54 protein-coding genes and 1 tRNA gene (1 of these 55 only partly in view) are annotated in these 57,671 nt (G+C 38.7%); 3 read left to right on the plus strand and 52 right to left on the minus strand.

Annotated features, from left to right (window positions below; translation table 11 throughout):
- Positions 1–30: 30 nt before the first annotated feature.
- The 10 genes from coaD to ACTQ5J_RS10550 all read right to left on the minus strand — a co-directional run bounded on the left by coaD (position 31) and on the right by ACTQ5J_RS10550 (position 8,885).
- Positions 31–525: a pantetheine-phosphate adenylyltransferase gene (gene coaD, locus ACTQ5J_RS10505; protein WP_441752788.1), complete on the minus strand. Its 495-nt coding sequence runs from the start codon at positions 523–525 to the stop codon at positions 31–33.
- Position 526: 1 nt separating this feature from the next.
- Positions 527–1,087, minus strand: coding sequence for a 16S rRNA (guanine(966)-N(2))-methyltransferase RsmD (gene rsmD / locus ACTQ5J_RS10510; protein ID WP_441752790.1), 561 nt, complete (start codon positions 1,085–1,087; stop codon positions 527–529).
- Positions 1,088–1,118: 31 nt separating this feature from the next.
- A complete protein-coding gene (locus tag ACTQ5J_RS10515) occupies positions 1,119–1,661 on the minus strand; it encodes a YlbG family protein (protein WP_441752792.1) in 543 nt (180 codons plus the stop codon).
- Positions 1,662–1,669: 8 nt separating this feature from the next.
- Positions 1,670–3,031: an FtsW/RodA/SpoVE family cell cycle protein gene (locus tag ACTQ5J_RS10520; RefSeq protein WP_441752793.1), complete on the minus strand. Its 1,362-nt coding sequence runs from the start codon at positions 3,029–3,031 to the stop codon at positions 1,670–1,672.
- Between the two features lie 482 nt (positions 3,032–3,513).
- Positions 3,514–4,116 (minus strand): superoxide dismutase, encoded by a 603-nt coding sequence (locus tag ACTQ5J_RS10525; RefSeq protein WP_441752794.1) that lies wholly within the window; start codon positions 4,114–4,116, stop codon positions 3,514–3,516.
- A gap of 82 nt (positions 4,117–4,198) precedes the next feature.
- A complete protein-coding gene (locus tag ACTQ5J_RS10530) occupies positions 4,199–5,095 on the minus strand; it encodes a DMT family transporter (protein ID WP_441752796.1) in 897 nt (298 codons plus the stop codon).
- A gap of 71 nt (positions 5,096–5,166) precedes the next feature.
- Positions 5,167–6,996 (minus strand): translational GTPase TypA, encoded by a 1,830-nt coding sequence (gene typA / locus ACTQ5J_RS10535; RefSeq protein WP_441752798.1) that lies wholly within the window; start codon positions 6,994–6,996, stop codon positions 5,167–5,169.
- A complete protein-coding gene (locus ACTQ5J_RS10540) occupies positions 6,983–7,792 on the minus strand; it encodes an inositol monophosphatase family protein (protein WP_441752799.1) in 810 nt (269 codons plus the stop codon). The genes typA and ACTQ5J_RS10540 overlap by 14 nt, the downstream gene beginning before the upstream one ends.
- A 9-nt stretch (positions 7,793–7,801) precedes the next feature.
- A complete protein-coding gene (locus ACTQ5J_RS10545) occupies positions 7,802–8,107 on the minus strand; it encodes a UPF0223 family protein (protein ID WP_441752801.1) in 306 nt (101 codons plus the stop codon).
- Between the two features lie 289 nt (positions 8,108–8,396).
- The gene (locus ACTQ5J_RS10550; RefSeq protein ID WP_441752803.1) at positions 8,397–8,885 is read right to left on the minus strand and encodes a cupin domain-containing protein; all 489 of its coding nucleotides are present in this window, start codon (positions 8,883–8,885) and stop codon (positions 8,397–8,399) included.
- 212 nt (positions 8,886–9,097) lie between these two features.
- Here ACTQ5J_RS10550 and ACTQ5J_RS10555 point away from each other — a divergent pair, with 212 nt between their 5' ends.
- Positions 9,098–10,471 carry an MATE family efflux transporter gene (locus ACTQ5J_RS10555; protein ID WP_441752805.1) on the plus strand — a complete coding sequence of 458 codons (1,374 nt, stop codon included), beginning with the start codon at positions 9,098–9,100 and terminating at the stop codon, positions 10,469–10,471.
- 114 nt (positions 10,472–10,585) lie between these two features.
- Here the strand turns inward: ACTQ5J_RS10555 and ACTQ5J_RS10560 are convergent, their stop codons facing one another.
- The 31 genes from ACTQ5J_RS10560 to gdhA all read right to left on the minus strand — a co-directional run bounded on the left by ACTQ5J_RS10560 (position 10,586) and on the right by gdhA (position 46,097).
- Positions 10,586–14,122 carry a phosphoribosylformylglycinamidine synthase gene (locus ACTQ5J_RS10560; RefSeq protein WP_441752806.1) on the minus strand — a complete coding sequence of 1,179 codons (3,537 nt, stop codon included), beginning with the start codon at positions 14,120–14,122 and terminating at the stop codon, positions 10,586–10,588.
- A gap of 16 nt (positions 14,123–14,138) precedes the next feature.
- Positions 14,139–14,825, minus strand: coding sequence for a phosphoribosylaminoimidazolesuccinocarboxamide synthase (locus ACTQ5J_RS10565; protein ID WP_441752807.1), 687 nt, complete (start codon positions 14,823–14,825; stop codon positions 14,139–14,141).
- A 12-nt stretch (positions 14,826–14,837) separates the two neighbouring features.
- Positions 14,838–16,052 (minus strand): 5-(carboxyamino)imidazole ribonucleotide synthase, encoded by a 1,215-nt coding sequence (gene purK, locus ACTQ5J_RS10570; RefSeq protein ID WP_441752808.1) that lies wholly within the window; start codon positions 16,050–16,052, stop codon positions 14,838–14,840.
- Positions 15,955–16,452 carry a 5-(carboxyamino)imidazole ribonucleotide mutase gene (gene purE / locus ACTQ5J_RS10575; protein WP_441752809.1) on the minus strand — a complete coding sequence of 166 codons (498 nt, stop codon included), beginning with the start codon at positions 16,450–16,452 and terminating at the stop codon, positions 15,955–15,957. Before purE ends, purK begins: the two co-directional genes overlap by 98 nt.
- Complete coding sequence (gene purD, locus ACTQ5J_RS10580) at positions 16,449–17,723, minus strand: phosphoribosylamine--glycine ligase (protein WP_441752810.1); 1,275 nt, start codon at positions 17,721–17,723, stop codon at positions 16,449–16,451. The genes purE and purD overlap by 4 nt, the downstream gene beginning before the upstream one ends.
- 20 nt (positions 17,724–17,743) lie before the next feature.
- Positions 17,744–19,333, minus strand: coding sequence for a bifunctional phosphoribosylaminoimidazolecarboxamide formyltransferase/IMP cyclohydrolase (gene purH / locus ACTQ5J_RS10585; RefSeq protein WP_441752812.1), 1,590 nt, complete (start codon positions 19,331–19,333; stop codon positions 17,744–17,746).
- A 2-nt stretch (positions 19,334–19,335) separates the two neighbouring features.
- On the minus strand, positions 19,336–19,908 hold the full coding sequence (gene purN, locus ACTQ5J_RS10590) for a phosphoribosylglycinamide formyltransferase (protein WP_441752813.1): 573 nt from the start codon (positions 19,906–19,908) through the stop codon (positions 19,336–19,338).
- A complete protein-coding gene (gene purM, locus ACTQ5J_RS10595; protein WP_441752815.1) occupies positions 19,908–20,954 on the minus strand; it encodes a phosphoribosylformylglycinamidine cyclo-ligase in 1,047 nt (348 codons plus the stop codon). Before purM ends, purN begins: the two co-directional genes overlap by 1 nt.
- Positions 20,947–22,449: an amidophosphoribosyltransferase gene (gene purF / locus ACTQ5J_RS10600; RefSeq protein WP_441752956.1), complete on the minus strand. Its 1,503-nt coding sequence runs from the start codon at positions 22,447–22,449 to the stop codon at positions 20,947–20,949. Before purF ends, purM begins: the two co-directional genes overlap by 8 nt.
- Positions 22,450–23,171: 722 nt before the next feature.
- Positions 23,172–24,581: a dihydrolipoyl dehydrogenase gene (gene lpdA, locus ACTQ5J_RS10605; RefSeq protein WP_441752817.1), complete on the minus strand. Its 1,410-nt coding sequence runs from the start codon at positions 24,579–24,581 to the stop codon at positions 23,172–23,174.
- Positions 24,582–24,593: 12 nt separating this feature from the next.
- Positions 24,594–26,237 carry a dihydrolipoyllysine-residue acetyltransferase gene (locus tag ACTQ5J_RS10610; protein ID WP_441752819.1) on the minus strand — a complete coding sequence of 548 codons (1,644 nt, stop codon included), beginning with the start codon at positions 26,235–26,237 and terminating at the stop codon, positions 24,594–24,596.
- 101 nt (positions 26,238–26,338) lie between these two features.
- The gene (locus ACTQ5J_RS10615; protein WP_441752821.1) at positions 26,339–27,316 is read right to left on the minus strand and encodes an alpha-ketoacid dehydrogenase subunit beta; all 978 of its coding nucleotides are present in this window, start codon (positions 27,314–27,316) and stop codon (positions 26,339–26,341) included.
- 2 nt (positions 27,317–27,318) lie between these two features.
- The gene (pdhA, locus tag ACTQ5J_RS10620; RefSeq protein ID WP_441752823.1) at positions 27,319–28,428 is read right to left on the minus strand and encodes a pyruvate dehydrogenase (acetyl-transferring) E1 component subunit alpha; all 1,110 of its coding nucleotides are present in this window, start codon (positions 28,426–28,428) and stop codon (positions 27,319–27,321) included.
- Between the two features lie 353 nt (positions 28,429–28,781).
- Positions 28,782–29,696, minus strand: coding sequence for an ABC transporter ATP-binding protein (locus tag ACTQ5J_RS10625; RefSeq protein WP_441752825.1), 915 nt, complete (start codon positions 29,694–29,696; stop codon positions 28,782–28,784).
- On the minus strand, positions 29,677–30,741 hold the full coding sequence (locus ACTQ5J_RS10630) for an ABC transporter ATP-binding protein (protein WP_441752827.1): 1,065 nt from the start codon (positions 30,739–30,741) through the stop codon (positions 29,677–29,679). Before ACTQ5J_RS10630 ends, ACTQ5J_RS10625 begins: the two co-directional genes overlap by 20 nt.
- A gap of 8 nt (positions 30,742–30,749) precedes the next feature.
- Positions 30,750–31,823: an oligopeptide ABC transporter permease gene (gene opp3C, locus ACTQ5J_RS10635; protein WP_441752828.1), complete on the minus strand. Its 1,074-nt coding sequence runs from the start codon at positions 31,821–31,823 to the stop codon at positions 30,750–30,752.
- A 2-nt stretch (positions 31,824–31,825) separates the two neighbouring features.
- Positions 31,826–32,767, minus strand: a complete 942-nt coding sequence (locus ACTQ5J_RS10640; RefSeq protein WP_441752830.1) for an ABC transporter permease — start codon at positions 32,765–32,767, stop codon at positions 31,826–31,828.
- 283 nt (positions 32,768–33,050) lie between these two features.
- Positions 33,051–34,694 (minus strand): peptide ABC transporter substrate-binding protein, encoded by a 1,644-nt coding sequence (locus ACTQ5J_RS10645; protein ID WP_441752833.1) that lies wholly within the window; start codon positions 34,692–34,694, stop codon positions 33,051–33,053.
- Between the two features lie 143 nt (positions 34,695–34,837).
- Positions 34,838–35,617 (minus strand): acetyl-CoA carboxylase carboxyl transferase subunit alpha, encoded by a 780-nt coding sequence (gene accA / locus ACTQ5J_RS10650; RefSeq protein ID WP_441752835.1) that lies wholly within the window; start codon positions 35,615–35,617, stop codon positions 34,838–34,840.
- Positions 35,618–35,630: 13 nt separating this feature from the next.
- Positions 35,631–36,488, minus strand: coding sequence for an acetyl-CoA carboxylase, carboxyltransferase subunit beta (gene accD / locus ACTQ5J_RS10655; protein ID WP_441752837.1), 858 nt, complete (start codon positions 36,486–36,488; stop codon positions 35,631–35,633).
- 1 nt (position 36,489) lies between these two features.
- Positions 36,490–37,899: an acetyl-CoA carboxylase biotin carboxylase subunit gene (accC, locus tag ACTQ5J_RS10660; protein WP_441752839.1), complete on the minus strand. Its 1,410-nt coding sequence runs from the start codon at positions 37,897–37,899 to the stop codon at positions 36,490–36,492.
- Position 37,900: 1 nt separating this feature from the next.
- Positions 37,901–38,335 (minus strand): 3-hydroxyacyl-ACP dehydratase FabZ, encoded by a 435-nt coding sequence (gene fabZ, locus ACTQ5J_RS10665; protein WP_441752840.1) that lies wholly within the window; start codon positions 38,333–38,335, stop codon positions 37,901–37,903.
- Between the two features lie 22 nt (positions 38,336–38,357).
- Positions 38,358–38,846, minus strand: coding sequence for an acetyl-CoA carboxylase biotin carboxyl carrier protein (gene accB, locus ACTQ5J_RS10670; protein WP_441752841.1), 489 nt, complete (start codon positions 38,844–38,846; stop codon positions 38,358–38,360).
- A 2-nt stretch (positions 38,847–38,848) separates the two neighbouring features.
- Entirely contained in the window at positions 38,849–40,084 is a 1,236-nt protein-coding gene (gene fabF, locus ACTQ5J_RS10675) for a beta-ketoacyl-ACP synthase II (RefSeq protein WP_441752843.1), read from the minus strand.
- Between the two features lie 43 nt (positions 40,085–40,127).
- A complete protein-coding gene (gene fabG, locus ACTQ5J_RS10680) occupies positions 40,128–40,850 on the minus strand; it encodes a 3-oxoacyl-[acyl-carrier-protein] reductase (RefSeq protein WP_441752845.1) in 723 nt (240 codons plus the stop codon).
- Positions 40,847–41,803, minus strand: a complete 957-nt coding sequence (locus tag ACTQ5J_RS10685) for an ACP S-malonyltransferase (RefSeq protein WP_441752847.1) — start codon at positions 41,801–41,803, stop codon at positions 40,847–40,849. Before ACTQ5J_RS10685 ends, fabG begins: the two co-directional genes overlap by 4 nt.
- Positions 41,804–41,847: 44 nt before the next feature.
- Positions 41,848–42,807 carry an enoyl-[acyl-carrier-protein] reductase FabK gene (gene fabK, locus ACTQ5J_RS10690; RefSeq protein ID WP_441752848.1) on the minus strand — a complete coding sequence of 320 codons (960 nt, stop codon included), beginning with the start codon at positions 42,805–42,807 and terminating at the stop codon, positions 41,848–41,850.
- A 19-nt stretch (positions 42,808–42,826) separates the two neighbouring features.
- The gene (locus ACTQ5J_RS10695) at positions 42,827–43,051 is read right to left on the minus strand and encodes an acyl carrier protein (protein WP_441752850.1); all 225 of its coding nucleotides are present in this window, start codon (positions 43,049–43,051) and stop codon (positions 42,827–42,829) included.
- A 29-nt stretch (positions 43,052–43,080) separates the two neighbouring features.
- Positions 43,081–44,028 carry a beta-ketoacyl-ACP synthase 3 gene (locus tag ACTQ5J_RS10700; protein WP_441752851.1) on the minus strand — a complete coding sequence of 316 codons (948 nt, stop codon included), beginning with the start codon at positions 44,026–44,028 and terminating at the stop codon, positions 43,081–43,083.
- A gap of 12 nt (positions 44,029–44,040) precedes the next feature.
- Entirely contained in the window at positions 44,041–44,508 is a 468-nt protein-coding gene (fabT, locus tag ACTQ5J_RS10705) for a fatty acid biosynthesis transcriptional regulator FabT (protein WP_441752853.1), read from the minus strand.
- Between the two features lie 245 nt (positions 44,509–44,753).
- A complete protein-coding gene (gene gdhA / locus ACTQ5J_RS10710; RefSeq protein ID WP_441752855.1) occupies positions 44,754–46,097 on the minus strand; it encodes an NADP-specific glutamate dehydrogenase in 1,344 nt (447 codons plus the stop codon).
- 274 nt (positions 46,098–46,371) lie between these two features.
- Between gdhA and efp the strand changes: the two genes are divergently transcribed.
- Positions 46,372–46,935 carry an elongation factor P gene (gene efp, locus ACTQ5J_RS10715; protein WP_441752856.1) on the plus strand — a complete coding sequence of 188 codons (564 nt, stop codon included), beginning with the start codon at positions 46,372–46,374 and terminating at the stop codon, positions 46,933–46,935.
- Between the two features lie 156 nt (positions 46,936–47,091).
- Here efp and ACTQ5J_RS10720 read toward each other — a convergent pair.
- A tRNA-Arg gene (locus tag ACTQ5J_RS10720) sits at positions 47,092–47,165 on the minus strand.
- A 150-nt stretch (positions 47,166–47,315) separates the two neighbouring features.
- Here ACTQ5J_RS10720 and ACTQ5J_RS10725 point away from each other — a divergent pair.
- Positions 47,316–48,494: a glycoside hydrolase family 3 protein gene (locus ACTQ5J_RS10725; RefSeq protein WP_441752858.1), complete on the plus strand. Its 1,179-nt coding sequence runs from the start codon at positions 47,316–47,318 to the stop codon at positions 48,492–48,494.
- 99 nt (positions 48,495–48,593) lie between these two features.
- Here the strand turns inward: ACTQ5J_RS10725 and def are convergent, their stop codons facing one another.
- The 10 genes in view from def to ACTQ5J_RS10775 are tightly spaced (at most 56 nt apart) and all read right to left on the minus strand, a layout consistent with a single transcriptional unit that may run on beyond the window.
- Positions 48,594–49,160 (minus strand): peptide deformylase, encoded by a 567-nt coding sequence (gene def, locus ACTQ5J_RS10730; protein WP_441752859.1) that lies wholly within the window; start codon positions 49,158–49,160, stop codon positions 48,594–48,596.
- A gap of 3 nt (positions 49,161–49,163) precedes the next feature.
- On the minus strand, positions 49,164–50,420 hold the full coding sequence (hflX, locus tag ACTQ5J_RS10735) for a GTPase HflX (protein WP_441752860.1): 1,257 nt from the start codon (positions 50,418–50,420) through the stop codon (positions 49,164–49,166).
- 13 nt (positions 50,421–50,433) lie between these two features.
- Positions 50,434–51,393: a tRNA (adenosine(37)-N6)-dimethylallyltransferase MiaA gene (gene miaA, locus ACTQ5J_RS10740; protein ID WP_441752862.1), complete on the minus strand. Its 960-nt coding sequence runs from the start codon at positions 51,391–51,393 to the stop codon at positions 50,434–50,436.
- Positions 51,394–51,407: 14 nt separating this feature from the next.
- On the minus strand, positions 51,408–52,148 hold the full coding sequence (locus tag ACTQ5J_RS10745) for a glycerophosphodiester phosphodiesterase family protein (protein ID WP_441752864.1): 741 nt from the start codon (positions 52,146–52,148) through the stop codon (positions 51,408–51,410).
- A 36-nt stretch (positions 52,149–52,184) separates the two neighbouring features.
- Complete coding sequence (gene recN / locus ACTQ5J_RS10750) at positions 52,185–53,942, minus strand: DNA repair protein RecN (RefSeq protein ID WP_441752866.1); 1,758 nt, start codon at positions 53,940–53,942, stop codon at positions 52,185–52,187.
- A gap of 56 nt (positions 53,943–53,998) precedes the next feature.
- Complete coding sequence (locus ACTQ5J_RS10755) at positions 53,999–54,811, minus strand: TlyA family RNA methyltransferase (protein WP_441752868.1); 813 nt, start codon at positions 54,809–54,811, stop codon at positions 53,999–54,001.
- Positions 54,808–55,704 carry a polyprenyl synthetase family protein gene (locus tag ACTQ5J_RS10760; RefSeq protein WP_441752869.1) on the minus strand — a complete coding sequence of 299 codons (897 nt, stop codon included), beginning with the start codon at positions 55,702–55,704 and terminating at the stop codon, positions 54,808–54,810. Before ACTQ5J_RS10760 ends, ACTQ5J_RS10755 begins: the two co-directional genes overlap by 4 nt.
- Positions 55,704–55,940, minus strand: a complete 237-nt coding sequence (gene xseB, locus ACTQ5J_RS10765) for an exodeoxyribonuclease VII small subunit (RefSeq protein WP_441752871.1) — start codon at positions 55,938–55,940, stop codon at positions 55,704–55,706. The genes ACTQ5J_RS10760 and xseB overlap by 1 nt, the downstream gene beginning before the upstream one ends.
- 35 nt (positions 55,941–55,975) lie before the next feature.
- Positions 55,976–57,343: an exodeoxyribonuclease VII large subunit gene (gene xseA, locus ACTQ5J_RS10770; protein WP_441752873.1), complete on the minus strand. Its 1,368-nt coding sequence runs from the start codon at positions 57,341–57,343 to the stop codon at positions 55,976–55,978.
- Positions 57,344–57,671 carry the end of a bifunctional 5,10-methylenetetrahydrofolate dehydrogenase/5,10-methenyltetrahydrofolate cyclohydrolase gene (locus ACTQ5J_RS10775; RefSeq protein ID WP_441752875.1) on the minus strand. It continues 551 nt past the right edge of the window, so only the last 328 of its 879 coding nucleotides appear in the window; its start codon lies beyond the right edge, outside the window — the gene reads right to left on this strand; its stop codon occupies positions 57,344–57,346.

Genomic DNA, 57,671 nt, shown 5'->3' on the forward strand with positions numbered 1-57,671 from the left:
GAAATATCGTTTCACGACCCAGTCTTTTGGTTATTGTTTAAACTTTACACTCATTGCTTCGGCGACTTTTTCAGGTACCATTTTCGAAACATCTCCATCAAAGCGTGCAATTTCTTTAATTAGTGAGGAGCTCAAATGGCGATATTTCTCATCGGCGAATAGTGTGATCGTTTCAAGGTTCGGATTTTGTAAATGATTCGCAATTGCGATGCCACTTTCATATTCAAAATCAATGGTATTACGCACGCCACGAATCATAGCGGTCGCATTCTTTTCGGAAAAATAGTTCGCAACTAACCCGTCTTCGAGGATATCTACTGTCACATTCGTTAAATGTGAGATCGATGTTTCCACTAAGTTTAAACGTTCTTTTGCTGTAAATAATGCGACTTTTGAGGTGTTAATGGCAATTAAGACAATCACTTCATCAAATAGTCGACTACTTCTTTCAATTAAGTCTAGGTGTCCCAGAGTCATTGGATCAAAACTCCCGGCAAAAATACCGATTTTGGCTTTCGCTGTCAAATCAGATCCTCCTTTGATATAAGCGGACAAATGTTTGCCCATAATGTTTTTCTTTTATTTTTCCCCAATCTTGCATGTTCTGCGGCAAGACGGTTTGGTCGTCTGATTCGCACAAAATCAAAGTTTCTTCCGTTAAGAGTCCTTGGTCTTCTAACCATTGAATGTCTGTTTCAATCGTTTGATTTTTATAAGGTGGATCAATAAAAACTAGGTCGAAACTTAACTCACTCTTAGCTGACTTCAATTTCTTTAAGGCTGTTCGGTTATCTCCTGCAAGAATAGTAAATTTCTCTTCTTCTTTTGTGATCGCCACATTCTCACGAATCGTTTGAATGGCTGGACGGTATTTTTCTGTAATAACCGCTTCATCCATTCCTCTTGAAACGGCTTCGATAGCTAAGGCTCCACTACCACCGTATAAATCAAGCACTCGACCACCATCAAAATAGCCTCCGAGTAAATTAAACATGCCCTCTTTTATTTTATCAGTGGTCGGTCGAGTATTGTTTCCGGGAACTGCCTTCAAGCGACGGCTTCCATATTCTCCTGATATCACTCGCATGATCTAAATCCAACTTTCTAGTTTAAAATGTCTAGCTTTTTCCTTGAGGTTCTTGAGGTTTTTGAGGTTTTTGATTCTTTCTATTTCGATTCGAACGACGACTATTCCGATTTGATTTTCTGCCATTCTGTTTCGGTGTCTTTGAGGCAGCTTCTTTCGTCGCATTGTCGAGCACTTCTTCTACAAGAATTTTATCGTCTTCAACCGATTCATTCATCGGTTTTCCTCTGGTTGGTAAATCTAATGAAGCCGCCACACTCGAAATAAAGACAGAGAAATCATGTTCTTTATCTTCCGAAACTGCCTTCAAATTCGGATCAATTCGGTTTGGAATTGAATCTTTAAAGGACATATCAATCTCATCTCGATGGGACTGCTCTACTTGTCTAACAAAGTGGTAACGTTCCAGCTGTTCAGCTGTTTGAATCGCTTGGTCTGCGTCCACATATAGCACCACGTATTTCAATTTCTTGCTAATATAGTGGACGTGTCCATATTTACGAATGGATTTTAAATGTTTTAACGTATATAACCAGACAATTAAACCTTGTCTTTGAACAATTTCAAAACTCACTTTATCACCTACTCTTCTTGCTTTCGCGAATGAACGAGCGTTAAGCCCTTACGAGGACCTTCAATTCTCGCATTCTCGATTGCTTTGATTTCTTCTTGATATGCTTCTTCTAAACGTTTTTTGGCTTCGACTTTCTCTTCAATAATCATGACTTGCGCAATAGCGACCGTCATAATACTGACTAACATACTCGACCCTCCATAACTAACAAAGGGTAATGTTACACCTGTTAAGGGAATCAATCCGGCAATTCCTCCTAAGTTGATGAAGGATTGAAGTAAAAACATAGTTGCTATCCCGAATAAGACGTTTCGTCTATAATGGCTTGTAGATTGGGCAGCCCAACGATAAATCATAAATATAAAAACGAATAATAAACCAATCACCACAATGATTCCTAACAAGCCAGTCTCTTCCCCTAAAATGGCTAGAATAAAATCCGTATGACCTGCTGGCAATGAGCCGCGTTTGGTCACTCCTTGTCCAATTCCTACACCTAACCAACCGCCTCGACTAAAGGCCAGATAGCCACTAATCAATTGATACCCCGCAGTTTGCGGATATAGAAAAGGATCGGTAAACGAACCCAGACGATTCAATTGGTAACTTGGATGGTTAACTAACCATTCAGATGCGACACGGCCAAACACATTGACCACTCCAATTAACACTACAAATAAACCGTACATCACGAGGTTTAGTTTGGCGCTTAAATACTGTTGCATTGCTACAATGATTAAAGTTCCCATAATTAGTGCAACCATGCCAAAATCAGGTTGAAATAAAATTAAGATAACCGCGACCGCAATTAGTAGAATGGAGATATTCTTTGTCCTCGAGGTTATTTTTTCTTCGGCTAAAATAACTTCCCTTTGTTGATCCTGTAATAATCGCGCCAAGACTAGTACCGAGGCAATCTTGCTTATTTCACTCGGCTGGAAACTAGCAAAACCAAAAGAAATCCAACTTTGCGCCCCACCACCAGTGAGACCATAAATCTTCAGAAAAACTAAAGATAGAACAAGTCCTGTCATCGCAGTATTTAACACAATGATATTTTCGAAAAATTTATATTTTAAAGCGACTAGGATGCTCAAGCCAACTAAACCAACCATTGTGGCCATAAACTGAGTCATCACAAAGCTAAAAGGTTCCGGCGCTGAGACACCATCTGGGCTATAATACATCGTAGCACTAAAAATCATCACAAACCCAATCAGAATTAAAATCAGCATGACGATTAACATCAGATAGTCCATCAAGGCAAACTTCTGCCGAATTTTATCGAGCAGACTTTCTGTTGCATGACTTCTTTCAGTTTCGCTATTAGTCGCCGTGTTTGTTTGTATTTCGCGACGATAATTATTCATCTGCTCCTCCTCACTATTTCATAGTCATTATTATAGCATAAAAAGCCTCATTTGTTAGTTCTCGTCACAGAATTAAAGTCTGTGGATGTTGCCTTGTTTTTCATTATCGTAAGCTTGTCTATGGAACGGAAGAAACAAGATTTCCTCTTATCTTTCTTCAAAGATTAAATACCCAATAATCGCTTATCAAAGACGGATGGGCAACTGTCATAATCTAATTTATATTATTAGAGTCTAAAATATAGAGAGGTTGTCACTACGTTTTGATTATGACAGTTATTTCAATGTCGTAAAATTACTTCATGGTATTAGCTCACCAAATCACCGTCTCAAATTATCCACATGGTATTAGACCACTTAATTCAACGTCACCTAATCATAATAATCCTCACAGGGTCTAAATGATTACATTCGCTGGTTAAACACAAAAAGTCGGATCACCCTAAGGTGCCCCGACTTTTATCGCTTAGTTAATTGTTAAATTACGCGTTTGCACGTTCAACAACAACATCCCAATTTACAACTGACCAGAATGCTGAAATATAGTCTGGACGACGGTTTTGGTAATTTAAGTAGTAAGCATGCTCCCAAACGTCTAGACCTAATAATGGTGTTTGACCATCTGTAACTGGGTTATCTTGGTTTGGAGTGGATGTAACTTTTAACTCACCGTTATCTAACACTAACCATGCCCAACCAGAGCCGAAACGACCGGCAGCTGCTGCAGCAAAATCAGATTTAAATGTGTCAACTGAACCAAAAGCTGCTTCTATTTTAGCTGCAAATTCTGCAGGTACTTCATTAGCATCTGATGGTGCTTGTAATTGCTCCCAGAATAAAGTGTGGTTTAAATGACCGCCACCATTATTACGTACAGCTGTACGTTTATCTTCTGGCACATCATTCAAATTAGCTACTAAATCTTCAATAGATTTGTGTGCTAGATCTGTTCCTTCAACCGCTTTGTTTAAGTTAGTCACATACGCGTTGTGGTGTTTAGTATAGTGAATCTCCATTGTTTGTGCATCAATTGCTGGTTCTAATGCATCATAAGCATAAGGTAATTTTGGTAATTCAAAAGCCATAATTAAATTCCTCCTAATTTTTAATACACCTTCATTATAACACTTACTAGAATAAATTCAAAAGACTTGCTCATTTATTCCATTAGTCTTTAATGTTCTCATCAATGCTTAGGTAATCTTGCTTAAAGTTAAAAAGTTTTAACTCAACCACTAAAATCCCCAGTAAAATAAAAAACGCTCCAATTAAAAGATTAGCAGTCAGAGCTTCATTTAAAATAATTACAGCCGCTATCATTCCAAAAAATGCCTCCGTCGATAAAATCAGCGAGGCTTGATTACTGGTCGTAAAACGTTGGGCATATGTCTGCAAGCCAAAGGCAATCAAAGTACTAAATAAGCCTAAGTAAATAATCGGTGATAAAGCTTGAAGACTCAAATCAAGTGCTAAGTCCCCTTCAAATGCCACCATTACCCAAGACAGTAATGCAGCGACTCCCATCTGCATAAACATAATTTCCCAAGTCGCTAACTTCTTCACGAAAAATTCTGTATAGAAAATTTGTAAAGCGAAAAATAACGCACAAATCAATGTAAGGACATCACCATAATTAATGCCATTAAGTGAACCATTCAGTGAGAGTAATCCAATTCCACCTAGGGTAATGCTCGCTCCTATAACTGCATTCCACGACAATGGTCTTTTTAATATAAACCAAGTTAAAAACGGAATAATCACGATGTTGGTAGCGGTTAAAAAAGCATTCTTAGAGGCTGTCGTATATTGTAAGCCGATTGTCTGGAATGCAAAAGCTAAGAAGAGAAACAGGCCAATTAGACCACCTTGACGCCATTTAGACCAAGTTAGCACAGACAAGCGCGAAATATTACTTGCTAGCAGGATTAAAAATGCTAAGGTAAACCGTAATGCCAATATTTGAAAAGGGCTGTACGTATTTAAAGCTAAGGCGCTGGCTACAAAACCAGATCCCCAAATCACTGCTACACCTAATAATATTATTGTTCCATAGTATTTTTTCATTTAAGCCTCCACTATATAAAAATGACCTTTGGATGAGCTAAAAAAAAAGCATCCAAAGGTATATTGATTAATTAGTCTTTTTTCTTCGCAGACTTTTCACGTGCACTCTTATCTAAGATTTGCTTACGTAAACGAATGCTTTCTGGTGTAATTTCACAATACTCATCTTCATCCATAAATTGTAATGACTCTTCTAAAGTCATTTTACGTGGACGTTTGATGACTGATGTTTGATCTTTATTCGCCGAACGAACGTTAGTTAATTGCTTCGCTTTTGTCACGTTAACAGTTAAGTCATTCTCACGGTTATGCTCCCCAACTATCATACCAGCGTAAACTTCAGTACCTGGTTCAATAAAGATTGTGCCTCGGTCTTCTAAGTTCATGATACTGTAAGTGGTTGCTTGACCATTATCAATCGATACTAATGTACCGTTACGACGACGACCAATACTTGCATTAATCATTGGACGGTACTCGTCGTAAGTATGGTTCATAATACCGTAACCGCGAGTCATTGACATGAAGTCAGTAGAGAACCCAATTAAACCACGAGCTGGTACTGAGAATACTAAACGAATTTGACCGTTACCAGTGTTTATCATGTCAGCCATTTCAGCTTTACGTTGGCCTAACGCTTCAATGATTGAACCCATGTATTCTTCTGGTGTGTCAATTTGAACGCGTTCGAACGGCTCACATTGAACACCATCAATTTCACGAATAATCACTTTTGGTCGTGAAACTTGGAATTCATAACCTTCACGACGCATGTTTTCGATTAGAATTGATAAGTGAAGCTCACCACGACCCGCGACAACAAAAGCATCTGGTGAATCAGTTGGTGTTACTTTTAATGAAACGTCAGTTTGTAATTGTTGCATTAAACGATCGTGCAAGTTACGAGACGTTACATATTTACCCTCACGACCAGCAAATGGTGAGTTGTTCGTTAAGAAAGTCATCTCAATTGTTGGCTCATCGATATGTAAAACTGGCATCGCGATCTGAGCATCTGTTGCTGTAACAGTTTCTCCTACGAAGATATCATCCATACCAGATAATGCAATCAAGTCACCTGCAACAGCTTCACTGATTTCAACACGGTCTAAACCAAAGAAACCTAAAATTTTCGAAACACGGAAGTTTTTAGTTGAACCATCGATTTTGATCAATGTAACGTTATCTCCGACTTTGATTTTCCCACGGAATACACGACCGATTCCAATACGACCAACGTATTCGCTATAATCTAATAACGATACTTGGAATTGTAAAGGCTCTTCACTGTTATCTACTGGTGCTGGAATATGTTCCAATACAGCATCAAAGATAGCGTCCATTGAATGCTCTTGATCAGCAGGGTCAGAAGAGACACTTGAAGTTCCGTTTAAAGCAGAAGCATAAACAACTGGGAATTCCAATTGATCATCATCTGCACCTAATTCGATCAACAATTCTAATACTTCATCCACAACTTCTTCAGGACGAGCAGAAGGCTTGTCAATTTTGTTAACAACTACGACAGGAGTTAACCCTTGTTCTAACGCTTTTTTCAATACAAAACGCGTTTGAGGCATAGTCCCTTCATAAGCATCAACGACAAGAATAACCCCGTCAACCATTTTCATAATACGCTCAACTTCACCACCGAAGTCCGCATGTCCAGGTGTATCCAAGATATTCACACGTGTATCTTTGTAATCTACCGCCGTGTTTTTAGCCAGGATTGTAATCCCGCGCTCACGCTCAATATCATTATTATCCATTGCACGATCTCCGATGTCAGTACGAGCATCGATTGTGTTGGATTGTTCTAGTAGTTCATTGACCAAAGATGTTTTACCGTGGTCAACGTGAGCAATAATTGCGATGTTACGAATATCATTACGAATTTTCATTAATTTCCCCTATTTCTTTCGTTTCTTTGAGTAATTGCATTGCTTGTGCATGTACAGTTGGGTTAGCAAAAACCACTGGACAGCGTTTGAGTAGATTCAATGTTTGATTATCAGGTGTCGTTGCTTTAAAACCTAGAGCCGTAAAAATAGCCCACCCCGCTGCGAAGTCCCAAGGTTGCAGACCAGCAGAAAAATAAACAGCCGCCTCACCTTTCATGACTGAAATAATTTCCAAAGCAGCAGCACCATATGACCTCGCACCTAAAGAATGGGTCAATAAAGCTAAAGAATTGCCACGATTCGTTGCGAACATACCGACATTACCAACAATCAAAGCCTCACTGATTGATGAAATCATGATTGGCTCTAAACGTTGATGATTTAAGAAAACCCCTTCGCCCACAATCCCATAATAAAAATCATGATTCATGACATCATAAATGTAGCCAGCTTGAGGTTCACCATCTTTGAAAACCGCCAACATAATACCAAAATTTCTCTTCTGCTTAACGAAATTTAACGTACCATCAATTGGATCAATGACCCAAACGATACCCGATAGATCCGTAACAGGCACATCACTCATCCCTTCCTCACCAATCACTCGATGAGTCGGATAATGCTCCTGAATATTCTCAACGAAAAACAACTCCGTTGCTTTGTCCATCTCAGTAACTAAATCAGCAGCATCCTTCTTCTGTTGAACCTGCAAATCACGCTGATGAGACAACCTTAAATTTTCAGCAGCCGTCTCCATCCAGACTAAAATACGACTATGCATCTGATAATCAAACATCAAATCCTCCTAAGATAATTTAATTTTGCGCGCCTTTGGCGCTAACTGACTCACATCTGTATCTTTCAACAACTCGCGCATATGCTTTACTGCGCGATAAATCGAATAACCAGAAGCAGCCTGAAAAGCCTTATCCAATTGCTTTTCACCACTAATGCTCGTCACAACCTCTTTAAAGCTACGATGTTTCGCTTGAAACTCCAAGACATCAATCCCAGCTTCATAAACCATTTCAACCGCCGATAAAAAATCAATCACCTGAACCATTTCGCCAGTCGACCAATCCGGATCCAACGGATAAGAATATTCCTTCATCACGAACACCTCCATCACAAAACCAATCAGTAATGTTCCACCTTTTACTATAACGCATTTAACAAGGAATGAAAAAGAAATATTCAAACTAAAACGCTTACCTCATAAAAATTTAATCTTTTCTTCGGAAAATATGCCATTTAACCACTTTGAGCGACACTATTAGTAGCGCGCCACCGTCCAAAAACAACACTATTTTTCCAAATATCCACTAGACACATACTTTAATGGTCACCTTACCTAAGCAATAGCAGTCAAAAACAGCCAGCTTGATATGAGTGAACTTAGATTAATCGGTCGTTAAGCGTGTAATAATTTCGGCATGTTCTGGATATATCTTTAGTAAATCAGCTCGTTTGAATAATTCAAAATCTTCATACTCAAAACTAGGCGCTACCATGCAACTAACCAAAGCATAATCTGCTTCAACGGACGAGCCAAAAATAACGTTTTTGGGTACAACAGCTTGCAAGTGTTGACCAGCTTCTATTTCTTTACCTAAGATGATTTGTTCATAATGGCCATCAGGGTGAATTAAGTGAATCGTCAAAGGAGCACCTTCATGATAATACCACACTTCGTCTGCTGTTAGACGGTGAAAGCGTGAAGGGTTCTCGTCTGTCAATAAAAAGTAGATGCTCGTATAGAGTGCGCGTGCGCCCCTATTACAGGCTGTATCTGAATAAGTTGTTGGTGACTTTAACATTTGACGATAAAATCCCCCTTCTCGATGAGCAGATAGTTCAAGTGTTTCTATCCAATAATTTGCTGCTTGCATGACATCTTCCTCCTTATTTTGTCTTTCTAGTTTAGCATGTCAATGACTTGAACACCAGAAGTGTGCCATATGCTGCCACACTTTTATAAGTTTTACAATGGATAATATTCATAAAGTCGTAGAATAATTTGAGTTCGTATTTTGATAGCAATAAGTTGAAAGTATCTCGCATTCAGTTTGAAGTTGGCGTATAATGACAAGCGGTGATAAAAATGAAAAACAAACAATTTGATCGTAATTTTATAACGCAAGGCTCTTTAAATAAAGTCATTTTAAGTATCTCAGTTCCACTTATGCTTAATAACCTCGTGCGAACTTTATATAATTTAACGGATGGACTGTTCGTGGCACAAATTTCTGCTGAAGATTTTGCGGCGACAGCTTTTGTCTGGCCTCTCAATTTCTTGTTCATTTCTGTTGGTATGGGGATCGGGATCGGCGCCACTGCTTTAATTGCTCAACAAATGGGTGGCAATCATTATCAATCGGCTAAACACTATGCAGACAATACCATTTTATTGTCGCTAATACTCGGCTTTCTGGCCGCTTTGATTGGTTACCTGGCGACACCCAGTCTAATTTATTGGATGGGTGCACGTGACGGTCTTTATGAAAAATCGGTCATTTACTTACAGATTAATTTCATTGGTCTTTTTTTCGATTTCGTATATTTTGGCTATCAGGCGATTTTAAATGCCCAAGGTCAAACAAAATCTATTACAATTATCAGCATTATTTCTTCGCTTACTAATGTGATTCTTGATCCATTGTTTATCTTTGATAATGTGTTAGGACTCCCTGGTCTCAACATGGGCATCGTCGGTGCAGCATACGCAACCGTCATTTCGAAGATTGCCTTATACCTTCTAGGCATACGGATTGTCCATAAATATTCAGAAATTTCTGTTTCCGTTCGTAAAGTCAAAGTGGATCGTCAGATTCTAACGAACATTAGTAAAGTGGCCTTTCCTTCCGCAATGGGTTATGGTGGTTCTGCGCTTGGTTTTACGGTGCTTAATGGTCTTATTGCTTCATACGGAACGAACACTTTAGCGGCTTACTCTATGGTCAACCGCATTACTGACTTACTTAATCAACCCCAATTAGGGATTGGCGCTGCTTTGACCTCGATTGTCGGACAGAATATTGGCTCAGGAAATTTTGATCGTGCTAAGGCGATTTTCAAGCGAGCAATTTACTTAATTCTCGCTCTGTCATTAATCAGTTCACTAACTGTTTTAATCGGCCGTTACCAAATTCTGTCGATTTTTATTAAAGGGGGCTCAGATCCTGAATTATGGACACAAGCCATCGAATATCTGTACTTCTCAGCCTTTATTATTTTCTTTATGGGACTGTTTTCAGCACTTAATGGTTTCTTCCAAGGAACCGGTCAAACTAAATATGCGATGTATCTGTCAGTTGGTCGTTTGTGGGCTTTACGCCTACCAATCATTTGGGCTTTAGGCATCTTTACCGATTTAGGCTCGATGGGAATTTGGATCGCAATGTTATTGTCTAATATGTTAGTCGTCGTTTATGGTTTCTATATCTATCGTTCACGTGACTGGCATGCACTTACTTAAGAAAGATTTGGAGGTCAATTCGCAATGAATTGATCTCTTTTTTAAGACAAAAATAAGGACACCGAGTCCTATGCAAGAAGACTCGATGTCCTTTTTGGTCCATATAAAGAGGGTTTATTTGTTAATTGCTTTTAGTAAGTTTGCGATGAAAGGCGCTTCATTGATCTCTAAGTTATTCAGGCCATCTCGATTGAAACGCTCAAAGTTGGCGTTCACACCTAAGATACGACCGGATGGATCCGTCATTGCATCGACAGCTACTGTCCCTTCAAAGAAACGTGTATATTTAGAAAGTATTTGTTTGGTAAAGAGTGCTTCGTCTAATTCAAGCGTTAAAGAATAGCCAGCAAGTGCCGTCGTATACGAGCCTAAAGCTGCATAAGGACTCTCTTGAACAACATTCGCTTCAACTACTGTAGAGATAAACTTCTCATATGGATTGCTTTTGAATGTCAGACTTGTCCCCTTTTGCATGCGGCCAAATTCAATCAAACCACTTCGAACAAAACCTGCAAATGATGCACCAATCGCCAAGATATGCTTATTTGTTATAAAGCGTTCTAAATCATCTTGTAAGTCTTCAAGTAATAACTCAACTGCTTGTCCATAAGCTAAACGGTTCGATAAAATTGAACCGTCCGGGAAAGCCAACACATCGTATTCATGCATTAGTTGACCTAATTCTTTAACAGATTCAGTGTAAGCAAGTTCTTCTTTAACAATAAAGAAATCGACGTGCTCAGTATGATGTTTAAAGGCCTCATATAAATCATATTCACCATTAACCCCTGTCATCACTGGAATCAATACTCGCGCCTTAGAATCAACAGCTGGGACAGTTAAAGCTTTCTCAACAGGACTCACATCACACAGTATTACTTCAGAAAAGACATCTGCTAAAGGTGCGCTATAAGCAGCGGCTAATTCAGAGAGCGAATAAGTCTCATCAAGTTTTACCGTTAATTCGGCATGTGTATGTCCAATCAGGTCAGCTCGTTCGGGCATCTTCACATCAGAAGCCACTTCTAATAAGAAGCCTAATGGTACTTTACGGTTTAAGTAAAGCGAGTTTAACTCGAAACCAATCTGATTACCTAAAGCCATCTCGACTAAATTAACTTCTAGCGTTTTATCGTCAAGAGTAGAGATAGCACGAACGACTCCTTGATCGATTAAGGTTTGAACTTGTTCGAACAAGGCAATTAAATGTTCCGTGTCTACCAAGTCATCTTGATTACTTTTAGCGCTTAATAACCATAATGTCGAATCTGTCGCTTTCAATTCACGTGAAACGACTTTACGAGCATCAGTAGCAGCAACGGCGAAACTGATTAAAGAGGGTGGTACGGCTAAGTCTTCAAACGTTCCACTCATACTGTCTTTTCCACCAATGGCTGCTAATCCTAATTGCTTCATCAATTTGAAGGCCCCTAGTAAAGCGCCTGTTGGTTTACCCCAACTTGTTGAACTTGTCATGCGTTCAAAGAATTCTTGGAAGGTTAAACGTACATCCTGGTAAGCTACCCCTAAGGCCACGGCTTTTGCAACCGAGTTAGCTACAGCGTAATAAGCACCGTGGTAGGGTGATAATGTTGCTAATGCTGGTTTAAATGACACCGTCATCACTGAAGCTGTATGAGTATCTTTACCTAGAACTGGAATTTTTGCGACCATACCTTCTTGAGGTGTGACTTGTGCTTGACCACCTAAAGGTGCTAAGACAGTCCCTTTACCAATTGTAAAGTCAAAGTTTTGAGCAAGCGCCGCTTGACTCGCGTTATTCACATCTGCTAATTGGTCAAGAATTGTTCTTTCATCTTTAAAGAAGTCTTTAATATTCTCAGCTTGGATGACAGCATCTGCCGCTTTAGCACCACCATTTGAATCTAAAAATGAACGTTTCAGTCTGAAAACTTCTTCGCCATTATAGTTCATCACCATATAAGGTGAGTCAGTAACTGTTGCAACAATACTTGCTTCTAGGTCTTCTTTTTCTGCTAAAGCAATAAATGCCTCAGCATCTTTAGCATCCACTACTACTGCCATACGTTCTTGTGATTCAGAAATCGCAATTTCACATGGATCCATACCAGGATATTTTGTAGGTACTTTGTCTAATTCAACAATTAAGCCATCGGCTAATTCACCAATCGCAACAGCAACACCACCGGCACCAAAGTCATTACATTTTTTGATTAATGTTGTTGCTTCTGGTTGACGGAATAAACGAATGATTTTACGTTCAATTGTTGGGTTACCTTTTTGAACTTCTGCGCCTTGTAACTCCATTGATTTTTCAGTTTGAACCATCGATGACCCCACTGCAGCGCCTAAACCATCACGACCAGTACGTCCCCCTAATAGAATCACTAAGTCTGAAGGATCTGGTTTAATACGCACAACGTGATCAACGGGTGCAGCCGCAACTAAAGCGCCTAACTCCATACGTTTTGCTTCAAAACCATCATGGTAATATTCGCGTACATAACCTGCAGTTTGTCCAATTTGATTACCATAATCAGAATAGCCTTGAGCAGCTCTTTGAGAAATCACACGTTGTGGTAATTTACTTGCGCGTGTTTCATCATAAGAAGTTGTTGGATTTTTAGCCCCTGTGATACGCATTGCTTGATGAACGTAACTACGACCTGATAGAGGGTCTCGAATCCCACCACCAATACAAGTCGCTGCGCCACCGAAAGGTTCAATTTCAGTTGGGTGGTTATGCGTTTCGTTCTTGAAGTATAATAAATAATCTTCTGCTTCCCCTTCAACGTCCACTTCAATTCGGATACAACAAGCGTTAACTTCATCTGATTCATCTAAGTTGTCTAATAAACCTAAACGTTTTGCATCACGCGTATTGATTGTTGCTAAATCCATCAATGTCACAGGTCTTGTTGATAGTCTTTCTCCAAAGACAGTTTCGCGAACTTGATTATATTCAGCAATTGTCGCTTCAATTGCCGCTTGATAATCGCCTTCTGAGACTTGGATGTTGGTTAATTCTGTCATAAAGGTTGTATGTCGACAGTGGTCTGACCAATAAGTATCAATGACTTTTAATTGGAAAACAGTTGGTTCAATCGCTTCTTCTTGGAAGTAAGCTTGAACAACTTTAATATCAGATAAATCCATCGAATAATCTTCTAGTAAAGCTAATAAACCAGCTTCGTCTAAGTCGTTGAAACCTGCTACTTTTTCTAAATCTGTTGCTGGTGAAATACCCATATCATAATTTAGCGCTTCAAATGATACTTCTTCAACTTCAGTTTCATTTAAATAGTAAGCTTTAAATTGGTTAATTGCTTCCTCAGTTAAACCTGGTAAGTCCATGATTTTTGAATGGAATAACGTCACATTATGATCACGCAAGTTGCTGACTAAACGTTGCGTCATTTCTTGAATTTCATCATATTGACCTAATACTTGGCGATATCTAAAACTTGTTGCATTGTTAAATGCAGATAAGTCATCGACTAAAATTCCACCAGGAATTAAAGGTAGAATAGCACTTAACTCTTCATCAGCTAATACTTCAAATACCTCATATTGTTTCACTGCCTCTAATGTTGGCAAGTTTAAAAAGTTATGAGCTTCTTTCAACAAGAAACTTGAATCATTTGCGGGTAGTACGATAAATTTACTCATCTTTTTCCTCTCAATCTTATTGTTCAGTGTAAAATGCAGCTAATTCTAATGGAGTGAGCAAAGTCTCTCCTTGATAAACACGCATATTGCCGCCAGAAATCTCATCCATTAAGACAATTTCATCTGGATTATCTGCTTGATAGCCGAATTCTAGTTTAAGGTCATACATTTCTAAACCCTTCCCGGCTAAATCAGCTTTAACAAACTCAGCAATTTCGACATTTAATGCAAGCAGTGATTGATATTGCGCTTGCGTCATGACGCCTAAAGCCACGATGCCCTCAGATGTCACTAAAGGATCCTCACGTACGTCATCTTTTAACGTTAGTTCAACATAAGCATCTAAGGCTTGGCCTTCTTCAACATATGCGCCGTAACGTTTAATAAACGAACCTGTTGCACGATATCTTGTAATCACTTCTAAACCTTGCCCGAAAACTTCAAGCGGTTTGACCATCATCGTATTCGCTTCTAAATCAGCACTCACATAATGACTTGCAATCCCTACTTTTGCTAATGACTCAAAGAAGTAAGTTGTCATTTCAAGATTCAATTTCCCCATGCCAGCAATTGATAAGCCAACTTGGTTAGCACCTGGATCAAATTTTCCATCAGTACCGGTGACATCATCTTTAAATTTCAAACAGATTAATTCTTCAACTTTATAAATATCTTTCGTTTTACCTTGATAGATTAGTTTCATTTCATTCTCCTTTTAAAACTGCTGACGCCATGATTGTAGAAAATCTGAATTTAATAAACTCTGGCTATCACAAGCACAGAATGTAAAATGTCCCATCTTTCGCTGTGTTTTAACTTCGCCTTTATCGTAGATATGTAACATTGCATCCGGATAAAGTGCCATTACCTCATCTAATTGACCCATGTGTTGACCTAGAATATTCACCATTAATGAGTTTTCCAACAAGCGAATTCCCATTAAAGAACGCCCCGTAATCGCCAGAATATGTTGGTCATATTGTGACACATTACACGCTTCAATCGTATAATGTCCTGAATTATGAGGTCTTGGCGCTAATTCATTGACAAGAATTTGTCCATCGGCTGTCACAAAAAATTCAATGCCACAGACACCGACTAATGCTCCTGCTTCAGCAATCTTATTTGCTATTTGATTGATTTTGTCAGTTAATTCCTTATCAAACGCTGAGTTTACATCTGAAGTAAACAAAACGCCGTTGACATGTTGGTTGATACTCGGTGGGAAAACACTAATCTTTCCTGCTGTATCACGGGCAACAATCACAGAGACTTCATACTCGAAGTCACAGAAAGCTTCTTGAATCATCGTATGCTCATTTAATAAAGCTTCAATTTCAGTTTCTAACTCAGCAAAAGCATCGCTTGCTTTCAATAAGAATTGACCTTTTCCGTCATAACCCAATCGATTAGTTTTCAACAAACTTGGTTGGTTAATATCAATATCAGCAAGTGATGAGACGGGCGAATAATCGACCGTTTTAACATCGATGCTTTTTAACCAAGCTTTCTCTTTCAAGCGATCTTGGGTAGTCAGTAACAACTGCGTCCCTTGCGGTAAGTACCCTACATTGGCTAATTCTTGAAGAAGTTCGCCATCAATATTCTCAAACTCATACGTCACAACATCCACTGATTGGACAAAAGCCATCAACTGCTCACGATCTGAAAAATCAGCGACTGTTTTCGAATGAGCCACCGCAAAGCCACACGAGCTTGGATTAGGATCGTACATAGCAACTTTGTAACCCATTTTCTGAGCTGATTGAGCAAGCATTTTACCAAGTTGTCCCGCTCCGATAATGCCTATCCTTGCGCCTGGATGAATTAGTTTACTCATATAGCTGTTCACTACTTTCTGTTGCTTTTTGATGCTGACTTTGTTGGAACGCTTCAAGCGCCTGGCGAATCTCAACTTGAGTTGTCGCAAGAATTCTGGCCGCCATCAACGCTGCGTTTTTCGCTCCTGCTGGACCAATTGCCATAGTAGCAACCGGTACACCTGCTGGCATTTGCACAATTGATAACAGAGAATCCATCCCACTCAAGGTACTTGATTTAATTGGTACGCCAATGACTGGTAGCGTGGTTGCCGATGCAATCATGCCTGGTAGATGAGCTGCCCCACCTGCCCCTGCAATAATTACTTTATAACCTTTATCAGCAGCATTTTTTGAAAACTCCATCATTTCGATGGGCATGCGGTGAGCAGAAATTACTTGGCAATCATGTTTGATGTTCAAGTCTTTCAACCATTCACTGGCACCTTGCATTTGCTCCCAGTCAGAAATACTGCCCATTACAATTGCAACTTCAGTCGCCTGTGTCATTCAATCCCCTCCTTCAATTCACGGTGTAAACCAATATCTTGACGATAGAATGTATCCTCAATCTCTAACTGACTTAATAGTTGGTAAGCATTATCGCGCGCTTCCTCTAGATTTGCGCCACTAGCTGTCATCATCAGAATGCGTCCACCTGTCGAATGCAAAGCGTCTGCTTCGCCTCCAACACCCGCATATAAAACATGAGTCGTTAGTTTTTCTGGAACAGAGAGTGGTATTTCTGTTTTACAAACTCCTGGATAACCAGCCGCTGCTAACACAACCCCTAGATTTGTTTGCTGTTTACGTTCAATCTCAAAAACTTGTTTACTTAAATGCGCCTCAATAATTTCATTGAAATCTGATTCGAATAAAGGCAACAAGATTTGTGTCTCAGGATCACCCAAGCGAGTATTAAACTCAATCACTTTAGGTCCTTTATCAGTTAGGATAATACCTGTGTATAAGATACCTGTGAATGGTGTCTCCTGACGGACCATTTCTTTAGCAACTGGCAAGACAATCTCATCAATAATTTGTTGATTTAATTGTTGATCCACCCAAGGAACCGGAGAAAAGGCCCCCATTCCTCCAGTGTTTGCACCTTTATCAGCGTCAAACACACGTTTATAATCACAGGCGCTACCCAGCGAAATAATATGTTCGCCATTGACTAAACTAAAATGTGAAAACTCCGTGCCAGTTAAAAACTCTTCAATTAGAACCGACGTATCATTATCCACCATCATTCTTTCAAGCGTCTCTTTAGCTTCATCTAATGATTCAGGTATCACAACACCCTTACCAGCCATTAAACCATCGGCTTTAATGACACAAGGTAAACCAATTTCTAAGCAGTATGCTAGAGCCTCTTGATGGTCTTTAGCGGCAAAATACTGATATTTAGCTGTCTGAACATTAGCTTCCGCCATGATTTTCTTAGCAAACCATTTCGAGTTTTCTAGTTGAGCAGCAACTTTCGAAGGCCCAACGATTGCTAAATCACGTTGTTCAAAATAGTCAACAATCCCTAACTCTAAAGGTTGTTCTGGTCCAACAAAAGTCACTGCAACCTCATGTTCAATCACAAAAGCTGCTAACTCTTCAACAGCTGTCACAGCAATTGGCACACATTCGATGATGTCCGCTTTATCCAGGAGCATGCCTGGGTTACCTGGTGCAACAAAAACTTTCTTTACCGACTGACTATTTGAAAAAGCACGCGCAATTGCATGTTCACGGCCACCAGAGCCAACAACTAGAATCGTTTGCTTCATTATTATGTGCCGCCCTTCTCTTAATGACGGAAATGACGAACACCCGTCATTGCCATTGCTAAATCATTTTGGTCACAGACTTCAATTGACGCATCATCATGAACGGATCCACCTGGTTGAGCGATCGCTGAAATACCACGTGAATTAGCTAGTTCTGCAGTATCACCCATCGGCAAGAAGGCATCACTTGACATGACATAAGTATCACGTAATGACGCATCTTGAGCCTCAGCTTGATTCAAGGCAATTTCAGCAGCCCCAACACGGTTCATTTGTCCCGCACCGATACCCAAAGTCATAAATTCATTTGTGACAACAACCGCATTACTCTTAACGTGTTTAACAACTTTCATACCAAAGTTCATTGCAGCAACTTCCTTAGCGTTTGGTTGACGCTTCGTTGCAATATTCCACGCTGCTGGCATGTCATTCACAGCGTCTAATGATAATTCATATGATTTATCAGCTGTTTGAACAAGTAAACCACCTGAAACAGATACATATTCATCTTGGTAACTGTCTTCAGTCGCAGAGAAATCAACTGTTAATAACCGTAAGTTCTTCTTGCGGCTTAAACGAGCTAAGGCATCTTCGTCAAAACTTGGTGCAATAACAATTTCAAGGAAGATCGTTGCTAATTTTTCAGCTAAAGCTAAACTAACTGGACGATTGACCACAACAATACCACCATAGATTGAAATTGGATCTGCTTGATAGCAACGCTCGAAAGCTAATTCAATCTCATCAGCAATCGCAACGCCACAAGGGTTCATATGTTTTAAAGCGACCGCTACAGGCTCTTTAAATTCACGGGCAATTTTAATTGCAGCATCAGCATCTTTCAAGTTGTTGTAAGACAATTCTTTTCCATTTAATTGCTTTGATGCGCCAATTGAGTAAGCTGGTGCATTGACTTGTTTGTAGAAATCAGCCGCTTGATGGCTATTTTCTCCGTAACGCAAGCTTTCTTGGTCAACAAATGTTAACGTTTTGTGATTCCAGCTGTGAGCTTCAAAAGAGTCAGCTGCTGAGAATTGTTTCAAGTAGTCAGCAATTAAAGTGTCATAATGAGACGTTAATTGAAAGACTTTCCCAGCTAAATATTGACGAAATTCAAAACTTGTTTCGCCTTTAGCTTGCAATTGACTAATTAAAGTGTCGTAGTCTGAAGGATCAGTAACTACTGTCACGTCTTGATAGTTTTTAGCAGCACTTCTTAACATTGAAGGGCCACCGATATCAATATTTTCAATTGCATCAGCCAGGGTTACATTAGGCTGACTTATTGTTTCTTTAAAGGGATATAAATTAACAATAACAAAATCAATCGCACGAATTTTATGCTCTGCCATTGCCGCAACATGATCTGGATTGGTTCTTAGACCTAACAGTCCACCATGGATTTTTGGATGTAACGTTTTAACACGTCCGTCCATCATTTCTGGGAAACCTGTATAACTATCTACTGATTCAACTGGTAAACCTGACGCTTCAATCGTTTGATAAGTGCCTCCTGTTGAGAGTAATTTAATGCCTCGATCTGTTAAAGCTTTAGCAACCTCTAAAATATTTGTTTTATCGGAAACACTCAATAATGCATATTGTGTCATAATTAATTTCTTCCTCTCTCAATAACTGTTTGAATTGCTGTTGGATATAAAACATGTTCAATTTTATGAATAGCTGTTTCTAATTGTTCTAAAGTCCAATCACTTGCGACCTTAACTGTTTCTTGCATAATAATCTCACCCGTATCAATACCTTCATCAACATAATGAACCGTTACTCCCGTTTCACTTACATCCGCTTCAAAAGCATCTTTGATACCATGTCTACCTGGAAAGTTAGGCAGTAATGATGGATGAATATTTAAGACTTTGTTCGGGTAAGCTGCCAAGATAGTTTTGCCGATAATTCGCATAAAACCCGCGAGCACGACTAGTTCCACCTCATGCTCCTTTAGAAAAGCTAGAATGTGTTGTTCCCAATCTTCACGGTTAAGACACTCTTTCGGACTTAAGACTAGATATGGTACGCCCGCTTGCTTGGCTTTATCTATCACTTTAGCTCCCGCTTGATCACAGACTAGACAAGCAGCTGTTGCTGTTAACCTGCCCGCTTTAATCGCATCTAAAATGGCCTGCACATTGCTTCCGGTTCCCGAAGCAAATAAAGCTAATCTCATTAGGCTTCACCTAACACGTTGCCTGTTACTAGACGCACTGTTTCCTCAGCCACCGTTTGTTTCGCCATCTTACCGATGACACGAGCGCCTTCAACTTCTTTCAGAATAGCATCAACATTATTTTTGTCGACTGCTAAGACTAAGCCGATTCCCATGTTGAAAATATTAAACATTTCATCTTGGGCTAAGTCGCCTAATGTTTGCATTTCTGTGAAAATAAGTGGTAACTCCCAGCTAGTTGTATCCACAACAGCTGTTAAGTCTTCACCAAACATCCTAGGTAAGTTTTCGTAGAAACCACCACCTGTAATATGAGCAATCCCATTAATTTGTTGTGATTTAACAAACGGTAAGACTTCTTCGACATAAATTTTAGTCGGGATCAATAAATGATCTAATAGCGTTTGGCCATCAGCCATTTGATAAGCATAGTCTAGAGAATGGTCTTTAAAGAATATTTTGCGGACTAAAGAATAGCCATTTGAATGGATGCCTGAACTTGGTAAACCAATTAAAACATCGCCTTCAGCAACTTTGCTACCATCTAAGATGTTTTTCTCATCAGCAACACCCACACAGAAGCCAGCTAAATCAAATTCATCTTCTTCATATAAGTCTGGCATTTCAGCGGTTTCACCGCCAACCAAGGCAGCACCTGCTTGAACACAGCCTTCAGCAACCCCAGCGACAATTTGTTCAATTTTTTCTGGATTACTTGAACCGACAGCTAAATAATCTAGGAAAAATAATGGCTCTGCACCTTGAGCTAGAATATCGTTGACACACATTGCCACACAATCAATCCCAATTGTATCCAAACGCCCTGATGTTTGAGCTAACAGTAATTTAGTACCTACACCATCAGTTCCACTGACTAAAACAGGATTTTCATACTGTGTATTATTTAACTTAAAAAGTGCGCCAAAACTACCTAATTGGTTCATAACCTCTGGTCTAGCTGTTCTTTTAACATGCTTCTTCATTCGGCTAACTGCTTCGTATCCTTTTTCAATATCTACACCTGCACGTTGGTAAGCATTACTCATCTTGAAATTCTCCTTTTAAAATTGTTTTCTGTAAGGGACTTAAATTCTCTTCAAACTCTTGACGATAATCTCCAATATCTGCTGGATAAACCCCCGTATAAGCGTCCAAACTAACACCGATAGGTTTTGAATCGGCAGATGCGACATTTATACTATCGACTAAACCATTAATTGATAGGAAGCCAAGTGAATCACTACCAAAAATCTCATTTAATTCTGGCACTGTATAATTGGCCGCAAATAATTCGCTGGTGTGCGTTGTATTCACACCATAATAATTGGGAAAACGGATAGCTGGACTGGCTATTCTTAAATGAATCGCTTTTGCTCCAGCTTCTCTCAGTAATTGAATCAAATGTTTGACCGTCGTGCCTCTAACGATTGAATCATCAACTAGGACGATTTCTTGCCCCTTAATCAAACTCTCAACAACTGACAGTTTATAGCGAACACCTTGTTCACGTAACTCCTGAGTTGGTTGAATAAAGGTACGACCAATATATTGATGTTTGATCAAGCCGATTTCATAAGGTAAGTTATGTTCTTCAGCATAACCACTCGCTGCTGATAAGGATGAGTTCGGAACCCCAATGACTATATCTGCTGTTTGGGCTGGATGTTCTTTGGCTAACTGTTTCCCCATTCTCTTTCTAGCAGCATGCACATTGACGCCAGCTATATCTGAATCTGGACGCGAAAAGTAAATAAACTCCATCGGTTCTAAAGTTGTTTCTGTATCAGTGGCATATTGGTAAATCTGATAACCATAGTTATTAATGACAACATATTCACCTGCCGCTAGTTCAGTTACATAACTTGCCCCAATACTAGATAAGACACATGTTTCACTGGCTAAAAGATAGGCACCATTCGCAAACTTGCCAATAATCAATGGACGGAAACTATTGCGGTCGACCGCCCCGTATAAGCCATCATTTGTTAATAAACAGAAATTAAAGCCACCTTTTAGTTGTTGTAAAGATTGTTCTAGGGCTAATCTAAAGTCTTTAACTTTGGCGCGTCTAATTAAATGAATTAATAATTCTGCTGCAGAATTTGATGAAAATACCGCGCCATCCGCTTCAAGGCTTTGACGCATCGAGAGTGCTTCTGTTAAATTGCCGTTATGGCTAATCGCAATCGATTGATTGTTAAAATGAAACAACAGAGGTTGAATATTAGAATCATCTGCTTGGTCACTCTGAGTTGCTGAACGAACTTGTCCAACTGCACTATTACCTTTCAAGCCATTCAACATATCTACCGACGAAAACACATGATTCAACAAGCCATAGCCGCGATGAGCTTTAAAAATTTGCCCATCACTTGTTACAATCCCCGCACTTGTTTGCCCTCTATGCTGTAAAGCATGTAAGCCAAAATAGGTCATCTGATTCGCTAGAGGATGATTCCAAATTCCAAACAAACCACCCGATTCAACAACACTATCAATGCCATGGAAATTGCTAATAGCTGAGTTGGTACTCTCCAACACTTCTTTCACATTTTCACTCCTCATTACGTTATGTTCTTTCTACCTTTCTAAGATACCCATTCTGAAATCAATACACAATAAATAACCGAACTAAAAACACTACCGAAACACAAACGTTCGTTAATAGTTTGGTTTTCCCTGTTCCGAATAGGGTTGTTTTTTTTTTTAAGCTCAAAAACCGAACGTTTTAAAAAATATAGTGAGGTGCTCCATAATTTACTTGCATCCGATTGTTAATATCGGTAACGCTAACTAAGTCACTCTCACTATCAGGCTTAGATTCCCTCTTATTCTAAGCAAAGCCTCTAAAAACAGAATGACACATTAATCCTGGATACTATCAGAAAATTTCGGAGGAGTCCGAGTTCTTTAACATCGAATGAGCAGTTTTTGCTTGATCTTAAAGCGATATTGTTGTTGGATAATTTTTGCTTAACTCAGTGATGTATTTTCCAAAGCTGTATAAAAACTCAGCCATCACCAATTGCTACTAAATCAGGCGCAGCGTACTCTGACTGTAAACGCATTGAACGAGTCAGAGCCTAGCCGATTGAGTCGGAAAAGCCTTAGGCTTTGAAGACGACCACCGCGATTGGAAAATTAACAAGCTGAGCGTAGCACCATAACACAAAGCTTGTTAAATCAACATAAAATTTATCATCCCTTATACTACGAAAAAAACCGTTCTACACGTGATGTGTATGAACGGTTTTAGTAATTTATTAAATATGAATTGGATTGCCTAAAACTAACTCAGCTGTATCCATAATTGTTTCAGCTAATGATGGATGAGAGTGAATTGTTAATGCGATATCTTCCGCATTTAAGCCACCTTCAACAGCCAATGTTAATTCAGCTAATACGTCAGAAGCGCCTGGTCCAGCCACTTGGCCACCCACAATAACATTATCTTCTTTAGTAGTCACTAAACGTACAAAACCTTCCGCTTGACCTAATGATAATGCACGTCCATTACCAGAGAATGGGAATTTCGATACGTTAACATCTAAACCAGCTTCTTTTGCAGATGCTTTAGTATGACCCACAGAAGCTAATTCTGGGTCAGTAAAACATACTGATGGCATTGCAATGTAATCAATTTGTGAGGGTTCTCCAGCAATTGCTTCAGCAGCAACTTTTGCTTCATAACTTGCTTTATGAGCAAGTGCAGCTCCAGGAACGATATCACCAATTGCAAAAATTGATTTCTTGTTAGTGCGACCTTGATTGTCAACTTTTACAAGTCCACGATCAGTCATTTCAACACCAGCAACTTCTAAACCAAGTTCGTCAGTATTTGGACGACGACCAACTGTTACTAACACATAATCAGCTTCAATTGATTTTTCCTCACCATTAACTTCGTATGCAACAGTTACACGGTCGCCATTAACTTCAGCGCTCTTAGCCATTGCTTTTGTTACGATGTCAACCCCTTTACTCTTGAATTCTTTCTCAACAAGTTTAACCATGTCTTTTTCAAAAGTAGGGATGATTTGTGGTGATCCTTCCAAAATAGTGATTTTAGAACCTAGGTTTGCAAACGCACCTGCTAATTCCGAACCAATGTAACCTCCACCGATTACCACTAATTCTTTAGGAATTTCAGTTAAGTTTAACGCGCCAGTAGAATCGATAATACGTTTACCGAATTTGAAACCTTTGATTTCAATTGGACGAGATCCTGTTGCTACAATAGCGTTTTTAAAGTTGTAAGTTTGGCCTGGGCCATCTTCTTCCATCACACGTAAAGCTGATTCATCAATAAAGAAAGCTTCTCCACGAATAATTTCAACTTTATTTTTCTTTAAAAGGTACTCAATACCACTGGTTAATTTATTAACAACTTGTGTTTTTTTCCACTCTTGTGTTTTAGCAAAATCAATCGTAACATCTTTAGCTGATACACCAAACTGATCACCAGTTAGCGCGCTATGGTAAACATGTCCTGCATTAATTAAAGCTTTTGAAGGAATACAGCCGACGTTTAAACAAACGCCTCCGATATTTTCTTTTTCAATAATAGCTACTTTTTGGCCTAATTGCGCTGCACGAATTGCTGCAACGTATCCACCAGGACCTGAACCAATAACAACTGTATCTAAGTCTAGTGCTAAATCTCCTACTACCATTTATGTTTCACCTTAACCTTCCATTAATAACAATTCTGGATCAGCGAGATATTTCTTAATTTCGTTCATCGCTTTTTGAGCAGTCGCTCCATCAATAACACGGTGGTCATAAGAAAGAGATAACTTAATTACACGTCCAACTGCCAATTCACCTTCTTCGTTAACGATTGGTTGTTGTACGATTGAACCGAAGCCAAGAATAGCTACTTCAGGATGGTTGATAATTGGCGTAAACCATTTACCACCAGCAGAACCAATGTTTGAGATTGTGATCGTTCCTTGTCCCATATCTGTTGCTGATAATTTACCTTCATGAGCTTTGCCAGCTAATTCAGTAATTTCATCCGCGATATCAAACATGCTCTTAGTGTTTGCATCTTTAATATTTGGTACAAATAAACCACGGTCAGTATCAGTTGCGATACCGATATTGTAGTAGTTTTTATAAACTACTTCTTGAGTAGCGTCATCTAATGATGCATTCAAGATTGGGTATTTCTTAGTTGCTGCGATTAAAGCTTTAACAGCGTAAGGTAAGAATGTTAATTTAGTATCGCGATCTGAAGCGATATCTTTAAATTTCTTACGGTGATCCCATAATTTAGACACTTCAATTTCATCAAAGTGAGTAACATGAGGTGCAGTATGTTTTGAGTTAACCATCGCTTTAGAAATTGCTTTACGCATTCCTGTCATTGGTTCACGTGTTTCTGCTTCTCCTCGTTGTGATGTATAAGGTTTCGCAGGTGTTGGTTTAGCTGCTGGAGCTGCCGGTGTTGCTGCTACTGCAGTTGCAACTTCAGTTGAAGGTGTTTCAGTAGCTGGCACTGCTGATCCATTAAAGTTCTTAACATCATCTGCAGTAATTCGGCCATTTTTACCTGATCCATTCACTAAAGTAATGTCAATTCCTTTTTCACGGGCTAATTTACGTACTGATGGCATGGCTAAAATGCGTCTGTTTGGATCTGCTGGAGCTGATGGCGCTGCTGTTGATGTTGATGCAGTTGCTGGTACAGTTCCTTCTTCTGCAGTTGGTGATGCTGGTGTAGATTCTACTGCAGTTTCTGTTGCTCCATTGTGACCAGGTGCATCAATTTCGATGATTACTTGACCTAATGTTGCTACTTCACCTGCTTGAACATGAATTTTCACAACTTTTCCATCGACTGGAGAAGGTAATTCTTCAACAGATTTGTCGTTTTGAATTTCAACTAAAGTATCGTCTTCTTTAACTTCGTCACCTTCAGCAACTGCCCAAGAAACAACTTCACCTTCCATGATACCTTCGCCTAATGCAGGTAACTTGAATTGGAAGTAGCTTGTTCCTCCGGCTGGTGCTGCTGTTTGAGAAGATGCGCCCGCTGGTGCTGCAGCTGGTGCTGCTGGCGTTTCTTCAGCAGAATCGTCTTCATAACCCGGTGCATCGATTTCAATAATTACTTGACCTAATGTTGCAACTTCACCTTCTGCTACATGAATCTTAAGTACTTTACCGTTTACTGGAGAAGGTAATTCTTCAACAGACTTATCGTTTTGGATTTCAACTAGTGTGTCGTCCTCTTTAACTTCATCGCCTTCGGCTACAGCCCAAGATACGATTTCGCCTTCCATAATTCCTTCACCTAAGGCAGGTAATTTGAATTTGAATGCCATATTTTGTTTACTCCTTTTCTATTAGCTCTTTTAAGTATCTCGCTTCATACAAGCCTTTAAAAGACAGCCCTATGCAGGGCCATCTATCAAAGTGTATTTAATTAAAATTCTTTTAACTCGCGAATTTTGTCTGCGATATCTTCAGCATTTGGTAACCAGTCTTTTTCAGCTTGACCAAATGGGAATACAGTATCCGGAGCAGCAACAAAACCAATTGGTGCAACTAATGAAAGTACAGATCTTTCAGAAATTTCAGCAATTACTCTAGAGCCTACACCAGCTTGACGTTGTGCTTCTTGAACAACTACAACGCGTCCTGTTTTCTCAACTGAAGCAGTGATTGTCTCGATATCTAATGGCTGTACTGTACGTAAGTCTACAACTTCTACAGATACACCTTCTTCTGCTAATACTTCAGCAGCTTTAACAGATTCTTGTACCATCGCACCGTAAGTAATTACAGTAGCATCTGTACCTTCACGAACTACTTTAGCTTTACCTAAAGGAATTGTATATTCTTCTTCTGGAACTTCCTCACGGAATGAACGGTATAATTTCATATGCTCTAAGAAGACAACTGGGTCATTGTCGCGAATAGCAGAAATTAATAAACCTTTTGCATCATATGGGTTTGATGGGATAACCACTTTAATACCTGGTGATTGTGCAATTAATCCTTCTAAACTGTCCGCATGCAATTCAGGTGTATGAACACCACCACCGAAAGGTGAACGAATTGTAATTGGCATATTACGTGTATTCCCCATACGGTAACGAGTACGCGCAGCTTGAGCTACAACAGAGTCCATAACTTCAAATACAAATCCGAAGAACTGAATCTCTGGAATTGGACGAAAACCTTCTAGTGACAAACCAACTGCTAAACCACCAATACCAGATTCAGCTAAAGGAGTGTTGAATACACGATCTTCACCGAATTCATCTTGTAGGCCTTGAGTTGCACGGAAAACTCCACCGTTTTTACCAACGTCTTCCCCAAAGATTAAAGTACGGTCATCATTACGTAATTCGATGGCTAATGCTTCTGTAATAGCCTCAATCATTGTTTTTTGAGCCATGATTATTTATTCTCCTTTGCTTCATATTTGTCAATTTGTTCTTGTGTTACAAAGTCAGGTGTTTCATACATATTTTTCAAGAATGTTGACACTTTTTGTTTTTCAACTTGGTCCGCTTCTTTAATCGCTGCTTTTGATTCTTCTTTAGTACGTTCAATTACTTCTTCTTCTTTTTCTGGAGACCATAAGCCTTTGTCAGTTAAGAATTTACGGTAACGGATTAATGGATCTTTTGCTTGCCACTCATCTTGGATACCATCTGGTTGGTAACGTTTTGGATCATCACCGGATAATGAGTGGGCTCCGAAACGGTAACATAGTGTTTCAATAAGAACTGGACCATTTCCAGCGATAGCGTAGTCACGAGCCGCTTTAGAAACAGCATGAACTGCTAGGATGTCCATACCATCTACAACGATTCCTGGAATTCCTACTGCAACTGCTTTTTGAGCTAGAGTTGCTGCTGCTGTTTGTAACTCACGAGGAGTCGAAATTGCCCATCCGTTATTTTGGATATAGAAGACTGCAGGTGCCTTATAAGCTCCAGCAAAGTTGATTCCTTCGTAGAAATCTCCTTGTGATGAACCACCGTCTCCAGTCCATGTCATCGCAATTCCTTGACGTTTGTTTTTCTTAATACCTAATGCGACACCAGCTGCTTGCACATATTGTGCACCAATGATGATTTGTGGTGGGTATGCACGTAAGTCTTCTGGATAGTTATTTCCTTCAACATGTCCTTTAGACCATAAGAAAGCTTTAGATAATGGTAAACCATGTTTGATTAATTGTGGGATATCACGGTAACCTGGTAAAATAGCGTCATCTTTAGTTGTAACTGAAATTGATCCAATTTGAGATGCTTCTTGACCAGCTGTAGGAGCGTAGAAACCTAAGCGTCCTTGACGAGCCAATGCCGTAGAACGGTTGAACAACTCACGTGCCCATACCATATCCTCCATTAATTGAACAAACTCATCATCAGTTAAATCTGGCATTAAATCTGGGTTAACAACTGTCCCATTCTCATCTAATACTTGTACTGTGCTAAAATCAAAGTTTTCTGGATTTAATAAGTCTTCGATTTTAACATTCGCTTTCTTTTCTGCCATCCTTTACACATTCCTCTCTAAAATTGATTCAGTAATACACAGCCATAGTAACTGTTACATTACCTTTCCAACTAATAATTTACCACCTATCCACTAAGAATGCAAGCCCCAAGCGGTGTGTCAGCGTTTTTTTAGTGCATTTTTCTAGTTTGTGAGAAGTTAGCATGCAAATATGAGAAACAGATTTTCATAGGGTTCCGTCCGTTTTTTCGTACTTTAGACGATTTTTCACCTGTTATTCTGTTATGCTACATGTTGAAAACTGTACTAGTTTTCACTTATATTCAGAAGCTTTTCTCACTTAAATTAGAATAATGAGTCGCATTCTTTTTTCTTGTGAAAAATTTTTCAAATTATTTTTTTTGATAAACCCAGTGATCGGACTCAACTTCCTGCAAACTTTTATCTGATGAAAAAAAATCATCTGTAGGATTGAAAATTATTCTGCGTCGCTCACGTTCGTAATCAGGGTCCGGTAAAGGAATTGCCGACAGTAAACTTTGTGTGTAGGGATGGAGTGGGTTCTCATAAAGCACATCGGAACTTGCAATTTCAACAATTTTCCCCCGGTACATCATGCCAATTCGATCACTAAAGTATTTAACCATCGATAAATCATGGGCAATGAATAAGTAGGTAAGCCCACGATCAGCCTGCAATTCCTCAAGTAAATTAATTATTTGAGCTTGGATTGATACATCCAGTGCTGAAATTGGTTCATCTGCTACGATGAATTTCGGCTCAACTGCTAAAGCCCGTGCGATTCCAATCCTCTGCCTCTGTCCCCCGGAAAATTCGTGAGGATAACGCGTCGCATGATCCTTATTTAAGCCAACGACTTCTAAAAGGTCACTCACTCTGTCTGTCCGTTCCTTGGGGCTATTTACTAATCCATGAATATCTAAGCCCTCACCAATGATGTCGTTTACTTTCATTCGAGGATTGAGGGAGGCATAAGGATCTTGAAAAATCATCTGAACCTCTTTATTAAAAGCCAAGCGATCTTTTTTGGTTTTCAGCGTTGAAGATGATGTTTCCTTATAAATGATTTCCCCCGCTGTTGGTCGAAATAAATTAACAATGGCCCGACCAATCGTCGATTTACCACTTCCTGATTCTCCTACAAGGCCGAATGTTTCACCTGTATAAATGTTAAAACTAACATCGTCGACTGCTTTTACTTCTTTATTGGTAGCAGGATTGTAATACTGTTTTAAATTCTTCACTTGCAGAAGAGGTGCTACAGAATTATTTAAAAACTGTTCCATCCTGGATTCCCCCTTCTTTCTTAGCAGCATAGTGTGCATATCTTTCTTGAATGTTTAGTGGTGGTGTAACGTGTGGAGCATCTGGGTGCAGTAACCATGTAGCTGCGAAATGTTCTGGATTTACTTCGAACATCGGTGCTTGTTGTTCGAAATCTAGTGCTAATGCGTATTCATTTCTCAATGAAAAAGCTTCACCTTTTGGTGGCCGAAGTAAATTGGGGGGCGTTCCTAGAATCGTATAAAGCGTTCCTGTTGATTTTGGAGTAGGCATCGAACTTAGCAAGCCCCATGTATAAGGATGTTGTGGATGATAGTAAATATCATCCACTGGACCGATTTCAACAAAACGACCTGCATACATAACTGCCACTCTATCTGCTACATTTGCGACAACGCCCAGATCATGTGTAATAAAAATTATTGTCATCTTTTTTTCTTTTTGAATTTTCTTTAGTAATTCAATTATTTGAGCTTGAATCGTGACATCCAATGCAGTTGTTGGTTCGTCAGCTATCAATATTTCAGGATCACCTGCTAACGCGATTGCAATCACAACTCTTTGCCGTTGCCCCCCTGAGAATTGATGTGGGTACTGTTTTAAACGTTCTTCCGGATTGCGAATACCACATAGAATCAATAGATTGAGTGCTTCATCAACCGCTTGCCTCGCATCCATTCCCCGATGTTTTTTTAAGACTTCCATAATTTGGCGTCCAATAGTTAGAGTAGGATTCAAGGAAGTCATGGGGTCTTGAAAAATCATCGCAATTTGCTTGCCACGAATCTTCTGCATTTTTTTATCTGAGAAACTTAGGAGATTCTCCCCTTTAAATTCAATGTTACCTGTTTCTATAATTGCATTTTTACTTAAAAGACCCATGATTGAACGAGTAGTCACTGATTTTCCAGATCCCGACTCACCAACAATCGCTAAAGTTTCGCCTTCATAAAGATTAAAATCCACCCCACGAATTGCCTGAACCTTTCCAGCAAATGTTTGAAAACTAATCTGTAGATTTTCGATTGATAATATTTTTTTCTTCATACGACTACCTACTCTTTCATCTTAGGATCAAAAGCATCACGTAAACCATCAGCCAATAAATTAAATGCCAACATTAAAATCGAAATGACTGCTGCAGGATACCACATTAAGTGCGGTAAAAATCTGAATGTTTGATAACCGTCATTAATTAATGTTCCTAGCGAAGCGTTTGGAGCAGGAATACCAATACCAATGAAACTTAAAAAGGCTTCAAAGAAGATGGCCGAAGGTAAAGCAAACATAATCTGAACGATGATTAAGCCAAGCATATTCGGTAGAATGTGTTTGATTAATATCTTTGGCGTTGATTGACCCAATACTTGGGCGGCAAGTACGTATTCTTGTTGCTTAAGCCTAATCGTTTGGGCCCTAACCACCCGAGACATTGTAATCCAACTTGTTAGTGCAATTGTAATAATGATTGAAAGCAAACCTGGTCGCATGACTAATAACATTAATACGACGATGACTAAGTTCGGAATTCCAGACAGTATTTCTAAAATGCGTTGCATAAAGGTATCAATTTTACCACCGACCCAACCAGAAATTATGCCGTAACTTATGCCTAATACAAAGTTGATTGCCGCGGCAGAAAAAGCCACCATTAAAGAAATTCTTGTTCCATAAATGATTCGTGAAAGTAAGTCGCGCCCCAGTGCATCAGTCCCAAGGTAGTAGTAAACGTTTGCTGGTACCCCTTGATCTGCATAATTATCGGTTAATGAACCTCCACGATTAAGGGTTAATCCGTCAAACCATGTAAATTGTTTGAGAAATGGAATTTTCGGAGGTAAATTTGACCATTCTGGATTCTGAGCATTTGGATTGTGTGGTGCCACCAAAGGAGCAGCAACCGCTAGACTAATAATAATAATCAGACACACGAATGAAATCATTGCGCCACGATTTTTCTTCAGACGCCTCCATGAATCTTGTAAAAAATTCAAAGACGGAACGACAATTTCTTCCATTTTATCTTGATTTTGTTGATTGTCCAATTGAAATTTCCCTGCATCAATTTTTGGAAGTTCCCTTAATAATTCATGATTATAATCTGTTTGAGGTAATCTTGTTTTCCTCATCATCAACTACCTCCTTTAACTGTGCGCATTCTCGGATCAATTAAACCATAGAGAATATCCACAACTAAAATTAATGTGACAAGTATGCCAGAATACATGATGGTAATCCCCATAATCGTTGGATAGTCATTGACTAAAATTGATTTAGTAAATTGCTCACCAATTCCTGGGATTGAAAATATATTCTCGACTACTAAGGAACCGGTCATTAAACTAGCTGTTACCGGTCCGAGAATGGTTAGTAAAGGAATAATGGCATTCCTCAATGCATGTTTGAATATCACATATAAATTACTAAAGCCCTTGGCCTTGGCTAATTCAATATAATCACTATTTAAGACCTCAATCATTTCTGTCCGTATAAAACGAGAGGCCTCTGCCATTGGCGAAATAGATAAAGCAAGGGTTGGTAAAACACTTGACATAAAGCCTTCACGCCAGAATGCAATCGGAAACCATTTTAAACTAACGGCAAAAATAAATTGAAGAAGAACTGCAAAGACGAAACTAGGGACCGAGCGCCCTCCTATTGCGAAGACTGATGTAAATGTGTCTAACCAGGTATTCTGCTTAAAGGCCGCAATTATTCCCAGTAAAGTCCCAATAACAGTCCCTAATACCATCGATTGGATACCAATTTGGAAAGATGGGCCCGCGCGATCCGTAATAATCTGAGTCACAGGTGTATTGTTAAATTGAAAGGATACACCCAAATCTCCCCTAAGTATGTTGCCAAGATAAGTCACATATTGGTCGAAGACTGACTTATCTAATCCGTACAATTCATATAGAACTTCTATTTGTTTCTCAGTTAAATTTTCCTGATTAGCAAATGGTGTTCCTGGTAGAAATTGTAGTAGTAAAAAAGTTACTGTGATAATAACAAAGATTGTTAGAATCATAAAAAGGATTCTGCGTATAATGAATCGAATATATTGTGCCATACTCCACCTCTTTTCTAGTCATTGCTACTTGTTTATTGCCTAATATATTACGCTTTTTGACTGCCGTTTGTCTCTTTCTATGAATTTAGGTTTCAGCAAGAATATTGTACTTCACTTAGGCTATTATCTCAATGTTATCGATTGTTACTTGCTCCGTTAAATGGTCATTCATCGAGAAACCTCTAAACTGCAGCCAGTTTAGGATAGAAGATAAACGAAACGGACATACCATCGAAGGCACGTCCGTTAATAAGGCAAAATCAGTGTCTATCAACTAGCTAAATTATTCGCTAACATAAACTGTTCGTAAATTAATTGTTCGACCAAAAGGATAGACTTCAAAGTTTTCTACATTCGTATCTAATAAGTAAGATGTAGATGCTTGATAGAAAGGTGTTACAGCTGCATCTTCATCGATGACTATTCTTTCTGCTTCAAGTAAGGCAGCACGTCTTTCCTCTGGTTTATTCGCAAACTCTACTCGAGCTTGTTCAACTAAGTCATCATAAGTTTCGTTACTGTAATCTCCGAAGTTAATGCCACCTTCAGTCGTGTACTGTTCAATAAAATTAATACCATCTTGATAATCAGGCGCCCAAGTACCATACATGATATCAAAGTCCAAGTTACGAGAAAACTCAATTCGGTTTTGTAAAGGCACACTACGAATTGTTAAGGTTAGACCTGGTAAGTTATCTTGCAATTGAGCTTGTAAAAACTCAGCAGTACGACGAGATAGGTCAACATCTGATGTAAGAAGTTCTAAATCAAGTGAGTCAACACCCAATGCTTCTAATCCAGTCGCCCAATCAGCTTGAGCTGCTTCGATATCATAAACTAACAAGTCACCTTGAGCATCACGGAAATCTTCACCGGCTTCATTCACATCAAAGTTACGAGGAACTAAACCATGTAAAGGAATTGAACCATCTTTGATAACCGATTCAGCATAAAGGACTTTATCAATGGCTTGGCCAATCGCACGGCGAATGTTTGCATTGCCAGTTGCTTCGCGACTAGTATTATAGATTAAATAGCCTTTTGTCGCTTTAGGAATCGTATTGAAAAATTCACTTCCATCATACAAGCGAACAAAATCATCGGTTAGAACCACATAATCTAATTCTTCCGCATCAAATAAATCAGCGCCGGTACTCGTTTCTTTTACAACTGACACTAACACATCTTCTAAATAAACATTTTCAGCGTCCCAGTAATTAGGATTCTTAACTAAATTCCACTCTAAGTTTGTACCATTCCAATTTTCAATGGTAAAAGGCCCGTTACTAACCACATTCTCTGAAGATGTCGCGTAATCTGACCCAATTGCTTCAACAAAGGCTTGACTGACAGGTAAGAAACGACTACCTGTTAATAATTTAGGAAAATAAGGCGCTGGATACTCAAGGGTAATTTCTAACGTTAAATCATCCTCAGCTACGACACCTAATTCAGCTACATCCATTTCGCCCGCGCGAATCGCTGCTGCATTCTTAAAGACTTCAACCGTTGATGCTGCCACTGAACCTGAAGTCGGATCAACTAAGCGTTGGTAAGTATAGACATAATCATTTGCAGTCACCGGTTCGCCATCGCTCCATGTTAAACCTTCACGCAGAACAAAGCGATAGACTAAACCATCGTCGCTTACTTCAACACTTTCGGCTTGCCCTAGTTCAACATCAGAACCAGTTGTCACACGGTATAAGCCTTCAAATGTTTGACCAATCATATCTGAAGTAGGTACGTCATTGTATAACATACTATCTAAAACCGACAATTCACCATTTGTTGCAATATTTAACGTTTGCTCAACATCTGGATTAAGTTCAACAACCTCTTGTGCACCAATCGATACGATTGGATTAACGGCACCTAATGCCAATAAACTCGCAACAAGCGTAAATAACTTTTTCTTTAACTTCACCAAATACACTCCTCTTCTCATCTTACATCCATTATTTTAACCAAATGTACATTTAATGTATCACTTTAATCAAATTAATGCAAGAATGTTATTTCCAGCATTCAAATAAAAAAAAACCGCCCAAAAATAGGCGGCAATATTTATTAAAATTTACGGAATCTAGCATGACGCGCAATTAATAGTTCTTCTTGAGAAAATGCGTCTAATTCACTAAAAACTTGGTGAACCGTTCGATTAATCTCAGCAAGAATAGCATCTTTCGCCAACGTGCTACCGTTATGTGTTTCTGAAATGATACCATCGATCACTCCCATTTCCAACAAATCAGTAGCTGTTAATTTCATGACATCTGCTGCTTGTGAAGCTAACTTAGAATCCTTCCAAAGGATCGAAGCGAAGCCTTCTGGTGAAAGAATTGAGTATATACTGTTTTCCAGCATCAATACCTTATCAGATAGGGCAAGAGCGATTGCGCCGCCACTGCCGCCTTCACCTAGTATGATAGCCACTGTTGGTACAGTTAATTCGCTCATTAGCGTTAAACTACTCGCAATTGCTTCACCGATACCATACTCTTCTGATTCAGGCGCTGCAAATGCTCCGGCCGTATTAATCAGTGTCAGTACGGGACGATTGAATTTTTCAGCTTGTTTCATTAGACGCTGCGCTTTTCTATAACCAGCTGGGCCAGCAGAACCGAAATTTCTACGAATATTTTCTTTTGTATTATTACCTTTTTGAATGCCAATAATCGTGATTGGTTTATTGTCCATCAAGCCGACTCCACCGACAATTGCGGCATCATCAGCCATTATACGGTCGCCATGACATTCAATAAAATCAGTACATAAGAAATCAATCACCTCAATTGTTGAAGGACGTGAGATTTCACGAGCTTTTTGAACGATTTGATAGGCTTGCATTTTCTCACTCCTTTCACTGGTGTGTTTGATGAATAGTCAATAATAGGTGTAATATTTTTCTTTGGTCATCACGTTTCACAATCTGATCAATGTAGCCATTTTCAAGCACAGACTCTGCCTTTTGGAATTCCTGAGGAAGAGTGGCTTTAATTGTTTGTTCGATTACGCGTTTTCCAGCAAAGCCAATCGTTGCTCCAGGCTCCGCTAATGTAATATCGCCTTGCATTGCGAAACTAGCAGTTACGCCTCCAGTTGTCGGATTCGTTAAAACAGTACAGTAAAACAAACCTGCTTGGCTATGCTTTGCCACTGCTTGAGTTACTTTTGCCATTTGCATTAATGATAGGATGCCTTCTTGCATACGAGCTCCTCCCGATGCGATGAATAGGACTACCGGTAATGATTGTTTAGTCGCTTCTTCAAATAGACGAACCAACTTCTCACCAACAACGGTCCCCATACTTGCCATAACAAAGCGATTGTCCATTACACCTAATGCTAGTGGCAATTGATTCAATGTCGCTTGCCCAGTTAGTACAGCTTCTTTCAAGCCAGTAATCTCTTGAGCCAATGTTAGTTTATCTTGATAGCCTGGAAACTCTAACGGATCTGCTGAATCGATATCATTATCCCATTCTACAAAACTGTTCTTGTCAGTCAGCCATTCAATGCGTTTTTTTGCTGGAAACTGTAAATGGTTCTGACAATGTGGACAACAATGATTCTCTGGTAGTTGTGTTTGAAAAATAACTTTATGACATTTCGGACAACGTTCAATTAGGTTATCTGGAATTTCTGTTCTTCTTGGGATGGATTTTGTTGGCAATTCAGGATTTAACCGAATTGTTTTTTTCTTACGAAACAACGCCATATTATCCCTCCTCTGTTACCTCTTGATTTTTCATTTCATTGTCTTGTGACAGTGCTTCTAACCATTCTGGCATAAATACTTCTTCTAGCCATTTAGTATGTGTGCGGTCTGCTTGAACATCAGGATGAAATGCCAGTTCCTCTAACAACTCCACATTCGTTTCTAAACCTTCAACGACCACTTCAACTAATGCACGATTTAACAGTGTAAAAGCTTTTTCTCGTGTTGGACGATGAACAATGATTTTTGCAATCATTGAATCATAAAATGGTGGCAATGCATATTGAGGATAAATCGCACTTTCAATACGTAAGCCCATTCCTCCTGAGGGCATAATTAAACGATTAATGTAACCACTAGATGGTCTAAAGCCATTTCGAGGGTCTTCTGCATTCAAGCGACATTCAATCGCAACACCTGAGAAAACAATTTCTTCTTGTGTGAATGTTAATTTTTGCCCCATCGCAATTCGAATTTGTTCTTTAACAATATCTATCCCCGTAATCATCTCAGTAATGGGATGCTCTACTTGTAAACGAGTATTCATTTCCATGAAGTAATAGTTATATTCCTCATCCACCAGAAACTCAATAGTACCCGCATTTGTATAACCAATGGCTGCTGCTGCCTTCACAGCTGTCGAGCAAAGAGCTTCTCGAACTTCATTAGGTAATGATTGAGCAGGCGCAATTTCAATCACTTTTTGGTTGTTTCTTTGTAATGAGCAATCACGTTCACCTAAGTGTACAACATGTCCATGTTCATCTCCAAGCAATTGCACTTCGATATGCTTTGCTGGATAGATGATTCGTTCCATGTACAAATGTTGGTTACCATAAACAGACTGAGTTTCTTGTTGGGCTTGTTTAAACATTGTAACGAGCATGTCGGGCGTTTCAACTCGTCGCATTCCTTTACCACCACCGCCATCGGCTGCTTTGATCATTAGTGGAAAGCCTATTTCAGTCGCGATCTTTTCAGCTTCCTCTAAAGAAGATACTAAGCCTTCACTACCTGGAGTGATTGGAATACCAGCTGCTTTCATAGTTTCACGAGCATTTTGCTTATTGCCCATGTCATGAATAATCCAGCTTTGCGGTCCAATAAACTTTATACCAATTTCTTCGCACATTGATGCAAAGTCGCTACGTTCTGAAAGAAAACCGTAACCAGGGTGAATAGCATCGGCACCAGTTACAATCGCCGCAGATAGAATAGCCACTGGATTGGCGTAAGAATCTAAACTCTTAGCAGGCCCAATACAAATTGCTTCATCTGCTAGCTCCGTGTGGAGCGCATTGCGATCCGCTTCACTATAAACTGCTACTGAGGTGATATTCAACTCTCTAAGTGCACGGATAATACGTACGGCAATCTCCCCTCGATTAGCTACCAGAACTTTATGAAACATCCTATTTAGCACCAATAATGAAGGTCATTTCGGCCTCACATACTTTTTTATCGCCAACAAAGGCTTGGCCGTACCCAATCCCTGCATTGCTTTTTAATTTAACAATATCTACTTGAAGTCTTAAAACATCTCCTGGAACTACTTTCTGACGGAATTTAACTTTGTTCAATCCGCCTAAATAAGCCGTTTTACCTTCAAAACCATCCATTTTTAATAACGGAATTGATCCTGCTTGGGCCAAAGCTTCAACAATTAATACTCCTGGAAATACTGGTTCACCAGGGAAATGTCCTTGGAAAACTTCTTCATTAATTGTTACGTTTTTACGGCAGACAACTTTTTCACCTGGAATTAATTCGTCTACTGCATCGATAAAGAAAATTGGGTAACGGTTCGGAATAATATCCATTACTTGTTGTGCTGTTAAAATAGTCATTTTTTATGTCCTCCTGAGGGTGTTATTTAATACGTACGAGCGGTTGATTAAATTCAACCACCGCTTCATTTTCAACTAAAATTTCGGTTATAACGCCTGATTTTGGCGCTTGAATTTCGTTCATTAGTTTCATCGCTTCAATTAAGACGATCACATCACCTTTTTCTACAGTGTCGCCGACCTTAACAAAGGGATCTGCTTCAGGATTCGCTTGTAAATAAGCAACTCCTACCATTGGTGATAATACTGTTTCACCTTGGGCTACAGCTTCATTATTAACCTCAGTAGTTTCTGCAGAATTAGTTGATCCGACAGAAGTTTGCTGTGATGTAGTTTCACGAACCTGTATGTTAGTGGAGCCATCTGCTTGAGCAATAACGTTAGAAGTTGGTGAAGTCATTAAACCATCTTTTGATAAGATGACGTGATCTCCAGCGTGAGTGTAATCAACATAACTAACGCTCGATGTTTCCAAACGGTCAATTAATTTTAATAATTCTTCAAATTGCATGCTTAGGCACCGTCCCAACGTTTAAAGCAAAGAACCGCATTGTGTCCACCGAAGCCTAGTGAGTTCGATAGAACATAGTTTAATGCTTGCTTGCGTCCCTCGCCTGGTACATAATCTAAATCACATTCTGGATCAGCATTCTGTAAACCTAGAGTAGCGGGTACAAAACCTTCTTGTAAAGCTTTTACACAAGCGATGGCTTCAACACCACCAGCTGCACCTAATAAATGTCCAAAGTGACCTTTAGAACTAGAAATCGCTACTTTATGAGCATGTTCTCCAAGTGCATACTTAATCGCAACTGTTTCTCCTGAATCATTTGTTGGAGTACTTGTACCATGAGCATTGATATAATCAACTTGCTCTGGTTCAATTCCTGCCATTGACATAGCAGATTTCATTGCTTCTCCTGCACCACTTCCATCTGGACTTGGCGCTGTCATATGATATGCGTCAGAGTTTGCACCATAGCCTACGACTTCTGCTAAAATTTTTGCACCTCGTGCTTGAGCTGATTCTAACGATTCCATAAATACGACCCCAGCACCTTCACCCATAACAAAACCATCACGGTCACGATCAAACGGACGTGAAGCTGTGTTTGGATCTTCGTTAGTTGAAAGAGCAGTCAAAGCAGCAAATCCAGCAATACCGATTTCATTAATCGTGCCTTCAGCGCCTCCCGCAAGTGCAGCATCTAATAAACCTGCTTGAATTTTCAAGAAAGCTTCACCGATTGAGTTAGTTGCACTCGCACATGCCGTAACGATATCTAAACTAATCCCTTTAGCACCCAATTTCATTGAAATGTTACCAGCACCCATATTACCAATCGTTAACGGGACAAATAAAGGTGGGACACGTTTTGGTCCTTTGGCAATCATTTTACGAATGCCATTTTCAATTTCAACTAAACCACCAATACCTGAGCTGACTAAAACACCTACTCGGTGTGCATTTGAAGCAATATCATAGCCACTCATTGCATGAGCCTCAACTGAAGCTGCAATCCCGTATTGTGAGAATAAATCCATACGACGATATTCTTTACGATCCATCGTAAACGTTGGATCAAACTCTTTAACTTCTGCTGCTACCGTAATACCCGTTTGACTTGCATCAAAACGCGTAATTGGTGCAACGCCTGTGTTACCTTCTTTTAAGTTCTTCCAAAAAACATCCGTATTATTTCCAATCGGAGAAACAGTTCCGATTCCAGTTATTACTACCCTTTTCATGTTAGTCCTCCTTGTAAACTTCTATCTGATTGTAGTCGCCTGACTACATATTCATTCCACCGTTAACTTCGATGACTTGACCAGTGATATAGCGATTATTAATTAAAAAATCAACTGTCTGAGCAATTTCTTCCACTTGACCAAAACGTTTTAAAGGAATTTGACTTAACATTGAATCTTTCACCCGGTCGCTAAGTTGATCGGTCATATCGGTTTCAATAAAACCTGGGGCAATCGCGTTAACTGTAATCGCTCGCGACGATAATTCGCGCGCTAGAGCTTTAGTCAAACCAATCACACCGGCCTTACTTGCAGCATAGTTCACTTGTCCAGCATTTCCTGTTACACCTACAATGCTTGATAAGTTAATTATGGTTCCAGATTTCTGTTTCAACATAATTGGTGTAATGTGACGACACATATTGAAAGTACCATTTAAGTTTGTTTGAATCACTGAAGCAAAATCTTCTTCGCTCATACGCATCATTAATCCATCACGCGTAATACCAGCATTATTAATCAGCACATCGATTTTACCAAACTCAGCTTTTATTTCATTAATCATGTCTTTAGCAACATTAAAGTCGCTAATATTCCCAATTGCTTGGCCAACTTTCACATCATACTCTTCAAATTCTTTTAGAATACTTTCATCAATTGCTTTACGACTATTTAAGATCACCTGATGGCCTTGGCTGGCTAGATGTTTTGCAATCCCTAAGCCAATTCCTCGTGAACTTCCCGTAATTAAAACTGTTAAACTCATTCGTTTTCTCCTCCATTAAGAAATGGTTGAATCTCCGCTACATCTTCTAATTTATCGATGACTAAACATGCCGGTGTGTCTTTTTCACGTTTTAGCATTTGTGCTAAAGTTTTTCCAGGTCCAATTTGGATAATATGTGTGACACCTTGCTTTGAAAAGAAATCAATTGTTTGACGCCATTTAACTGGTTCTGTTAAATGACGGACTAAAAGATTTTTAACATTAGATACATCATGCGCTTCCACTGTCGTATTACTTATTACTAGTGTTTCTGTTTGTGAAAACTCTACTCCACTTAATACTTCTGCAAACGGCTCAGCAGTAGCTGACATTAATGGGCTATGAAATGGCCCTTCCACTTTAAGTGGCATTGTTTTTTTATAACCTAATTCTTTTGCACGTTTTTTAAATAACGTAGTCGTTATCTCAGTGCCTGCCAAAATAACTTGCTGGCTAGAATTGATATTAGCAATATACAGTTCTTCATGTGATTCTTTAATTTCATTGACAATTAACTCAATTTCTTCAAATGGCATCTGCATCACTGCAAGCATTTGAACTGGAGTTGCTTTAGCTAAAATTTCACAGTGACGAGACATAATTTCCCCACGTGCTTTCAATAACTGATAGCCCGCTTCTTTAGGTAACATGCCACTCGCCATTAAAGCTGTATACTCCCCTAAACTTAATCCAGCCATAAAAGTAATGGCTGGAAGATTTGGGGCAATACTATTGAATATGGCAAGGCTCGTTGCCGTGATAGCAACTTGTGCATTGCGAGTTTCTTTAAATTGATCGAGATCTGACTCAATCCATTCACGAATAGGCATTCCTTCTGTTGCAGCTTCTGCTAATTCAAATTCTTCTTTGGCTGTAGCATATTCGGTTTGAAAGTCTAAGCCCATTCCCTCGTAATGAGCGCCTTGACCATTAAATATAATTGCAAGTTTCATCGATTGCCCCTTCTATCTTTCAGACTTTAGTAATATATAATTGCTTATAATTCAAAGAACGCTTGACGTTCAAGATAAACAGCTTTTGCACCATTTATATAATCTAAAATGATTTCTTGAACACTTTCTTCTTTAGTAATTAACCCAGCGATTTGACCTGCCATCATCGAGCCTGTTTCAGTATTACCTTCAACAACAGCACGTCTTAATGCACCTTTTGCCAACTCTTCTAGTTTTTCAAAATCAGGATTTTCTTTCCCGGTTTCTTCTTTTTCAACTTGTAAGTATTGGGTTGTGAGCTTATTACGTAACACTCTAACTGGGTGACCATTAATTTGACCAGTAACTACTGTATCAATGTCACTCGCTTTTAAGATCGCATTTTTAAAGTTAGGATGAGCATTTGACTCTGTAGAAACAACAAAGCGAGTCCCAACTTGAATTCCCTGAGCACCAAGCATTAATGCTGCTGCTAGAGAACGTCCGTCTCCAAAACCACCTGCTGCAATTACAGGAATCGAAACAGCGTCCACAACTTGAGGTAGTAGCGTAAGAGTCGTCAATTTCCCAATATGACCCCCTGCTTCCATCCCCTCAACAACAATGGCTGTAGCACCAATTCGTTCCATTCTTTTAGCTAATGCAACGGAAGCTACAACAGGAATCACACTAATACCTGCTTCTTGAAAGCGAGTCATGTATTTCCCAGGGTTACCCGCACCTGTTGTAATAATTTTAATACCTGATGCGATTAAATAATCAACCACTTCTTCAACATGTGGGTTTAATAACATCACATTGACCGCGAACGGTTTGCTTGTTTTACTTTTCATGTCTTCGACTTTTTTCTGCACAAGTTCAACTGGATCATGACCAGTACCTATTACGCCAAGACCACCCGCATTTGAAACAGCGCTGGCTAAATCTGCATCTGCTACCCAAGCCATTGCGCCTTGCACGATTGGGTATTCAATATTTAATAATTCTGTGATCGCTGTTTTCATGTTTATCTTCCTTCTTTAATTAAGCTTCTAGACTTTCGATGTATTTAACTAAGTCTTCAACTGTTTTTAAGTTTTGGTCAGTATCAATGGTAATATCTAATTCGTCTTCGATTTCGCTGATGATTTGGAATACATCTAAACTGTCTGCTTTTAAATCGTTCTCGAAGTCAGTTGCTAATGCTACTTCACTCGCTTCAATACCTAATTGATCCACAATAATTTCTTTTACTTTTTCGAATACCATAATAATTTTCCTCCAAATATTTGTTTTTTTTATAGTTTAATACTGATATTTCCCCACGCTAAGCCGCCACCAAAACCACACATTACGATTGTTTGAGAACCGTCTAAAGCCAATTTATTATCTTTCACAAGTTCGTCTAGTAGAACCGGTATACTTGCTGCCGATAAATTTGCGACTTTTGATATGTTTGATGGTATTTGTGTTTGTGAGATTTTAAGCTTTTTAACAATTATATCTAACAAGCGTTGATTAGCTTGGTGGCAAATCAAATAGTCATAATTTTCAACACGTTCTGTCATGAAGTTCCCAAGAGACTTAATCACTGTACGATTAACAAAATTAAAGACGTCACGCCCTAGCATGCTCATGACATTTTTGCCTTCTGCATTAGGATTAACAGCGATGGATAACTTATCATCTTCTATCGCATGTAGTTCGCTTTGATAATTTGGCAAGCCAGTTCCATCATGTTTAATTAGAACGGCACCCGCTCCATCACCAAACAATACCGCTGTACTTCGATCAGAAAAATCTAAAATCTGACTCATCTTCTCAGCACCAATCACTAAAGTGTATCCTTCAGTTTTTGATCGTGACATTTGTTCTGCTATATCCAGTGCCATAACAAACCCACTACATGCTCCGCTGACATCAAAGCCCCAAGCGTCGTTGATTCTTAATGCTGCTTGAACTTGATTAGCAACTGATGGTGTAGGCGCATTAGCCGACATCGTTGCTACAACAATCAATTTAATCTCTTGTACAACGTCAGTTTCAAGTTTTGAAAGTAAGTCTTGTGCAGCTTTCGTGGCGAGATTAGCAACTGTTTCGTCTTTTAGGGCGAAATAGCGCTGTGTAATACCTGAACGCTGTTCAATCCACTCATGGGATGAGTCGATTTGAAATTGTTCGATTAATTGATCATTCGTCAGAACTGTTTCTGGCAAGTAAGAGCCTGTCGCAATAAGTTTACTCATGATATCTTCCTTTTATTTCGTTTTGGTTTTCGTTTTGGTTTTCATTTCATCTAAGAATGAATGTAGATTTCTTAAGCCTTTTTGAAGAGCTAAAGCTTCTGTTTCATTCAATCCTGATAATGTTTGGTGGACCATGTTGAGATGGAATTTCCGATGAAGTCGATACAGCAATTTTCCGCGTTTAGTTAAACGTAAATTTACTACACGTCGATCTTCTGGCAACCGCACTCTTTCCACATAGCCTTTTTTCACTAAATTCTGAACAGACACGGATAAAGTTCCGACTGTCACACTTAATTTCTTCGCGACTTCGGATGAACTTAATTCAGCAGTCAAACCAATCGCTTCAATTGTATGCATCTCTTTTATTGTTAAGTCAAAGAATTCACTTTCTTTTAATGCGCTCTCTTCAATTAACAAAATTTCATTGAAAATCATAACTAAATATTCATTAATCTCATGAATGGTCTCAAATTCCAAATACGTCACCTCATTCCAAAAATATATGTTTTGATTATCAAACTATTTGATGTTCAAAGTTTATTATAGCTAAGATATTTTGTCAACCAATATAATGGTTAAATATTTCCTAAGTAAAAAGGAACGTCATTAAAATGCAACTTGTAATCGTGTTCATTTTTTATAAGAATATATAACAATAAAAATAGTGCTAACTACTTTAGAGTAATTAGCACTATTCTTTAGATTAATCCTTTTACAAAAAATTAAACGACACCATGAATTAACATTAATTCGACTGTTTTTTCGAATGACGCAATGTCAGCGCCTGATGCATAATCTAACCCTAAGTCGTATGTTTCACAGGCAGTTAAACAACTTTGGAAAATACTCTTCATAATTCCTTGCAATGTTTCGTCCACTTGTTCTTGCGTCCATCTTTGACGCATAGAGTTTTGACTCATCTCTAATGCTGATACTGCGACCCCCCCAGCATTAGCTGCTTTACCTGGCCCATAATAGATACCGTGTTGTTTGTAGATTTTCACAGCTTCTGATTTACTTGGCATATTGGCACCTTCAGCAACGAATTTCACACCGTTAGTTGCTAAACGCTGTGCTTGATTTGCATCAATCTCATTTTGAGTGGCACACGGTAGAGCAATATCCGCTGTCACATCTAAATCCCAAACAGATCCTTCAGCGTGGGTTACTGCTGGATATTTGTCCAGATATTTAGCAATTCTTTCCCGTCCAGATACCTTTAGTTCATAAACTAATTCTAAGTCGATACCATTCTCGTCATAAATTGCACTGTTAGAATCACTCATCGAAACAACGATACCTCCAAACTCTTGAACTTTACGCGCGGCATAGTATGCAACGTTTCCTGATCCAGAAATCATGACACGTTTACCTTTTAAGTTGTCTTCTACTTGCCTTAACATTTCGTTCAAGAAGTAAACAAGACCGAAACCAGTCGCTTCTGTCCTTCCTAGACTTCCTCCCGCCGGAATTGGTTTGCCTGTTAGAACACCTGCTTCTGGACCATTCAAACGTTTATATTGTCCTAAGAAATAACCAATTTCTCGTGCACCAACACCAATGTCTCCTGCTGGAACATCCACATCTGGTCCTACGTAACGTGCTAATTCTGTCATAAAACTTTGACAAAAACGCATCACTTCTTGTTCTGATTTACCTTTCGGATCAAAATCAGCTCCACCCTTACCGCCACCTATCGGTAGGCCTGTTAGGCTATTCTTAAATATTTGTTCGAAGCCTAAGAACTTTAGAATGCTCTGATTTACGGTTGGGTGGAAACGAATCCCACCTTTATACGGACCAGCTAAAGAGCTAAATTGCACACGGTAGGCACGATTTACTTGGACTTGGCCACTATCATCTACCCAAGGTACTCGGAAAGAGATAATTCTTTCTGGTTCAGTAATTCTTTCTAAGACGGCTTGTTTTCGATAATCTGGGTTAGCAAGAATAACTGGTTCAATTGCATCTAAGAACTCTTTGACAGCTTGCAAAAACTCTCCCTCATGTGGATAAATTGCCTCTAGCTTCTCATAGACCTCTTGTGTATATTTTTTTTCGTTCACTTAATTCACTCTCCTTATACCAATCAAATATTTTAGTGTTGAAGCAAAAATAACATTTTCCTACTATAATAATAGTCTGAAATGGTTACTTATCTTTCACTTCAAAATTATAGCATAGATTCATAAAAATTAAAATTCTCTCATTAAGCATTGTTATTTTTAATTTAGTCCGGTAGTTTGCATATTTTGGTATAAATACTGAGACTATGATAATTAATGACATTATTTATGCTATAATGAGTGAGTAAATTTCGAATATAAAGGAGACATCTCAATGATTAATGCATCAGACTTAAAGGCTGGTATGACTTTTGTTCAAGACGGAAAATTAATTAAAGTTCTTGAAGCTAGTCACCACAAACCAGGTAAAGGTAACACAGTAATGCGTATGAAACTCCGTGACGTACGTGGTGGGGGAACATACGAAACAACTTTCAGACCAAACGAAAGTTTCGAACGTGCTTATTTAGATTCAAAAGCTGTTCAATTCTTGTATGCTATGGATGACACTGCTCATTTCATGGATTTAGAGACTTATGAGCAATACGAAATCCCAACTGATTCTATTGAAAATGACATGTTATACTTATTAGAAAATATGGATGTCAAAATTCAATTCTTCGGCCACGAGGTTATTGGAATCGAATTACCAGGTTCAGTTACTTTAACAGTTGTAGAAACACAACCTTCTATTAAAGGTGCTACTGTAACTGGTTCAGGTAAACCAGCGACAATGCAAACTGGTTTAGTTGTAAACGTTCCTGACTTTATCGAAGTTGGAGAAGCTTTAGAAATCAGTACGGCTGATGGTGCTTACCAACGTCGTGCACAAAAATAATTTAAATAAATACAGTGATCTCAGATTTTGAGATCGCTGTATTTTATTTGAAGCGTATTTTTATTTTTAGAAAGTAATCCATATTATTGATAAATGATGGACTTTAAGGTTTGGAATAAAAAAAAGCCACCCCGAAGGATGACGATTGTTTCATTACGTCACAGGCAGGATTCGAACCTGCGACCGTTCGCTTAGAAGGCGAATGCTCTATCCAGCTGAGCTACTATGACTTGTTATTTAACAACTACATTAGTATACGATATAAAGTGAGTTTCTGTCAACCATATCTTTAAAATCGTTTAATTTTTCTTTAAAAATCTCTTCCTAATTTTCGCATTTATAAATTCAAACGCGTATACTACATTTAGGAGGCGAAATTAATGAAAAGAATAGTTTCAGTCCCAATCACAAAAATACTAACGACCATCATTGTACTATTAATTTTGGTTGGAGGCAACTCGAATAGGGTTAAAAGTAACGAATCTTTAGAAAATGCCTCACAAAGTTCACAGAACCAAATAAATTTACAAGTTAAAGATGAAGGTCCGATCACTCAATCACCCGAAGAAATCTTACTGGCGCAAATGAGTCTTGAAGAAAAAGTCGGTCAAGTATTCTTGGCTAGATATCCTGAAACTGAAAGTCTCAAGATGGCTGACGAATATAATTTAGGGGGGTATATTTGGTTTGCTCACGATTTCGAAAACAAAACACCAGAGCAAGTCTTATCAAAAACAACCACTTTACAGGAGAATAATCCAATCAATATGCTGATGGCTGTGGATGAAGAAGGTGGTACCGTCACTCGTATCAGTTTATTCTCTCAATATCGCGAAGAACCATTTGAATCACCTTATGATTATTATCTAAGTGGTTCATGGGATGAAGTCCGTTCTACTGAACAAGAAAAAGCTAATTTACTTAAGAGTTTAGGATTTAATATGAATCTAGCACCAGTAGCTGATGTCACAGTCACACCTGAAGACTTTATCTTTAACCGCTCATTTTCGTCTGATCCTGAGTTAGTTGCTAAATTCATTGAACTTTCCTTAGAAGTTTTTGAGGAAGCGAATGTTGGTGCTGTTTTAAAGCATTTCCCTGGATACGGATCAAACGTTGATACACATATTGGAATAGCGTATGACAATCGAACAATTGACGAGCTAAGAAGCCATGATTTCACTCCGTTTAAAGTCGGAATTGAAAATGATGTGGATGCTATTTTGGTCTCTCATAATGTGATGACTTCGATTGATTTTGAAGTACCCGCTACACTTTCATCAGCTGTCATTAACATCTTACGCGAGAATTTGAATTACAACGGAGTAATTATGACAGATGATTTAATAATGGATGGATTAACTCAATTTGCTAGCGCTCCAGAAGCCGCTCTTCTAGCAATCGAAGCTGGAAATGATTTACTTATCAGTTCTGAGTTGTCGACTCAGTGGCCAGCAGTTTTAGAAGCGGTAAAAAGTGGTCGAATCAGCGAGGAACGGTTAAACACTTCTGTTTTAAGAATCTTAAGATTGAAGCTAAATCTTGGGATTATCGAATAAGTGTCTTGGCGATTTCCAAATAATTTATACTACTCAACTTTTTGAAATAAAAAAGTTCTGACAATCACTCATTCAAAGTGACGTCAGAACTCTTCTTTTTTATAAAAGGGTTGTATCCTTGTCCGAGGACCAAGGTTCTTCTTTATTAATGTGATCATAAAACATAATACCTTTTAAATGATCAAGCTCATGTTGAGTTACTACAGCTAAATAATCACGTAGTTTTAATTCGTATGTGTCTCCTTTAAAATCTTGATATTCAAGACGAATACGCTTCGAACGAGGGACAAGACCTGGAACTTCACGATTCACAGATAAACACCCTTCTCCTTCTTTTAAAGCCGCTTTTTGTACTGAATGGCTAATGATTCGAGGATTAAAGAGTACTTCGCTTATTAAAGGTTCAGTTTCATACCCATCTTCATCATAATCCATCACATGGACTGCAAATATCTGCTTATTGATATTCAATTGAGTCGCTGCCAAACCAACCCCAGCTCTCAAACCGTATTTTTCAGCGGTCTCTTCATCTTGACTATTGATTAAAAATTCTAACATGTCTTTACCTAGTTGGTAAGTATCGCTATCTAACGGAAACTTAACAGGTTCGGCTTGTTTACGAAGAGACGGATGCCCCTCTTCAACGATATCATTCATCGTAATCATACGTTAATTCCCTCCTGCATTGTGGCTATCATCGATTAAGCGTCTACGATAACCAGTTAAAATATAAAATTGATGTTCTTCATTAAAATCAATTGATTCAATCAGTGTCTTCTGGCGATACAACGCCAGTAACTCAGATTCTTCTGGTTGAATTTCAACAGTGAATTTCTCCGAATTATCTAAACTAATTTCCCAAATCTTTTGTTTTAAACGTTCTAAATCGTCTTCATTATATGCTGAGACGAGTATATTTGGAAATAGAGTCGCTTCAAATGATCCATCTTCAATTTTATCGGCTTTATTATAGATAGTCAATACAGGAATATGTTCCATTTCTAAATCTTTTAAAATAGATAGGACAGTCTGTTCATGTCTGTCTTTTGACGGACTTGAAGCATCAACTACGTGTACCAACAAATCAACATAACGCATTTCTTCTAAAGTCGATTTAAAAGCTTGTACTAACTCCGTTGGCAACTCTTCAATGAATCCAACAGTGTCTGTTAAAGTAAAAGCTGTTTGCCCATTAATCGTTAACTTACGTGTTAGCGGATCTAACGTTGCAAAGAGCTGATCTTGAATATAAGTTTCAGTTTCAGTTAGCTTACTTAATATTGTGGATTTACCAGCGTTAGTGTAGCCCACTAGTCCTAGATTAAACTCTCGTCCACTCTGACGACGTATTCGTGTACGCTCACGGTGTTCTTCAAGATTTTCTAATTCTTTTTTAATTGAATTAATTAATGAGCGAATATGACGACGATCAGTTTCAAGCTTGCTTTCACCCGGTCCCCTCGTTCCAATTCCTCCACCTAAACGTGACAAATATTTTCCTTGTCCGTGCATTCTTGGTAATAGAAAATCATATTGGGCTAATTCCACTTGTAATTTACCTTCTCGGCTATTGGCTCTTAAGGCAAAAATATCCAAGATCAATTGGACACGGTCAATGACTCTAACTTCTAACCCCTCCTCAATGTGACGGTTCATACTTGGTGTCAGTTCATTGAAAAAGATAACAAGATCAATTTCTTCAACCTCAATTTGAGCTTTAATCTCTTCTAATTTACCGCTACCTACTGCTGTACGACTATCGAGTCGAGTTAATTTCTGTGTCATGATTTTAACTGGCTCACCGCCAGCAGTTTCTGTTAGTGACGAAAGTTCTTTCATCAACGAAGCGAAATGCTCGTCTGAATACTTTTGTGTTTGCACCCCGACGAGCATGACTCGTTCGGGACTACTTTCAACTTCTATCATATAGTTAATTCACCTAATCCTTTTCGCTTTTAATTACATGTTGCTTTACAATGGATAATGCACTTTCTATCGCAAGTGTTTCATTAGAATTATCAATCCAATGAACTGATTTGAATCGATTTCTAAACCATGTTAACTGACGTTTTGCGTAACGTCTAGAATTTTGTTGAATTTGGGCAATAACGGCTTCCTTAGACATCGTCCCTTTAAAATATGGCCACCATTCTTTATAGCCAATCCCCTTCATGCTTGGCAGAATCTGTCCTTGCGCCTTATCAAATAACCATCTCGCTTCTTGTTCCAAACCACTCTCACTCATTTGGTACACTCTAAAGTTTATTCTATCATATAATTGCGCTCTTGGCCGGTCTAAAAAAATTAGACATTCATTAAAGTTTGATAACTGTTCTTGCTGACTTTTTTGTTCAGAAAATAGTTGACCTGTCGCTTGAATAACTTCTAGTGCTCGAATCGTTCGGCGAATATTTTGATAAGGGATAGATGCGGCTGCACTTGGGTCAACACTCTTTAATTCTTCCCAAAGTGCAAGATCGCCCATTTGTTTTGCACGTGCTTCAATACTCTTTCTGATTTCAGGCTGGCTACTCAATTTCCCACCAAATTCTAGATTATATAACAGACCTTCTAAATATAAACCCGTGCCTCCTACAATAATCGGAAGTTTACCTTTATCCCAAATTTCTTGGATTAAAACAGTCGCTTCCTGTTTAAAGCGACTCGCATCATACTCTTCTTCAACTTCCAATATATCTAGAAGATGATGTCGAATATCGGCCATCTCTTCTTTTGTAATCTTTCCACTGCCTATGTCCAGATGGCGATAAACTTGCATACTATCGCCATTGATAATCTCACCGTTCATTTCTTGTGCTAACTGGATACTTAAGTCTGTTTTGCCAACAGCCGTTGGTCCTCCAATGACAATTACGGGGATTTCTTGTAAATGACTCAACATACTACTCCTTTTTATAAGCTATTCATCGTTTCTCTCAACTTCAATGCCTGTCTTGGATAATCTGTCATAAGTCCTTCAACATTTAACACATCAGATTTAAGCCATTTTTCTATCTCATTACTTTCATTAACTGTCCATAATCGTAAAGGTAATGAGTCAGTGTACGCTTTATCTAATTCTTCTACCAACTTAAAGTGGACATGTAAAGCCGACGGGTCTAAGGATGGAATAAACTTCTGATAAGGCAATAATGGTTCGGCAATCAACAGAGCTAGCTCCGCTTTAGGTTGTAACTCAGCCATACGTTCGATACTTTTCCAATTAAAACTTGAGTAAATTATTCTATAAGCTCTAGGTTTCGCTTCGACTGTCTGCTTAACAAGCTTTTCGATGCCTTCATACTCATGACGGTCGGTTTTAAGTTCGATATTAAGTTCACCGTTGAAAGCTAGTCGATCAAATTCCTCCAACATTTCTTCTAAAGTAGGAATCTTTTCATCGCTCAAGCGATTATCGGGATTTAGCAAATGAAAAGCTTTTATTTCATTCAGTGACATATTAATAATCTCACCTTCACCTGTCGTCGTGCGATCAATCGTCTCATCATGAATAATGATGGCTTGACCATCAGCTGATACATGAACATCACATTCAATGCCGTCTACCCCTAGCTCAATAGCTGATCTAAACGCTTGTAAACTATTCTCTGGAAATTCCGATTTATTACCACGGTGTGCGTAAATTTTGATCAATGATTCGTCTCCTTTGATTGTCCGATTTCTACCTTATTAATGTTTATTTTGATAATCGGTTAATAGTTCTTTTGCGAGCTGTAAGGATGCTTGAGTCAGTACTTTCCCGGACATCATTTGGGCAATCACTTCACTACGTTCTTCATCGTTTAAAGTTGCAACTTGCGTGGATGTTCGTTTATCCGAAACTGATTTTGAAATATACAATTGTTCTTCGGCAATCGCGGCCACTTGAGCTAAGTGGGTAATACACAAGACTTGATGAAACTGGCTAACTTGATGGATTTTTTCAGCTATTGCTTGGGCAACACGTCCAGATACTCCAGTATCGATTTCATCAAATACCATTGTTTTGGCTAAACCAGCCGTTCCAAAAACAGATTTTAGCGCTAACATAAATCGAGAAAGTTCTCCTCCACTAGCAACTTTTACCAATGGTTTCATAGCTTCACCAATATTTGTTGATACGTAAAACTCGATTTGATCATAGCCAAATTCATTGAGTGATAAGAAAATTTCTTGGTTACCTAATTTGAAATCTGAGACATCTTTCAATGCATTATCCGGAATGGCTTTATGAAATTTCACTGAAAATCGACTATTCTCCATGTATAAACCCGCCAATTCTGCTTCAATGCGAGTGACTAACGCTTCCGTTTTGTCTTGTCTAAGTTCATGTAATGCATCAGCTAGTCGTTTAGCTTCAGCGTATGCTTCAATCAGTTGTTTAGATAATTTTTCCATAAATTGTTCTCGATGTTTAATCTGATATATTTCTTCCGCAATTTCGTCATAATAACTTAAAATTTCGGCAATCGACATATTATATTTTCTTTTTAAATGTCCTAATTGGTTTAGGCGACTTTCAACTTCGTCAATCGATTGATCATCGGCTTCACTATTTAGTTCAGTTGCTGCAATTTGATGAGCCAATTCTTGCAAATCATAATTAATTGACTCTATTTGCTCTAGTAAAGCTGGATATGCTTCATCATAAGCGATAATCTCTTGTAACAAAGTAATGATTTGATCGACTTGAGTTAAGACGCTAGTGTCTGATTCACTGAACATCAAATTGATATTCGCAATATTTAAAGATATTTCTTGTGCGCCTTGTAATTTCTTACTTACTTGTTCAAGTTGCTCGTCTTCTTCTAATACCAACTCTGCTTCTTCGATTTCATTTAATTGGAATTCTAAGAAACTTAATCGTTGCATCTGATTACTTTCATTACGTTGGGCCTTTAACCACTCTCTACGCAATTGTTGGTAGTTCGTATAAGCTGTCTGATACTTTCTTGCTGTAGTTGCTAGTGATGTTGCAGCAAACTGGTCTAGTAGATGCAAATGTTGTTGATTATCAAGCAAGGCTTGATGTTCATTCTGTCCATGAATATCCACTAGGAAACTTCCGATTTCTTTTAACAAAGTTACATTGGCTAATTGACCATTCACACGAATAATATTCTTACCGGAATGGTTAATTTCTCTACGTATGATTAACCCGTCTCGTAGGGTGGTTGCTGCATCTAATTCAATACCAAACTTTTCCATAGATTGTAATAATTCATTTGGAAGTTCTTCAAAGCTAAATAAACCCTCGACGGTTAATCGCGATTCGCCATGGCGAATAAACTCGACCGAGCCACGACCGCCGCACAATATTCCTAATGCATCAATAATAATCGATTTCCCAGCACCTGTTTCACCTGAAAGCACCGTCATTCCTTCAGAAAAATCGATACTAATTTGATCAATAATCGCAAAATTTTCAATTGTTAAACTCTCAAGCATGTCTTCACCTATTCTTATCAAAACTGATTACATTGTGGATGATTACAGTAACTTAACTAAAATGTTGAATGTGCCTCTTGAACTACCGCAAGAATATCGATTGCTTTCCAGCTATCATTATTGCTTTGTTTAGTATTCTTTAAATGAGCCAAAAACTCGATGTTCCCTTCCCCACCAGTAATAGGTGAAAAAGTTAAGGCTTGAATGGTAAAACCAATTCTTGAAGTAAACTCTAAAACTTCGGTTACCACATCTTGATGGACCTTTGGATCTTTAATTATGCCATTTTTACCCACACGTTCACGTCCAGCTTCAAATTGAGGTTTGATCAATGCTAACACTGATCCATTCTCTTCTAATATATCTACTAGAGGTGGTAAAATTAATTCTAACGAAATGAAGGAGACATCAATACTTGCAATAGTTGGTAGGCCTTGATTAAAGTCATCACGTGTTGAATATCGAAAGTTTTGTCTTTCCATTACAACTACTCGTTCATCTTGACGTAAAGAATAAGCTAACTGGTTATAGCCTACATCCAGTGCGTAACTCTGCTTCGCTCCAAATTGCAAAGCAGCATCTGTAAAGCCACCTGTTGACGCCCCAATATCTAACAAGATTTGATCCGTCATATCGATATCAAACGCTTTAATCGCTTTTTCTAGCTTTAAGCCACCTCGACTAACATAAGGGATTGTCTTGCCTTTAATGTGCAATTCTTTACTTGCATCTATTTTTTCTCCTGGTTTATCATAACGTTGATTATTCTCATCATAGATTTGTCCTGCCATTATATAACGACGGGCTTGTTCTCTAGATTCAGTTAAACCTGCTTGAACGACTAACTTATCTATTCGTTCTTTTTTCATACTTCTTCACCGCGCTCTACGCTTAATTTATTTAAGAAGAATTCTAATTTCTGGTAATTTCTTCCTGTTTTTTCTGATAATTCATCTAGATAATTTTTAGCTCTCGTAAGCTCTTCGTTTAAGTAAACAATCGCTTGGTCTACGCCAAGAAAAGCTGGATAAGTTTTCTTATCTAGAGCTGCATCGCCTTGAACTTTCTTTCCAGTTTCTTGTTCTGTTCCGAGTACGTCCATCAAATCATTATGAATTTGATAGGCCACTCCGAAATGCTCAGCAAAATGATCCAAAGCTAAACTACTCTCAGTGTCTAGGTTACTAATAATAGCTGCAGCACGTGCTGCAAAAATAAACAACTGTCCTGTTTTTAAATGATGGACTTGTTGCAATTGCTCCAAAGTGATCTCAGTTTTTTCTGCTTCGATATCTTTTAATTGCCCGGCGACCATCCCTTGTGAGCCTGATGCTAAGCTCAACTGTTGAGTTAAACGTATCTTTTGACTATCTGTTAATAAGTCGTCAGACGCAATCACAGCAAAGGCATCTGTTAGTAAAGCATCCCCCGCTAAAATCGCAGTAGCCTCATCAAATTTAATATGGTTCGTTGGTTGACCACGACGTAAATCATCGTTATCCATTGCCGGTAAATCGTCATGGATTAAAGAATATGTGTGGATGTATTCTAAAGCGATAGCTGACTTTAACCCTTTTTTAACATCATCCATTGAGTTAATTTCTAGAATTGCTAATAATAATAATGGTCTTAGTCTTTTCCCTCCATTTTTCAACGAGTATACCATTGGTTTCAACATTTCAATGGGGGTCATCACATAACGAATTTGTTGATCGAGAGCTGCTTCAAATATCTCTCTAAGTACAGTAGTAGAGTTTTTCATTAGACTTGTGCCTCATCTAGTGGGACCTCACCATTTTCAGTCATCATTTTAGCGACTGTTTGCTCAGCTTCAGTCAACGTTTTTTGGCAATATTGACTTAATTCGACACCATTCTTAAACGCAGTTAGAGCGTCAGCTAATGGTAGTTCTCCTTTTTCTAATTGTTGAACAATTTGTTCTAGCTCTTCAATTGCTACTTCAAAACTCTCAGGTTGTTTTACATTTTTTACCGCCATTTATTTCTTCCTCTCATACTCTTATAAAGTGTGACTTAGTCATCAAATAGCGCTTTTTCATCAATTTGATTAATTTCAGCTGCTACTTGACCATCGCTAAATTGAATGGACAGGTCCATTCCAACTTCTAATTGCTTTACACTACGGACTAATTCACCCTTATGTTCAACTAGAGCATAGCCACGAGACATGCTCTTTAATGGGCTATATGCATCTAGTAAATGCACTTGATGTTTTAGCGATTGATTCTTTGTTTGCATCAATTGTTTAATCTGTTGTTTCAATTGTAATGTTAAATGATCATTGACCTGTTGTAGTTGTTTTAAGCGTTGTTTAGGATGTTGACTATTTAGACCTTGCATCAAATAATTTAAGCGATAATTCAATTGCTCAAAGTATCTTTCTTGATAAGTATCCAAGCGTTGCATACTAATATCCAATTGTTGCATATAAGCTTGATATAAGCGGTCCGGTTGTTTTAACACATAAGACTCACTTGATCGCTCTAATTGCTTTCGCAATAAGTTCATCTTTTGACTAATTGCTAAAATTAATCGTTGTTGTGAGTTTAATATCCGATCTAATAAATCAGTTAAAACAGGTACCGCTAATTCCGCCGCTGCGGTTGGTGTTGCCGCTCGCATATCCGCGACTAAGTCGGCTAATGTTGTGTCTGTCTCATGCCCAACAGATGAAATTACGGGCAATCGACAAGCAATTATCGCTTGAGCTACAGCTTCTTCATTGAAACACCATAAATCTTCAATTGAACCGCCACCTCTTGCTAGAATAACGGTATCAAAGTTCGCTACGTGTTGGTCCACTTTATTAAAGGCAGCTACAATTTCTCCAGCAGCCTCTTTTCCTTGAACGCGCGTTGGAAACACTGTGACATCAACAATAGGGAATCGCCTTTGAATCGTCGTTAGAATATCTCGAATAACTGCCCCTGTCGGACTGGTAATCACCGCTATCTTCTTTGGAAATACAGGCACTGTTTTTTTAGGTAGATCGAATAAGCCGGCTTCTTTGAACTTTCGCTTTAATTGTTCTAGTGCCTGGTACAATGCGCCTACTCCATCTGGCTCCATAGAGTCGATGGTGATTTGGTACTGGCCAGTTGGTTCATAAAGTGTAATCCGTCCAACTGCTAATACCTTCATTCCTTCTTCCATTTTAAAAGGGATTTTATTAAAAGCGCCCTTATACATCACGGCACTAATTCGTGCTTTATCATCTTTTAAATTAAAATACTGATGTCCATTGGGACGAAATCGATAGTTGGAGATTTCTCCTATCACCCAAACGCGTTGGAGATATGGATCCACATCGAACTTTCTCTTTAAGTAACTCGTTAATGCTTGGACACTCAAATATTGCTGCTGAGTGATTGTTTCTGACATTTAATCACGTCCTAAATATTCTGCTGGGTTCAAATTATGTTGGAGACACGCACACAATATTGTTTGTTCCATCAGCATTGCAACCGTCATTGGTCCTACTCCACCAGGAACAGGTGTGATAGCACTAACTTTATCGAATACTTCATCATAATTTACGTCTCCAGATAATTTACCATTGGGTAATCGGTTGATACCCACGTCGATCACGACAGCACCTTCCTTTAAATGGTCGGCAGTTATTGTACCGGCACGTCCAACAGCTGAAATCACAATATCCGCATTTCGCGTATGGGCTTTTAAATCTGCTGTGCGCGTGTGACAGACTGTG

Source organism: Fundicoccus sp. Sow4_F4, assembly GCF_052116145.1.
Taxonomy (GTDB): domain Bacteria; phylum Bacillota; class Bacilli; order Lactobacillales; family Aerococcaceae; genus Fundicoccus.

Excerpts from the sequence above, each read along its gene's own strand:
- fabG (WP_441752845.1), bottom strand. The coding sequence starts at position 40,850 with ATGAGTTTAACAGTTTTAATTACGGGAAGTTCACGAGGAATTGGCTTA.
- ACTQ5J_RS10695 (WP_441752850.1), bottom strand. The coding sequence starts at position 43,051 with ATGGTATTCGAAAAAGTAAAAGAAATTATTGTGGATCAATTAGGTATT.
- opp3C (WP_441752828.1), bottom strand. The coding sequence starts at position 31,823 with ATGAGGAAAACAAGATTACCTCAAACAGATTATAATCATGAATTATTA.
- ACTQ5J_RS10685 (WP_441752847.1), bottom strand. The coding sequence starts at position 41,803 with ATGAAACTTGCAATTATATTTAATGGTCAAGGCGCTCATTACGAGGGA.
- ACTQ5J_RS10565 (WP_441752807.1), bottom strand. The coding sequence starts at position 14,825 with ATGAAACTAATCTATCAAGGTAAAACGAAAGATATTTATAAAGTTGAA.
- recN (WP_441752866.1), bottom strand. The coding sequence starts at position 53,942 with ATGCTTGAGAGTTTAACAATTGAAAATTTTGCGATTATTGATCAAATT.
- hflX (WP_441752860.1), bottom strand. The coding sequence starts at position 50,420 with ATGATAGAAGTTGAAAGTAGTCCCGAACGAGTCATGCTCGTCGGGGTG.
- fabF (WP_441752843.1), bottom strand. The coding sequence starts at position 40,084 with ATGAAAAGGGTAGTAATAACTGGAATCGGAACTGTTTCTCCGATTGGA.
- ACTQ5J_RS10525 (WP_441752794.1), bottom strand. The coding sequence starts at position 4,116 with ATGGCTTTTGAATTACCAAAATTACCTTATGCTTATGATGCATTAGAA.
- xseB (WP_441752871.1), bottom strand. The coding sequence starts at position 55,940 with ATGGCGGTAAAAAATGTAAAACAACCTGAGAGTTTTGAAGTAGCAATT.
- xseA (WP_441752873.1), bottom strand. The coding sequence starts at position 57,343 with ATGTCAGAAACAATCACTCAGCAGCAATATTTGAGTGTCCAAGCATTA.
- typA (WP_441752798.1), bottom strand. The coding sequence starts at position 6,996 with ATGAAAATTCGTAATGATATTCGTAACATCGCAATTATTGCTCACGTT.
- efp (WP_441752856.1), top strand. The coding sequence starts at position 46,372 with ATGATTAATGCATCAGACTTAAAGGCTGGTATGACTTTTGTTCAAGAC.
- ACTQ5J_RS10560 (WP_441752806.1), bottom strand. The coding sequence starts at position 14,122 with ATGAGTAAATTTATCGTACTACCCGCAAATGATTCAAGTTTCTTGTTG.
- ACTQ5J_RS10755 (WP_441752868.1), bottom strand. The coding sequence starts at position 54,811 with ATGAAAAAAGAACGAATAGATAAGTTAGTCGTTCAAGCAGGTTTAACT.
- accC (WP_441752839.1), bottom strand. The coding sequence starts at position 37,899 with ATGTTTCATAAAGTTCTGGTAGCTAATCGAGGGGAGATTGCCGTACGT.
- ACTQ5J_RS10630 (WP_441752827.1), bottom strand. The coding sequence starts at position 30,741 with ATGAAGAAAAAAATATTATCAATCGAAAATCTACAGATTAGTTTTCAA.
- ACTQ5J_RS10520 (WP_441752793.1), bottom strand. The coding sequence starts at position 3,031 with ATGAATAATTATCGTCGCGAAATACAAACAAACACGGCGACTAATAGC.
- accD (WP_441752837.1), bottom strand. The coding sequence starts at position 36,488 with ATGGCGTTGTTTCGTAAGAAAAAAACAATTCGGTTAAATCCTGAATTG.
- ACTQ5J_RS10625 (WP_441752825.1), bottom strand. The coding sequence starts at position 29,696 with ATGGAACAGTTTTTAAATAATTCTGTAGCACCTCTTCTGCAAGTGAAG.
- ACTQ5J_RS10760 (WP_441752869.1), bottom strand. The coding sequence starts at position 55,704 with ATGAAAAACTCTACTACTGTACTTAGAGAGATATTTGAAGCAGCTCTC.
- ACTQ5J_RS10540 (WP_441752799.1), bottom strand. The coding sequence starts at position 7,792 with ATGTTTGATTATCAGATGCATAGTCGTATTTTAGTCTGGATGGAGACG.
- purN (WP_441752813.1), bottom strand. The coding sequence starts at position 19,908 with ATGAGATTAGCTTTATTTGCTTCGGGAACCGGAAGCAATGTGCAGGCC.
- ACTQ5J_RS10555 (WP_441752805.1), top strand. The coding sequence starts at position 9,098 with ATGAAAAACAAACAATTTGATCGTAATTTTATAACGCAAGGCTCTTTA.
- rsmD (WP_441752790.1), bottom strand. The coding sequence starts at position 1,087 with ATGCGAGTGATATCAGGAGAATATGGAAGCCGTCGCTTGAAGGCAGTT.
- ACTQ5J_RS10615 (WP_441752821.1), bottom strand. The coding sequence starts at position 27,316 with ATGGCTCAAAAAACAATGATTGAGGCTATTACAGAAGCATTAGCCATC.
- ACTQ5J_RS10610 (WP_441752819.1), bottom strand. The coding sequence starts at position 26,237 with ATGGCATTCAAATTCAAATTACCTGCCTTAGGTGAAGGAATTATGGAA.
- purM (WP_441752815.1), bottom strand. The coding sequence starts at position 20,954 with ATGAGTAATGCTTACCAACGTGCAGGTGTAGATATTGAAAAAGGATAC.
- purH (WP_441752812.1), bottom strand. The coding sequence starts at position 19,333 with ATGACACAATATGCATTATTGAGTGTTTCCGATAAAACAAATATTTTA.
- purE (WP_441752809.1), bottom strand. The coding sequence starts at position 16,452 with ATGACACAGGCGACTGAAGTTGCAATTGTAATGGGCAGTATTTCTGAC.
- purD (WP_441752810.1), bottom strand. The coding sequence starts at position 17,723 with ATGAAGCAAACGATTCTAGTTGTTGGCTCTGGTGGCCGTGAACATGCA.
- accB (WP_441752841.1), bottom strand. The coding sequence starts at position 38,846 with ATGCAATTTGAAGAATTATTAAAATTAATTGACCGTTTGGAAACATCG.
- lpdA (WP_441752817.1), bottom strand. The coding sequence starts at position 24,581 with ATGGTAGTAGGAGATTTAGCACTAGACTTAGATACAGTTGTTATTGGT.
- ACTQ5J_RS10640 (WP_441752830.1), bottom strand. The coding sequence starts at position 32,767 with ATGGCACAATATATTCGATTCATTATACGCAGAATCCTTTTTATGATT.
- ACTQ5J_RS10530 (WP_441752796.1), bottom strand. The coding sequence starts at position 5,095 with ATGAAAAAATACTATGGAACAATAATATTATTAGGTGTAGCAGTGATT.
- ACTQ5J_RS10725 (WP_441752858.1), top strand. The coding sequence starts at position 47,316 with ATGAAAAGAATAGTTTCAGTCCCAATCACAAAAATACTAACGACCATC.
- ACTQ5J_RS10545 (WP_441752801.1), bottom strand. The coding sequence starts at position 8,107 with ATGAAGGAATATTCTTATCCGTTGGATCCGGATTGGTCGACTGGCGAA.
- accA (WP_441752835.1), bottom strand. The coding sequence starts at position 35,617 with ATGCAAGCCTATCAAATCGTTCAAAAAGCTCGTGAAATCTCACGTCCT.
- ACTQ5J_RS10550 (WP_441752803.1), bottom strand. The coding sequence starts at position 8,885 with ATGCAAGCAGCAAATTATTGGATAGAAACACTTGAACTATCTGCTCAT.
- ACTQ5J_RS10700 (WP_441752851.1), bottom strand. The coding sequence starts at position 44,028 with ATGAGTAAACTTATTGCGACAGGCTCTTACTTGCCAGAAACAGTTCTG.
- fabZ (WP_441752840.1), bottom strand. The coding sequence starts at position 38,335 with ATGACTATTTTAACAGCACAACAAGTAATGGATATTATTCCGAACCGT.
- def (WP_441752859.1), bottom strand. The coding sequence starts at position 49,160 with ATGATTACGATGAATGATATCGTTGAAGAGGGGCATCCGTCTCTTCGT.
- pdhA (WP_441752823.1), bottom strand. The coding sequence starts at position 28,428 with ATGGCAGAAAAGAAAGCGAATGTTAAAATCGAAGACTTATTAAATCCA.
- fabK (WP_441752848.1), bottom strand. The coding sequence starts at position 42,807 with ATGAAAACAGCGATCACAGAATTATTAAATATTGAATACCCAATCGTG.